The sequence below is a fragment of the Variovorax sp. P5_A3 genome (assembly GCF_056400665.1).
This window is the reverse complement of the sequence record NZ_JBFUKW010000015.1, coordinates 1-54,399: the sequence shown is the minus strand read 5'-3', so window position 1 is coordinate 54,399 and position 54,399 is coordinate 1. Positions and strand designations below refer to the sequence as shown.

Below are 54,399 nucleotides of genomic sequence, written 5' to 3'. Positions count from 1 at the left end.
GACGGGAGGGGGTATCAGACCGCCATGATCGACACCGCCTTGGTGACCAGGTAGGCCTCCATGGCTTCCGGACCGCCTTCCGAGCCGTAGCCCGAATCCTTCACGCCGCCGAAGGGCATTTCCGGCGACGGGGCGGCCGGCTGGTTGATCCACAGCATGCCGACTTCCATCTGCTGCGAGAGGATGTGGGCGTTCTTGATCGACTGGGTGAAGGCATAGCCCGCCAGGCCGTACGGCAGGCGGTTCGCTTCCTTGATGGCTTCCTCGAGCGTGTCGAAGCCGCGGATGGCCGCGATCGGGCCGAAGGGTTCGTTGTTGAACACGTCGGCGTCCAGCGAGACATCCGTGAGCACCGTGGGCGCGAAGAAGTTGCCGTCCGTTCCCACGCGCTCGCCGCCAGTGGCAACCGTGGCGCCGGTGGCGCGCGCATCGTCGAGCACTTTGGCCATGGCGGTCAGGCGCCGCGAGTTGGCCAGCGGGCCGAGCGTGGTGCCTTCGGCCAGGCCGTCGCCCAGCTTCAGGCGTTCGGCTTGCACGACCATCGCACGGGCGAATTCTTCGCGGATGCTGTTGTGCACCAGGAAGCGCGTCGGCGAGATGCAGACCTGCCCGGCGTTGCGGAACTTCGCGCTCCCCGCGGCTTTGGCTGCCAGGGCCACATCGGCGTCGGCAGCGACGATCACGGGGGCGTGCCCGCCGAGTTCCATGGTCGCGCGCTTCATGTGCGCTCCGGCCAGGGCGGCGAGTTGCTTGCCCACCGGCGTGGAACCGGTGAAGGTCACCTTGCGGATGATCGGATGCGGGATGAGGTAGTTGGAGATCTCGGCCGGATCGCCGAACACCAGGCCGACCGTGCCCTTCGGCACGCCGGCATCGACGAAGGTCTGCAGCAGCGCGGCAGGCGATGCCGGGGTTTCTTCCGGCGCCTTGACGAGGAACGAGCAGCCGCTGGCGAGCGCGGCGCCGAGCTTGCGCACGATCTGGTTGATCGGGAAGTTCCATGGCGTGAAGGCCGCCACCGGGCCCACCGGCTCCTTGATGACGAGCTGCTGCGCCGACAGGTTGCGCGAGGGCACGATGCGGCCGTAGACGCGGCGGCCTTCGTCGGCGAACCATTCGATGATGTCGGCGCCAGCCAGCACTTCGCCGCGGGCTTCGACAAAGGGCTTGCCCTGTTCCTGCGTGAGGACGCGGGCGATGTCGGCGGCGCGTTCGCGCAGCAGGCTGGCGGCCTTGCGCATGGTGGCCGCGCGCTCGTTGGCCGGGATCTTGCGCCACGCTTCGAAGCCGCGCTGCGCCGCATCGAGCGCACGGTCCAGGTCGGCGATGCCGGCATGGGCGACCTTGCCGATCGGCTTGCCGGTCGCGGGATTGATCACGTTCAATGTCTTGCCGCTCACGGCGTCGCACCACTCGCCGTCGATCAGCAGGCGGGTGTCGGGGTAACTGGGGGTGGTCATGCGAGATCCTTGTTGTACGGATGGGAGGTAGGTTCCCGCGAATCCTAGCGCCCTTTCCCGACCGACTCCGCCGTCGGGGCTATGTGGGGTTACGCCTGGTTTCAGCCGCGGATGCCTCGGCGCGCACCCAGTAGAACTGTCGGGGCACCGGCATGGACGGCGCCCGCATCCGCCGCGGCGGCGTGGGCTGGATCGAGCCGTCCGGCGCGCAAAAGAGCGGTTCGCCCTCGGGCAGGCTGCGATGGGCGTCGAGCATGGTGCGCAGCGCTATCTTGGCGCTGTCGCACCACGGGTCCACCGAGCGGACCATGAAGAACTCGCGTGTCGCGATCAACTGGCTCGGAAACACCGAATCACCGTCAGTGCCCAGCGAACCAACGCCCTTCCACGTGGCGTCGACGACGAAGGCCAGCATCACCGCGTCGGGTGTATCCATGCCATGAAGCGCGCCGCTGAGCGCGGCTGCCATCCATCCCAGCAATTGCGGGGTGAGGTCGAAACGCACGGATGCGCCGGAACCGGGCACGTCCACATACACGCTGCGCGCGGTGCGCAGCGCGGCCTCGATCTTGAGCGCCTCTTTCTGCCGCCGCGACGAGCGCACCTGGGCGACCGCCACGAAGCCGGCCACCGGTCCCGCCACGGCGAGCACCTTGAAGGCATCGATGCCATAGCCACCCAAGGTCATGCCGGGTTCCCCGTTCGATTGCCGCCGCGGCTGTTTCCGAATCTCACACTCACTCCTCACGGGGCAGGCCCGTCCGACACGACGAGTTGCATGCACGCGATGGATATATCGGCGGGAACCGCGGAAACTTGAGCGCTGCCCGAAGGGGCAGGCAACGCTGCACGTTCGGCCAATTGCCCGGCACGGTTCGGCTGCCATCATGAAACGCACAAAACCACACCTACGGAAGGAGAAACATCCATGGCGACCCGACTCTTCTCACGCCTCGCAGCCCTTGCGCTGACCCTCGTGCTGGCCGCCTGCGCGGCACCCCAGCAACCCGGATCGCAGATCATCCGCCAGGGGGTGATCGAGCAGATCTCGCCGACGACCATCCGCAGCCCTGCCCACACCGGCGTCGGCGCGGTGGTCGGTGGCCTCACGGGCGTCGGGCTCGGCAGCCTGATCGGCAACGGAACCGGCCGCGACGTCGCCATGGTGGCCGGCGCCATCGGCGGCTCGTTGGCCGGTGCCGAGGTCGCGAACCGCTCGGCCCAGCCGATGCCCGGGCAGGAAGTCTTCGTCCGCACCGACAGCGGCGTCCTGATCGAAGTGACCCAGCCGGTGCAGCCGGGCCTGCGCGTGGGTCAGCGCGTCTTCATCCAGGGCAACGGCGACGCCGCGCGCGTCACTCCGCAATAAGGGCGACCGGGCGCGGCGTGATCGAATCGGCGATGTCGACCCAGCCGCCGCCCATGGCCTGGTAGACATTCACGACCTGCGTGTAGCGGTCCGTCGTCAACGCGACCGACGCGAGTTCGGCGGAGAAGAGTTCGGTCTCGGCCACCAGCACTTCGAGATAGCCGATCAGGCCGCTCTCGAACTTCAGGCGTGACAGCCGGGCGAATTCGCGCAGGGCCCGCACGCGCTCGCGCTGGAAGGCCACCCCCTCGATCGTCTTCTGCGATCCGGTGAGCGCATCGTTGGTGTCGCGGAACGCATTCAGCACGGTCTGCTGGTAGACGAGCTGCGCCTGCTCCTTCTGCGCCTCGGCCGACTTCACCTGGCCTTCGATCGCGCCGAAGGTGAAGATCGGACCGGTCAGGCCCGCAACCACCTGCCACGCGGTGGCCGGCCCCGACAGGAAATTGCTGGCCGCCGTGCTGGTCGAGCCGAAGGCGCCGGTCAGCGAGATGGTCGGGTAGTAGAGCGCACGCGCCGCACCGATGTTGGCGTTCGCGGCCACGAGGTTCTGCTCGGCCGCCAGGATGTCCGGCCGCCGCTGCAGCAGCGCCGAAGGCAGGTCGGCGGGGATCAGCGGTGCCGCGAGCTGCTCGATGCTCTTGCCGCGCGGGATCGGACCCGGGTTGCGTCCGAGCAGGATGGAGATGCGGTTCTCGACCGCCGCGATCTGCTGCTCGATCGCCGGAATGGCCGTCTGCGCCTGCTGGTACTGCGAGCGGATCTGGCTGACCTCCGTCTTGGACACGATGCCCGACTTGAAGCGCAGGTCGAAGATCCGCGCCGTCTCGCCGAAGTTCGCCGCGGTGGCCACGGCGATCTCGCGCTGGCGATCGAGCCCGCGCAGTGCGAGGTAGCTGGTCGCTACGCCCGCCACCAGTGTGAGCACGACGCCGCGCTGCGCCTGCTCGCTCGCGTAGACCTGGGCCTGCGCGGCTTCGCTCTGGCGTCGGACACGACCGAAGAGATCGACCTGCCACGTGGCGCCGAGGGCCGCCTGGTACAGCGTGAAATAGGGATTGGCGGGCTCGGGAATCGGCGGCTGCCCCTCGCGGCTCGCACGGGTCCGGCTTGCGCCACCGCTGTAGCCGAGTTGCGGATAGGCCTGCGACCCGACGACCCCGAGCGTGCCGATGAACTGGTCGATCCTCGCCGCCGCCACGCGCACATCGAGGTTCTCGCGAAGTGCCGACTCGATCAGCTCGTTCATCACGGGATCGCCGAACTGCTCCCACCACTTCGTGTTCGCGACCTCCGCGGCCTTGGGGTAGTCGATGCGCCACGCGGTCGGCGCCTGCACCTCGGGCCGCACGTAGTTCGGCCCGACGGTGCAGCCGGTGAAGCAGAAGGCGGCGGCGACCAGCGCTGTGACCGTGAGGGTCCTCATATCGATTTCCTCGCTGAAGTTGCGATGGTGTCCATGTCAGGCCAGCAATGCCCAGCCGAAAAGCAATGACACTGCCAGCAACGCGATGCTGGCCACCGGCCACCGTCGCAGGAAGATGTCCGTTCGCTCGAAGGCCGAGCCGGTCCCGTCACACGCCCATTTCAGATGGCCCAGGGCGATGCCGAGGTCGCCCACGGGAATGCGAGGCAGATACCGCGCCGCGCGGTCCAGCAGGACGGCGAGCACGGCACCCACCAGCACCGGCCACAGGCCCGACCAGAGCGCAGCCGGCGCCAGGGCCTTGGGCAAGGCATCCGTCGAAATGGCAAGGTAGAGCGCCCACGGCACCACCACCGATGCCACCGCCATCGCGATCCACGAGACGATGAGCGAGGCGGGCGCGCGTGCGTCGGGGTCCGCTGCCGTCTGCGCCATCAGGCGACGGAGGAAGTGGATCATCAGCAGCGACGAGGCCACCGACGACACGACCGCAATGGTGCCGGCCAACCCGTCGCCCAGGATGTCCTTCGCCGCGTACTTGGTCAGCGCCCCGCCGGTCAGCGGCAGGCCCGCCAGCCCCAGACCGATGAATGCGGCAGGAATGAGCATCGGCCACAGGCGCCGTCGGCCCGTGAGCATGATCACGCCGACCGCCAGGAACAACGCACCCTTCACCAGCAGATGGTGCGCCGCGTAGAAGGCTGCGGCGATCGCGGCCGTGGCGTCGCCGGCGGCAAGGCCCATGCCGATCACGGCGACGACGAAACCCATCTGGCTCACGCTGGAGTACGCGAGCACGACCTGAGGTCGGGACTGCGTGATGCCGATCACGACGCCATAGAGCGCGCCGAACATGCCGACTGCCGCCAGCGGCAGTCCGAAATCAGGCAGCGCCGCATCGAACGGCAGGAAGCGGATCAACGCAATGATGCTGGCCTTGACCACGGCGCCACTCATCACCGCTGCCGCAGGAATGGGCGCAGTGCCGTACGCGAGCGGCATCCAGAAATGCAGCGGCACGAGACCCGCCTTCATGCCGAGCCCGACGAGCAGCAGCACGAGCGTGAGATTGCGCGTGGGAGATGTCGGCAACGCGGCTGCGGCATCGCGGATGAGCAGGCTGCCATCCGGTATAGCTTGCGCCAGGAGGATGAGGCCGGCAAGCAGGAAGGCTTCGGCCAGCAACGCGAGCCCCAGATAGAGGGCGCTTGCGCGCCACGCGTCGGGCCCTTCGCCCTGCAGGACAAGCCCGCTCGCTCCGACGCTCAGCACGGCCAGCAGGAAATAGAAACCGACCATGTCGGCCGCGAGAAAGACGCCGACACAGCCGGTCAGCGTCATGAGCCAGCACACGATGAAGCCATCGGCATCCGGCCGGTCGCGCACGTAGCGTGCGGCGTAGATGCCCGCCAGGCTCCACAGCAGCGACGCCACAGCGAGCAGCATCGCGCCCGGCGCATCGAGCGCTAGCGTCAGCGCATAGCGCGCGTTGCCGACGATCAGCGCCGAGTCGCCTCCTGCAAAGAGCGCCGCCGCCAGTGCCGGAAGCGGCGCGACGATGAAGAGGCTTGCCATCGGGCGGCGCAGCTTCCGCGACATGCAGGCCAGCAGCATCAGCAACGGAATGAGGATGGCCGCCGCCAGCAGGCCCGCAGCGCCGAGCAGGATGACGAGCAGGCTGGCCGATCCGATGATCATCGTGGCCCCGCCAACGGAAGGGTCGAGCGTCCGATCTGGGTCATGTCGATCGGACTCAGTGCGGCCAGGCCCAGCAGGAAGGAGCACAGGGCCAGTGCCAGCACGGCCAGCTGCTGGTAGCGCGGCACATTTGCCTTTGGCGTCCAGCCGGGTTCCGCCGGCGTCATCGCGCGGACCATGACCAGGAACACGTAGGCGCTGGTCAGCAGCCCGCCAGCGAGCATCACGAGCACCCACCACCATTGCGCGGTCGCGACCGCGGCCGACAGCAGCAGCCACTTCGCAAGAAAGCCGCCGGAAGGCGGCAGCCCGATCAGCGATGCGCCGCCGAGCGCGAACGCAACCATCGTCATCGGCAACGCTCGCCCCACGCCACGCAGGTCCGCCACGCGATCGTGCCCCAGGGTCGAGTAGATGAGTCCGGCGGCCATGAACATCGCGGCCTTCGCGGTCGCGTGCGAGATCGCCTGCAGCATGCCGCCGCTGATGGTCGACGCGCTGTCGAGTTGCGCCGCATCCATGCCGAAGACCAGCGGGAACATCAGGAAGAGATAGCCGATCTGCGCGACGGTCGAATAGGCGATCAGCAGCTTCAGCCGCACCTGCCGCAGCGCTACAACGTTGCCGACGAGGATCGCCGCCGCGCCGAGCGCCGCCAGCAGTTGCGCGGAGGGCCACGTGATGACATTGGCGAACACGTCGAGCCAGAGGCGCACCACCAGGAACCACGCGCCCTTGATCACCAGCGCGGAAAGCAACGCACTCGCCGCGGCCGGCGCGCCGGCATGCGCGGGCGGCAGCCACAGGTGCAGCGGGAACAGTGCGGTCTTGGCCAGGAGCCCGGCCGTCATCAACGCCGCGGCCGCCCACGTCACCGGCTCGGCGCGGACGTTCGCCGCCAGCAACGCGATGTCGAGCGTGCCGTAGGCGCCGTACAGCAGGAAGGCGCCCAGCAGATAGAACATCGACCCCAGCAGTGCGTACACCAGGTAGCGCAGCGCCGCCTGCAGCGTCTCGCCGCGGCCATCGAGGCTGACCAGCGGCACGCCCGCGAAGGTCAGCAGTTCGAGCGCGACGTACAGCGTGAACACATCGCCGCTCACGAACACGAGGTTGAGCGATCCCCAGACCGCGAGCAACAGCAGCCAGAACGTGAACGGCGCCCGCGCCTCGCGCGTGCCTTTGGGCGTGCCGAAGTCGCCGCTCGCGTACACGCCGATCATGCTGACCACCACGGCGACGGCGACCAGCATGACGACCGACAGTCCATCCGCGCGCAGCGCGACGCCGAGTGGCGGTGTCCAGCCGCCGAGCAGATAGACGAGCGCATCGCCGTGAAGCACCAGGGCCCGGGCGATCGCGAAAGCGATGCCGAGTCCGAGCAGCAAGGTGACCATCGCGACGCGGTGCGCATTCCGCCCGCCCAGCACGAGCCCGACGAGCACGCCCACGAACGGCACCAGCACCGCCAGCACGAGCAGGAGGCCGCCGGGTGTCGTCAGTTCCATCGACGCGGAGAGTGGCATCTAGACCTCTCCATCGGCAGCTTTCGCCTTGGGTGACAGATCGCCGGACAGGGTCACCGAGCCGGCTTCCTCGAACAGTCGCAGCAGCAGCGCGACAGCGAGCGCTGATGCCGCGAAGGCGACGACGATGGCGGTGATCAGCAGTGCCTGTGGCACCGGGTCGCCGTTCATCCCGGCGGCCGCGCCCCGGCGCGCGATCACAGCGCAGACGATGAAGATGCCGTTGCCGATCAGGTTGAACGCGAGGATCTTGCGCAGCGGCTGCGGATTGACGATCAGGCCGTACAAGCCGAGGCCCACCAGCACCGCGGCGCACAGTCCGAACAGCGTCGTCGGGGTCATGGTTCCATCGCGCGTTGCGGCGCGCCGGCCAGCAGCAGGGCCAGCGTCACCGCCAGCGAGGGCATCAGCGCGGCTTCGATGACAACGATCAGCGGCTTGGCGAAGCCTTCCGGATAGCCGAGGAATGCGCCGGCGATGGCGGCGCCCGTGAAGCCGACCGCAATGAACACCGCCGGCCCGCCCACGAGCACGGTGCGCAGCCAGGTGCGGCTCACGGGTGGCGCATCGGCCAGGCCGGCCATCATGACCAGCAACCACATCGCAGCAAGGATCGTCGCGCCCTGGAACTTCCCGCCCGGGTGGTCCGCACCCACCCACAGGATGTAGATCGCGACCACGATCCCGATCGGCGGCAGCACGCGCGCAAAGTACGCCAGGATGCCGTTGGGATCGACCGGCTGCCCGGCGCCAGGTCGACCGCCCCAGGCGCGGTCCGGCGCGAGCGACCACACGCCGACCAGCGCGAACAGCAGCACCACCGCTTCGAGCAACGTATCCATCGCGCGGAAAGACAGCAGCACCGCAGTGATCGGATTGCCGACGCCGGTCGATGCGATGTTGTCGGCCACCTGCGGAGCGAGCGTGGGCGCGAGATCGGGCAGCGCGAGCACGCAGAAGGCGATCACCCCCGCCACGGCAACCGCAGCAATGGCAGCCAGCACGCGCGTAAGAAGCCCCGGCCGGTCCGCATGGGCCGCGGCCTCGGTCCTGCGCAGCCGCGACGCGGCACCGACCAGCAGCGCACCGGTCAGGCCGGCACCGATGGCGGCTTCGGTCATCGCCACATCGATCGCCGACAACTGCAGCCACACCAGCGTGAGCATCAATCCATACGGAATGAACCCTGCGACCGACGCGAAGGTATCGCGCGCGAAGACCGTCCAGGCCGCGAGCCCCAGGAACAACAGCGCCAGCGCGATGTTCAGCGTGAGGCTCATGCCTTCGGCCCTTCGCGACGCACGGCGCGTGCAATGAGCTGGGACACGGTGGCCGACCCCAGTAGCACGAGCAGCCAGATCAGCACCAGCTTGCATGCGGTCGACAGACTGTCGACCTGCGGCAGCAGCCCGATCACCACCAGCCCGAGCCCGAGGTTGTCGGCCTTGGTCAACGCATGCAGGCGCGTGAAGGTGTCCGGAAAGCGCAGCAGCCCCACGCTGCCGGCGAGAAAGAAGAACGCCCCCGCGCAGATCGCGACGATCGTGAAGATGTCGGCGAGGAGGTTCGTCATCGCCCGTCGCTCCCCGCCTCGTCCCGTACCGAAGCGGCCCCGGCCTTCACGAAGGCGATGGCAGCGAAGGCCGCGAGGATCGACAGCGTCAGCACCACGTCGATGACCGCGTCCATGTCAATCGCGGCGCCCGCCAGCAGCAGGGCCGCGATGCCGCCGGTGCCGAAGAGCTGCACCGCCATCATGCGATCGACGTTCCCCGGTCCGCGCAACACGCCGATCAGGCCCAGCGCAACCATCGCCAGGACGAAGGCGGTGGCGCCGATCAGGAAGCTATTCATGGCCCTCCCCTGCGACCAGCGCGTTGGCCAGCAGCTTCTCCTCTTCGGCCATGTGCTCCGCCAGCGGTTCGGTGATGTCCAGGCTGTGGAACACGATGGTGTCTTCCGTCTCGCCGACTGGAACGGAGCCGGGCAGCAGGCTCATGATCGAGGTGAACTCGTTGCGCGCCAGCCCCGGCGGAAAGCCCACCGGGCTCGAGACGAATCCCGGATTCATCGGCATGCGCGGATGGAACGCACGGCGCGCCACGTCGACGCCGGCCAGCACCGATTGCCACAGGAAGTGCGGAATGAACCCGAGCAACGCGCGGAAGCGCACGTGCCCGGCCGCGCGCGGAAGCAGGTGCAGGCTGGTCCACGTCGCGCCGACGGTGGCGACCAGCCCGAAGGCGAGGTCGACCGGCTTCGCGCTCGGCATCAGCACGAGCCAGAGCACCATGAACATCACGCCGCGCGTCAGCGCGGTGCCGGCCAATGATGGGGTGTTCGTCATGAAGCCCCCGTGCCCCTCACGCCGGATCGCTGGCGGGATGGAGCGCCTCGTCGGACGACGGCTTCTCCTTGCCGAACACAGCCACGTACACGGTCGGGAGGAACACCAGCGTCAGCAGCGTCGCCACCAGCAGGCCGCCCATGATGGCGAAGGCCATCGAGCCCCAGAACACCGTCGGCGCGATCGGGATCAGGCCGAGCACGGTCGATATCGACGTCAGCATCATCGGCCGCATGCGCGAAGTCCCCGATGCCATGACCGCATCAAGCACGCTCTGGCCCTCGGCGCGATAGGTCTCGATCTGCACGATGAGAATCACCGCGTTCTTCGCGATCATGCCAATCAGCGCCAGGATGCCGAGGATCGCGACGAAGCCCAGCGGCCTGTTGAACAGCAGCAGCGTCAGCACGACGCCGATCAGCCCCAGCGGCATGATCAAGACCACCATCGCCAGCCGCCGGAAGCTCACCAGCAGCACCATCATGCTTACCAGCATCAGGACGATCATCAGCGGCACGACGGCGTAGACCGACGCGCTCGATGCGGCGCTCTCCTCGAACAGGCCCCCGGTCTCGACCTTGTAGCCCTTGGGCAGCTTGGCGTTGAACTCGGCCATCCTCGGCGCGAGCTTCTCGACCACTTCGTCCGGAAGCACACCATGGATGACGTCGGCACGTACCGTGAGCGTCGGCAGGCGATTGCGCCGCCAGATGAGCGGCAGTTCCTGCTCCTCGGTGAAGGTCGCGAACTGGCTCAGCGGCACCATGCGCCCGGTGGGCGTGGGCACCTGCAGCGAGCTCAACGTCTGGAAGGACACGCGCTGCTCATCGGTGGCGCGCGCCACGACGTTGATGAGGTAGATGTCGTCGCGGACCTGCGTCACCGGCGATCCCGTCACCGCCGCATTCAGGATGCCCGCCAGCGTGCGCGTGCTCACGCCCAGTTGCCGTGCCTCGTCCTGGTTGATGTGCACCCTGACCTGCCGCGCCGGCTCCATCCAGTCGTAGTTGACGTGCCGCACGCGGCCGTCGGAGCCGAGGATGTCGGCCAGTTCGAGCGCGTGCTTGCGCACCTCGTTCGCATCCGGTCCTGTCACGCGGTATTGCAGCGGCCAGCCCACCGGCGGCCCGAGTTCGAGCGGCGACACCCGCGCGACCACGTCGGGGAACTGCTCCGCGAGCGCCTTCTCCAGCTTCAGCTGAAGCCTGTCGCGTGCATCGAGGTCCTTGGCGACCACGACGAACTGTGCGAAGAAGGGATTGGCCAGTTGCACGTTGAGCGTGAGGATGAAGCGGACCGCGCCGCGTCCGACATAGGTGCTGAAGTGATCCACATCGGGGTCGTCCTTCAGCAGGGTCTCGAAGCGCTCGGCCTGCGCCTCCGTCGCGTGGATCGAGGCGTTCTGGCGCAAGGTCATGTCGATCGTCAGCTCGGGACGGTCCGACGCCGGGAAGAACTGCCTCGGCACGAACTGCAGCAGGAAGATCGTTGCCGCGAACGCGACGATGGTGAGACCGATGGTCAGCCATTTCGCGCGGATCGCGCCCCGCAGGAACTTGCCGTAGATCTCCACCACCTTGCTCGGCTTGGGCGGTGGCGCATCGGGCTTGGGCGCCTTGAGGATCGCCTTGCCGACCAGCGGCGAGAAGATGACGGCCCCGAGCCAGGACACGAGGAGCGCAATGGCGACGACCGCGAAGATCGAAAAGGTGTATTCGCCCGCGGAGCTCCGTGCGAAGCCGATCGGCACGAAGCTCGAGATCGACACCAGCGTGCCGATCAGCATCGGCGCGGCCAGCGTGCGGTAGGCGAAGGTCGCGGCCTGGTCCTTGGTGTCGCCGGCCGCGAGCCGGTTGATCATCGCGTCGACAGTGGTCATCGCGTCGTCGACGAGCAGTGTCAGCGCGATGATCAGCGCGCCGAGCGACACGCGGTGCAGGTCGATGTGCAGCACGTCCATGATCGCGAACACGATCGCCAGTGTGAGCGGGATCGACAGCGCCACCACCGTGCCGGGACGCACGCCCAGGCTCACGAAGCTGCACACCAGGATGATGATGATGGCCTGCCACAGCGAGGCCATGAAGTCGTTGATCGCCACGTCGACCGTGATGGCCTGGTCCGCGACCAGCGTCGGCTGGATGCCGTGCGGCAGGTTCGACGTGATGTCGGCCATCTCGGCGCGGATGTTGCGGCCGAGCGCGAGGATGTCGCCCGCATCGCGATCGCAAGCCCGATCGCGGGCTTGCCGTTGACACGGAACATCGGCTGCGGCGGGTCGACGAAGCCGCGCCGCACGGTGGCGATGTCGCCCAGTCGGATGATCCGGTTGCCAACCACGAGGTTGACCGCTTCGATGTCGCGCTCCGAATCGAAGGCGCCGGTGACGCGCATGAAGACGCGCTCCTGCCCGGTCTGGATGGTGCCGGCCGGCCGCACGATGTTCTGCGCCTGCAGCGCGCCGACGATGGTCGGATAGTCCAGCCGCAGTCCGGCAAGGCGCTCGGTCGAGAACTCGATGAAGATCTGCTCGTCCTGCGCGCCCATCACCTCGATCTTCGAGACGTCGGGCACCTGCAGCAGGAGCGAGCGTGCCGCCTCGACGTAGTCGCGCAGTTCGCGGAAGGTGAAGCCGTCGGCCGTGAAGGCGTAGATGATCCCGAAGGTGCTGCCGAAGTCGTCGTTGAAGAAGGGCCCGACCACGCCGGCCGGCAGCGTCTGCCGCATGTCGCCGATGTTCCGGCGCACCTGGTACCAGATGTCGGGAACGGCCGCCGCCGGCGTCGACTGCTCCAGGTCCACGAAGATCGTCGTCTGGCCCGCGACCGTGTAGCTGCGCACGCGGTCGAGATGGTTTGTCTCCTGCAGCGTGCGTTCGAGCCGCTCTGTGACCTGCTGCAGGGTCTCGTCGACCGTCGCACCGGGCCAGCCGGCCGCCACGACCATGGTGCGGAAGGTGAAGACCGGATCTTCCGCACGCCCCAGGCGAATGAAGGACAGCGTCCCCGCGATCACCGCGATGAGCATCAGGAAGATCACCAGCGAGCGCTTGGAGAGCGCCCACTCCGACAGGTTCGGGCCGATCACTGCGCCGCCTCGAGCATTCGGACCTTCTGGCCGGGCCGCAGCGCCTGGACGCCCGCGGTCACGACCACATCGCCGGGTGCGAGGCCTGACGTGACCTGGACGCGCGCCGCGTCATAGGCCCGCACCTCGATGGTGCGGGCCGAGACGGTCCCGGCCTTTGGATCGACCACCCACACGGAAGCGCTCTTGCCCGAACGGTTCAGGGCCGTGGCGGGAATATCGATGGCCGGGGCGGCCTCGAGCTTCATGCGTCCGTTGACCGTCGAGCCCAGACGCATCGCGGCGGGCGGGTTGATCAGGCGGACCCTGACGCTGAAAGTGCCGGTCACCGGATCGGCGCGAGGCGATACCTCGCGAACCTGCCCCTGGGCCGTAACGGCCGGATCGCTGACCAGCGAGACGGTGATGTCGGGATTCGACGGCGCGCTGTTCTTCACCTGCGCCGGCACATCGAAGACCGCATCGCGCGCACCTTCTCGCGCGACCTGCACGATCATGCGCCCCGCCTGCACCACCTCGCCGGGCTCCGGCCCGCGTGCCGTCACGATGCCGGAAACGTCGGAGACCAGGCGCGTGTAGCTCAACCGGTTCTGCGCGAGCGTCACCAGCGACTGGGCGGACTCGACCTGCGACTGCGCGACCTTCAGCAGGGCCTCCGCCTGCTCGAAGGAAGCGCGCGAGACCGCATCCTCCTTGAGCAGGTCACGCAGCCGCGCATGGCTGTTGCGGGCCTCCACCGCCTGCGCCTGGGCGGCCGCAAGTTGCGCGCGTGCGGACTGCAGGCTGCTCTCCTCGTTGAGCGGATCGAGCCTCGCCAGCAACTGCCCGGGCTTCACCCTGTCGCCGATCTCCACGTTGCGCTCGACCAGCCTGCCGTCGATGCGGAAGGACTGGTTGATCTCGGTCTGCGCCTGCACGGACCCGGTGAGGGTGACCGTGTCGCCGATCGCGCGCTTCTCGATCGTCACCACGCGGACGGGCCGGATCTCCGCCACCGGCGCCTCTTCGGCGCGCCTGCACCCGGACAGAAGAACCAGTGTCACGAGCGCGAAAAGCGCTGTCGTCCTGGGCAAGACACGCCCGAGCATGCACATGCACGAAGCCATTGAATCTCCTCGCTCCTTTGGAGCTGATTCGAATCCCGACCCCCTGATTTCCGCTTCGCCAGATGCATTCAAGAACGGCTGTTTCCCCTGGGAAACAACAGGGCGGCAAACACTACCCGTTCATGCCATTGGCCCTGTCCGAATGAGCATCAGTGGCTGATCTTTCTTTGTCAATAGCACTTTTGTCCACGCCATGCGAGCCGACTGAACAGGGGCTCGGGTGACGAGCCTTCAGGGCTTGCCGTCGCGCGAGAGCAGCACGGCGAAAGGCCGCGTGCCCGGAAACTCAGAGAAGATGATCGTGAGCATGGCGGTGATCGGCACCGCCAGGAAGGCACCGGGCACGCCCCACAGCGCCACCCACACGGCCAGGCTCACCAGGATGGCAAACGGGCTCAGGTTGAGCGAGTTGCCCATGACATAGGGATCGATGAAGTTGCCGATCACGAACTGGATGACGGTCAGCCACAGCAGGATCGGCAGCACATGCGACGCATCGCCGAACTGCGCCATCGCCATTGCACCGGGCAGCAGCACGCTCAGGAACGATCCGATGTACGGGACGAAATTGAGCAGCACGATCATCACCGCCCAGAACGTCGCGAACTCGAGACCCGTGAAGCGCATGACCGCATAGCTCAGCACGCCGAGCAGCACGCCGAGGAAAGTCTTGAGCGCGAGATAGGCACCCACGCGCGAATTGATGTCCGCGATCACCTGCCTGATGCGCTGCGCGTGCTGCGGGCTCTGGGCGATGTTGGAGATCTTCGCATCGAGATGGCTGCGTTCGACGAGAAGGAAGCAGGCATAGAGCGCCACGATCACCACGCTGGCGAAGATCGACGACGCGGACGAGAGTGCGGACCCGACCAATCGTTGCAGGCTCACCTGGGCGAGGAAGTCGCGCCGCAAGGTCGTCCACGTGGGCTCCGCCTCGATGTGCAGGAAGACGGCGATCTGCTGGACCGCGGCAAGCAGCGACTCCTGGTAGCGCGGGGCCTGCGCGATCACGCTGTCCTTGTTGGCAAGGAGCGTGTAGACCACCATGAACAGGCCGAACGCGATGATCAGTATCGACAGGATCGAGACGACGAAGGGCGGAAGCGCCGGCCCGAGCAGCGGGATCCTCGCGATCAGCCGCGCGAGGCCGAGGATCACGTACACCACGAACACGCTGAACATGATCGGGACGAACACATCGCGTCCGATGAAGAAGATCCAACCGATCATCAATGCGATGGCCGTGCCATACACGAAGGTTTGAAACCGGTGGTTCATCTTGAATTCAGCTCCTCGGAAAAGGGAAGGCCGGGTCGGCCAGGCCAGAAGCGCGCTTGATCTTATGTGATGCCCATGTGACCAGCGTGCGACCGGCCGATGATCGATGCGCTTGGTCGATGCGCCAAGCGACTCGCATTGGACGCGTTGCATGAAGGGGCTGCGGAAATTTAATGTATGGAATGCACCCGCGGATACACGGCGATACGGTGCGGCGGCGGTTCGTCGTTCCGGCCGTCAAGATCACGGCCGTACCCCTCCCCAACCTTCCGGAATCTCGAGGAGCCTTCCATGCCGGTCCCGTTCAACCTGCCCCGCCGGGCGTTCCTTGGAACCGCCGCCGTCGGCGTTGCCTCTCAACTCGTCACGAGCATGCCCGCCTTCGCGCAGTCTGCCGGCTCGTCCAACATTTCCGGTGCGTCCGGTACACGTCGCGCCCCGCCGCAGAAGCGCCTCGAACCGCTGAAGCGCATCGACGCCGGTGTGCTCAACGTGGGCTACTTCGAAGCCGGCCCTGACAATGGCGCCCCGGTCATTCTTCTGCACGGCTGGCCCTACGACATTCACACCTATGTCGACGTGGCCCCGATGCTGGCGGCGGCCGGCTACCGCGTGATCGTTCCGCACCTGCGAGGCTATGGCACCACCCGATTCCTTTCGAGCGACACGGCCCGCAACGGCCAACAGGCCGCGGTCGCCGTCGACATCATCGCCCTGATGGATGCGCTGAAGATCGAGAAGGCCACGGTCGCCGGCTGCGACTGGGGCGCACGCACGGCCTGCATCATGGCCGCGCTGTGGCCTGGGCGCGTGAACGCGCTGGTGTCGGTCAGCGGCTACCTGATCGGCAGCCAGGAAGCGGGCAAGATCCCGTTGCCGCCGCAAGCCGAACTGCAGTGGTGGTACCAGTACTACTTCGCGACGGAGCGCGGCCGGGCCGGCTATGAGAAGAACCGGCACGACTTCGCCAGGCTGATCTGGCAGATCGCCTCGCCGAAATGGGCCTTCGACGACGCCACCTTCGATCGCAGCGCGCTGGCGCTCGACAACCCCGATCACGTGAGCATCGTGATCCACAACTACCGCTGGCGGCTCGGCCTGGCGGAGGGCGAGGCGAAGTATTCCGATCTCGAAGCGCAGTTGGCAAAGGCGCCGGTCATCACGGTGCCGACCATCACGCTCGAAGGCGACGCCAACGGGGCGCCGCATCCGGACGCAAGCGCCTACGCGAAGAAGTTCTCGGGGCGTTACGAGCATCGGGTGGTCAGTGGCGGCATCGGCCACAACCTGCCCCAGGAGGCGCCCGAAGCCTTCGCGGCGGCCGTCGTGGACGTCAAGCGCTTCTGAGCGCAGGCGCGCTATGCGGAACGCTCCATCGCCGCTTCGTACTTGCCCTCGCTCGCGGCACCGTTGAGCCGCGCGCGCTTGTGGAGCGCGTCCTGGGCGGGCCGCACCTGGTCGGGTTTTCCTTGCCACGCCTGCAGCGCGGGGTCCTGCAACGCTCGCCCATAGGAAAAGCTCAGGCTCCAGGGCTGCGGCCCCAGCCGATTGAGAGCATCCAGATTGGCCGTCGCCTCGGCAGGCGATTGCCCGCCTGACAGGAAGTTGATGCCCGGCACGGCCGAAGGCACCGTGCGGCGCAGCACGCGAAGGGTCTCTTCGGCCACTTCGGCGGGCGCTGCCTGCCTTGAATGGGTCTTGCCGGGCACCACCATGCTCGGCTTGAGCAGCATGTGCTCCAGCACGACGTGGTGCCGATGCAGCGCGTGGAAGACCTCGTGCAGCACATCCCCGGTGACCTCGGCACAGCGCGCCATCGTGTGGTCACCGTCGATCAGCACTTCGGGCTCGACGATGGGCACCACACCCTCGGCCTGGCAGACCGCGGCGTAGCGCGCGAGCGCTTCCGCGTTGGCTTCGATGGCAGCGCGACCGGGCAGCACGTCGGAGATGTTGTAGACCGCGCGCCACTTGGCGAAGCGCGCGCCCTGCTGCTTGTAGCCCTGCAGTCGTTGCGCGAGCCCGTCCAGGCCCAGCGTGATCTCGTCGCCCGGCGACAGTGCCAGCGGGACCTTGCCCGCATCGACCTTGATGCCGGGCACGATCCCCTGCCGCGCCACCAGTTGCGCCAGCAGCTCGCCGTCGTCGGCGCGCTGGCCCAGTGTCTCCTCGTAGAGGATGACGCCGCTCACGTGCTCTCCGAGTCCCGGCGTCGAGAGAAGCAGGCTGCGGTAGGCGCGCCGGTTCTCCTCGGTCGACTCGACGCCGATCGTCTTGAAACGCTTCGCGATCGTCGGGCCGCTCTCGTCGGCGGCCAGGATGCCCTTGCCTCGCTGGATCAGCGCTTTCACCGTGGCTTCAAGTTCGCTCGTGATGGCCATGACAGTCTCCGTTCGGGCGGCCAGTCTCCTGCCGGGAGGCGCTCCAACGCAAGTGCCCCTGCCGGTCGTGATGCCAAAAGGCCGGGCCGGTCCTACGTGCGCGGCAGGTAGCGCGCCGACAGCACGCCGTCGATGGCGGCGATGTCGGCCAGCACGGCCTGGCTCACCGCACTGTCGATATCGACCAGCGTGTAGGCCATGTCGCCGCGCGACTTGTTGACCATGTTGTGGATGTTCAGGCCGGCGTTCGCCATCGCGGTGGAGATCTGGCCGAGCATGTTGGGCACGTTGGCGTTCGAGATCGCCACGCGGTAGGCCGACTCGCGCGCCATGCTCACGCCCGGGAAGTTCACGGCATTCGTGATGTTGCCGTCCTCCAGGAAGTCGCGCAGCTGCTCGGCGACCATCACCGCGCAGTTCTCCTCCGCCTCGCGCGTGCAGGCGCCCAGGTGCGGCAGGCACACGATGCGCTCGTGCCCCAGCAGCGCGGCGCTCGGGAAGTCGCAGACATAGCGCCCCAGGCGACCCTCGGCCAGCGATGCCAGCACCGCCTCGTTGCTGACCACGCCCTCGCGCGAAAAGTTCAGCAGCACTGCGCCGGGCTGCATCAGGCGGATGTTCTCGGCGTTGACCATGTTCCGGGTCGCATCCACCAGCGGCACGTGCAGGGTCACGAACTGCGCGTTGCGCAGAACGTCCGCCACGCTCGCGGCCTTGCGGACCTGCGACGGGAGGCTCCATGCGGCATCGACGGTGATGTCCGGGTCGTAGCCGAGCACGTTCATGCCGAGCTTGATCGCGGCATCGGCCACGAGGCATCCGATCTTGCCCAGGCCGGCGATGCCCAGCGTCTGGCCCGCCAGCTCGAAGCCGGCAAAGGCGGCCTTGCCGTTCTCGACGGTCTTTTCCATGTCCGCGCGGCCCGGGCCGAGCTCGTCGACGAAACGCAAGGCGCCCGAGAGATTGCGCGCGGCCATCAGCATGGCAGCCACCACGAGCTCCTTGACAGCATTGGCGTTGGCGCCCGGCGCGTTGAACACCGGCACGCCGCGTTCGCTCATGGCCTTGACCGGGATGTTGTTGGTGCCTGCCCCGGCGCGGGCGATGGCGCGCACGCTGCGGGGGATGTCCATCGCATGCATGTCGGCAGAGCGCACCAGCACCGCATCGGGTGCTGTCACGTCCTTGCCTGCCAGGTAACGATCGGCCGGCAGGCGCTGAAGGCCCCTGGCCGAGATCTCGTTCAGCACCAGGATCTTGAGCCGGTCAGCCATGGCTGGCCTCGAACTCCTTCATGTACTCGACCAGCGCCACGACGCCTTCGATCGGCATGGCGTTGTAGATCGACGCGCGCATGCCGCCCACCGAGCGGTGTCCCTTCAGCTGCACCATGCCACGCGCCTGCGCGCCCTTGAGGAAAGCTTCGTCGAGCGATTCGTCGCGCAGCTTGAAGGGCACATTCATCAGCGAGCGGTCCTCGCGCGCCACCGGGTTGTAGAAGAAGGAGGTGGTCTCCAGGTGGTCGTACAGCACCGCCGCCTTCTTGCGGTTGTGCGCTTCCATGGCCGTCAGTCCGCCCCGCGCCTTGATCCAGTTGAACACGAGCCCGGCGATGTAGATCGTGTAGGTCGGCGGCGTGTTGAACATCGAGTCGTTCTCGGCCTGGATCTTGTAGTCGAAGGCAGACGGCGTGACCGGCAGCGCCTGCCCGATCAGGTCGTCGCGCACGATCACGAGGGTGACGCCAGCCGGGCCCACGTTCTTCTGCGCGCCACCGTAGATGAGGCCATAGCGGCTCACGTCGACCGGCCGCGACATGAAGCTGCTCGACATGTCGGCCACCAGCGGGACGTCGCCGGTGTCGGGCGTCCAGTGGTATTCGACGCCGCCGATGGTCTCGTTCGAGCAGATGTGGACGTAGGCGGCATCTGGATCCAGCTTCCAGGTGTCCTGCCGCGGGACGCTGGTGTAGCCACCCGCCTCGCTGCTGGCCGCGACGTTGACCTTGCAGTACTTCTTCGCTTCCTTGATCGACTTCTTCGACCACTCGCCGGTGTCGATGTAGTCGGCGCCGGCGCGTCCGCGCAGCATGTTCATCGGCACGATCGCGTTCTCGGCGATGGCGCCGCCCTGCAGGAACAGCACCTTGTAGTTCGACGGCACCCCCATCAGTTCGCGCAGCAGGCTTTCAGCCTCGGCATGGATGGAAATGAATTCCTTGCCCCGGTGGCTCATCTCCATCACCGACATCCCGCTGCCTCGCCAGTCGAGCATCTCGTCGGCCGCCTGGCGAAGCACGGATTCGGGCAGCGTCGCCGGGCCCGCGCTGAAGTTGAAGACACGCGTCATTGAAGAGTCTCCTGGAAATGGCGAGAAAGGTCGCCATTCGACAGGAGGCCGACGCAAAATGCAACGGCGCCCGTCAGGTCTGCACGCGGGTGACGGTGCGTGACGTGTCGAACACGACCTGGTCGTACCACCAGAGGCCTTCGAACAGCACCCGCGCGACGCGGCGCAGCGCCGGGTCCGGTGCGATCTCGCCAAGAGTGCGCCGGCCATCGATGGCCTCGACGAGGCGCTTCTGCTGCGCGTTGATCGGCAGGTACAGGTCGGTGAACGCGTGGTGCCTGTTGATGAGCACCGCGGCTGCGCCCGGCTGGAGCCGCTCCAGGACCGTGATCGTGTCGGGCAGGCGCCAGGGCACGTAGTCCAGCCATGCATCGCCCTCGAAGCTGACGGGGGCAGCGTCCGGGCGGTCGTCGCGGTACGCCACCACGCTGTGCCGGACCATCGACCCGCGAAAGAGTTCGACGGCCGCGTACTGTTCTTCCTTCGGCAGCCGCGACAGCAGTGGCTGGTGCGGCGAGGATGCCAGGCTGCCGCACTCGGGCAGATAGGCCGCCTGCCCCAGCCAGCGGCCGAAGCGGAAGCCGCCCGTGCGCAGGAAGTCGAACAGTTGCGGAACGGCGTAGGCCCGGTCCTGGGGGTGGAGCAGCGCGTCGGCGATCCCCGCCTCGCTCTTGAAGTCGGGCGCGCTGCGCAGCAGCGGCATCAGCGGGTGGTCCGGCGGCAGAGCACGAAGGCTCGCCGCAAGTGCCTTGATCTCGTCGGCCGTGGTGCCGATGCCGAGCCGGCGGCAGTAGTCCTGCAGCAGATAGACGCCGGCGCGGCCATAAGGCGCATAGACCATGAGGTGCATCGCGCCGCCCGGCGCCAGCACATCGCGAAGCGCCCGCAGGCCAGCGTCGGGGTCCGGCAGATGGTGCAGGACGCCGGTGCATATGACGTGCTCGAAACTGCCTCCCAGCTCGGCCGCGCGTTCCACCGGGAGTTGGTGGAGTTCGAGGTTGTCGAGGCCGTACTTGCGCTTGAGCATTCCGGTCTTCTCGATGCTCGTCGCGCTGACATCGATGCCGACCACCTTCGCGCGCGGCCAGCGCACCGCATGCTTGGCCGCCTGGGAGGTGCCGCAGCCGGCGACGAGGATCGTCCGGTCATCGCGAAAGGGCTCGTCCGGCCAGAACAGCAAGGCCTCGCTGCGCCGCCGGTCATCGCTTTCCGATGGCCGGTAGCGCTCCAGGTCTTCGACCGGCGGCGGGTAGGGGTGGCGCTCGTAGAAAGCGCTCACCTCCTCCTGGGCCGCCTTTCGAACACCCATCGCGCTCAGGAATTGCCGTGGCCCGACACCTGCGCCAGCACCGCATCCAGGTTGAACGACGCGGGCTTCTGGCGCGGCGGGAACTTGGCGAAGTCCGCGATCTGGCCCGCGATCACCGCCTGCATCTGGTACATCTGCGGCACGTGGTCGACCATCCAGTCCAGGTAGGTGTTCGAGTTCACGGGGGCTCGTTCGAAGGGGTCGCGTCGCAGGTTCATGATGTACGGAAGCCGCAGCTTCACGAACGGTTCCGCCCACTGTCTCATGGTGTCTGCGCGCTGCTCCGCAAGATGGAACTTGTAGTCCCCCACGCGCACCGCGATCACCTCGCCGTCGTCGCTGAAGTACACGATGACGTTTCTTGGGCTCTCCTTCACCTTTCCGGTCATGTAGGGCAGCTGGTTGTAGCCGTCGAGGTGGACTTTGTAGGTCATGTTGCCCACCTTGCAGCCGTCCAGGAGCTGCTTCGTGACGTCTTCGTTGCCGGCCGCCGCCAGCAGTGTCGGGAACATGTCGATGTGGGAAACGATGCCATTGAGCACCGAGCCCGCCTTGATCTTGCCCGGCCACCGCATGAAGCAGGGCACGCGCCATCCGCCTTCCCAGTTCGAGTCCTTCTGGCCACGGAACGGGGTGTTGGCGCCGTCCGGCCAGGTGTCGTTCTCCGGTCCGTTGTCGGTGGAGTACATGACGATGGTGTTGTCGGCGATGCCCAGTTCGTCCAGCTTGTCGAGCATCATGCCGATCTGCTCGTCGTGGACGACCATGCGGTCGCTGTAGGGATCCTGCCCGCTCTTGCCGATGTTCTTTTCCGCCACGTGGGTGCGGAAGTGCATGGCGGTCGAGTTGTACCAGAGGAAGAAGGGCTGGTCGGCCTTGGCCTGCTTCTCCATCCAGGCGAGGGCCGAGTCGGTGATCTCCTCGTCGATGGTCTCCATGCGCTTCTTCGTCAGCGGGCCGGTGTCCTTGATCGTCTGCCCGCCCTTGCCGTCGGCGATGCAGTGCAGCACGCCGCGCGGGCCGAACTGCTTCTTGAATGCCGGGTCCTTCGGGTAGTCGGGGAGCTCGGGCTCCTCCTCGGCATTCAGGTGATAGAGGTTGCCGAAGAATTCGTCGAAACCATGCATGGTCGGCAGGAACTCATCGCGGTCGCCCAGGTGGTTCTTGCCGAACTGGCCGGTGGCATAGCCCAGGGGCTTGAGCAGCTCGGCGATGGTCGGGTCTTCCTTTTGCAGTCCGACGGTAGCGCCGGGCATGCCGACCTTCGTCAGGCCGGTGCGGATCGGATTCTGGCCGGTGATGAAGCAGGCGCGGCCGGCGGTGCAACTCTGCTGCGCGTAGTAGTCGGTGAAGGTCACACCCTCCGCCGCGACGCGATCGATGTTGGGCGTCTGATAGCCCATCATTCCGAGGCTGAATCGACTGATGTTCCAGAGGCCGATGTCATCGCCCCAAAGTATCAGGATGTTGGGCTTTTTCTTCGCCATGGCGATTCCTTTTGCGGTATGGGAAACCGGGAATCGTCACGGTGCACGGGCCGTCTGTACATCGGGTCGAAGGGCAAATCCGATGCCCTAAGGTGCAGCGCCGCCTGCCCCCAGGGCAGGGCGTCAGGGGGCGGTCAGCGCGTCGCCCAGAACACGCGCTGCATTTCGATGGTCTCCTGCGCGACTTCGGCCACCGGCCCGATGAGTTCGACCGGCTTTTGGCAATGATCGAAGACGTAGCGCGATGAAACGCTCATCGTCGGGTTCTCGGCATGGCTGCCGGTTTCGGCAAGCAACTGCGCCTCTGTCATGCCATACACCACCCGCCCGATGTTGGCCCAGTAGGCGGTGCCCGCGCACATGCAACAGGGCTCGACGGCGGTGTAGAGCGTGCAGCCCCAGAGGAACTCCGGCGTGAAGTTGGTCGCCGCCACGCGCGCCAGCGTCGACTCGGCATGGTTCACGGTATCGATGTTGCATTGCTCCAGCAGCACGGTCTCCTGGTCGGGGCCGACCAGCACGGCGCCGAAAGGATGGTGGCCGAGCGCGATGGCGCGACGGGCGACTTCGTTGGAGCGGCGCAGGTGGCGCACCATCTGTTCCTGCGTGGGACGCAAGCCCTGGGAAGGCAATGGATTGGATTCGGACATGGTGTTGGTTCCTCGAGAGGCGATGCGCTTCGGATGCTCTCATATCGCATTCCGCACTCGGCAAGAAGCCCGGTCGGACGTAAACTGCACCGGCTCTTTTCGCGCGTTCCAGTCCAACATCGCTGTCCATGAACATCCGCTTTGCAGAACCCGTTTCACCGGCTCGGTCCGAGGAGGCCGCTGCCATTGCCCGGCAGAAGAAGGAACTACTCACTCGCCCGCAAAAGCTGCCCGCGTTCTCGATGGAGCTTCGCGCCCGGGAAGGTTACACATTCAAGCTGGGGCAGCGGTTCACGGTGAAGCTTCCGGCCGTCGACCGCTATCTGGAAGCGCCGACGGCGGACGTGCCGCTCCTGGCACCCGACGGCGAGGAAGTGCGTGCCGTTCCGACGGCCACCCAGCTCAAGGTGATGCTGCGCGCCCACTACAGCGGTGCCACGGTCAATGTGATCACCATGTCCGTGGAGACCGCCCTCGTCCACGCAGGCACCCGGGAGGCAGTCTGGAAGGAAGCGGCGGCGACTGCGCGCGTCGTGTTCCAGTGAAATGATCACCTGTCATCTGCGCTACGTCATCGATCCTTCGAAAACCGCCGAGTTCGAGCACTACGGCAGGACGTGGATACGCCTTGTCGAGAAATTCGGGGGCCAGCATCACGGCTACCTGATGCCGTCCGAGGGCGCCAACAACATCGCACTGGCGTCCTTCAGCTTTCCGTCGCTCGCGGACTACGAGCAGTACCGCAAGGACTCTTTCGCCGATCCGGAGTGCCAGGCCGCCTTCCGGTACGCCGAAGAGACACGGTGCATCGTGAGCTACGAGCGCACTTTCTTTCGGCCGGTCTGGCGCTGAAGGATCGGGCGCGCCAGTTCAGTCCAGCTTGATGTTGGCTTCGCGGATCAACTTGCCGTAGCGCGCAGCGTCGGTCTTGACCAGCTTGTCGAACTGCTCCGGCGTCCCTGGCAGCGGGACGCCGCCCGCGGCAGCCAGCTGATCGCGCACTTCGTTCGATTCGAGCGCCTTCTGCACGGCCTCGTGCAGCTTCGCGAGGATGGGCTTCGGCAGGCCCGCCGGCGCGACGAAGCCATACCAGACGCTGGCCTCGAAACCCGGATAGCCCGACTCGGCCACGGTCGGCACGCCGGGCAGCACGGCCGAGCGCTCGGGACTCATGACCGCCAGCACGCGCAGCTTGCCGGACTTCGCCAGCGGCAGCGCCTCCAGCGCATTGATGGCGACGACATCCACGTGCCCACCGAGGACATCCGTCAGGGCCTGTGCACCGCCCTTGTAGGGCACGTGGCGCACCGAGAGTCCGGCCGTGTGCTGGAACAGCTCCATGGCCAGGTGCGGGGTCGAGCCATTGCCCGGCGTCGCGACGCTGATCGTACCCGGCTTGGCCTTGGCGGCGGCCGACAGTTGCGCGAGCGTCTTGATGTCCGAACCTTCGCGCACGGCAAACACCACGGGCACTCTGCCGACGGTCGCCACCGGCGCGAAGTCGCGATCCAGGTCGTAAGGCGCGGGCTGGAACAGGGCCGGGTTCACGGCCAGCGCATTGGCCGCCAGCAGCAGCGTGTAGCCGTCGGGCGGGCTGGTGACGAGCGTCTTGACGGCGATGTTCGTCCCGGCGCCCGGCTTGTTCTCGACGATGACGGGCTGGCCGAGGGTGACCGCCATGCGCTGGCCGACCGAACGTGCAATGGCATCCACCGCGCCCCCTGCGCTGTAGCCGACAAGAATCCTGATCGGCTTCGATGGATAGGCGTCGGCCGCGGCCGCGCTCAAGGTGCCGAGCGGCAGCAGTCCGGCCAGCGCGAGGGCGCAACGAAAAAAGAAAGACTTCATGAGTGACTCCGAAGATGAAAAGGAACGGCCCTGCACCACGCGGGCGACAGGCCGGCGAATGTCAGCGCTTGTCCGCCGCGGGAGCCGAATCCCAGGCTTGCGACCTGGCGTCCCTGCCCGCGACCGAATACAGCGCGCCCGGCGCGTTGCGCGTCTGCTGGAACGCCTCGAAGGCCGTGAAGATGGGCGCCCAGACCGGATCGTCCTGCTTGTTCTTGTCGAAGGCGAAGCCGATGGTCGGGGTGTGGGAGCAGGTGACGGCGCCGATGATGCGAGCCATGACGTCTCCGGTCAGTCGATGTAGCGCAGCCCGGCCTTGGCCAGCGGCTCGCGCATCGCGTACATGTCGAGCCCGAGTTCACCCGCCGCGAAACGCGCACGCTTGTTCGTCTCGTTGGCTTCGCGGGCTTCGGCCGCATCGGCCACCTCTTGCGCGCGCGCAGCCGGAACCACGACCACGCCGTCGATGTCGGCCACCACCACGTCGCCCGGTTGCACCAGCGCGCCGGCGCACACGACCGGCACGTTGACCGAACCGAGCGTCGCCTTGATCGTCCCCTTCGAATGAATGGCGCGACTGAACACGGGGAAGTTCATTGCGGTGAGGTCGCGTACGTCGCGCACGCCGCCGTCGATCACGAGGCCCTTGCAGCCGCGCGCTTTGAACGAGGTCGCCAGGAGATCGCCGAAGAAGCCGTCGGTGCTGTCGCTGGTGCAGCCCGCGACCACGACGTCGCCGGGCTGGATCTGCTCGGCGGCCACGTGCAGCATCCAGTTGTCGCCGGGCTGCAGCAGCACGGTCACGGCAGGGCCGCAGAAGCGCGCTTCGGGATAGATCGGACGGATGCGCGGCTGCATCAGCCCCAGGCGGCCGAGCGCCTCGTGCACGGTGGAAACGCCGAAGCGCGAGAGCTTCTCGACGGCGGCGGCGTCCGCGCGCGTGATCCTGCGGTGCACGACACCGAGTTGCTGGAGAGTGCTGGTTGTGGACATGTTCAGAGGCCTTTGGCAATGAGTGCGCGGTCGAGGCGCGGGTACACGCGGCGGGCGTTGCCTTCGTAGACCTTGTGGCGCGCTTCGTCGTCGAGCATCGGCGTCGCGTCGATGTAGCGCCGTGTGTCGTCGAAGGGAAAACCGGTCTCGGGATCGATGCCGCGAACGGCGCCGATCATTTCGCTCGCGAAGAGGATGTTGTCGACCGGGATCACACGTGTCAGCAGGTCGATGCCCGGCTGGTGGTACACGCAGGTGTCGAAGAAGATGTTGTTGAGCAGGTGGTCCTTGAGCAGCGGCTTCTTCAGCTCTTGCGCGAGCCCGCGGAAGCGCCCCCAGTGGTAAGGCACCGCGCCGCCGCCATGCGGGATCACGAAGCGCAGCGTCGGGAAGTCCTTGAACAGGTCGGAGGTCAAACACTGCATGAAGGCCGTGGTGTCGGCGTTCAGGTAGTGCGCGCCGGTGGTGTGGAAGCAGGCGTTGCAGCTCGTGCTCACGTGCACCATGGCCGGGATATCGTGCTCGACCATCTTCTCGTAGATCGGATACCAATGACGGTCCGACAGCGGCGGCGAGGTCCAGTGGCCGCCGGAAGGGTCGGGATTGAGGTTGATGCCGACGAAGCCGTAGTCCTTGACGCAGCGCTCCAGCTCGGGGATGCAGGTGCGCGGATCGACACCCGGCGACTGCGGCAGCATGGCCGCGCCGATGAAGTTGTCCCGGAAGAGCTGCGCGACGCGGTGGCACAGCTCGTTGCAGATCGCGGCCCAGGTGGCGCTCGTCTCGAAGTTGCCGATGTGGTGCGCCATGAAGCTCGCGCGCGGCGAGAAGATGGTCAGGTCGCTGCCGCGCTCGCGCATCTTCTGGAGCTGGTTGCTTTCGATGGATTCGCGCAGCTCATCGTCGCTGATCTTCAGCGTTGCGGGCGAAGGAGTTTCCGCCGGGTTGCCGAGGCTGGCGATCTGGCGGTTGCGCCATTCCTCCAGGGCTTTGGGCGCGGTGGTGTAGTGGCCGTGGCAGTCGATGATCATGCGGAGTCCAGTTCAAATCAGGCGTTGCGGGGCACCAGCACCTGGCCGCGGAACAGCGGCCGTGCGGTGCGCAGGAGTGCGGCGCCGGCGATGGAGAGGCCGGTCTCGTCCATCAGCAGGCGCACCGTGAATTCGCCGGTCGGGTGCTCCACCGACAGGTCGTGCCGCGGCGCGGCGTCGAGGCGGCACAGGGCCTCGGTCACCGTGCCCGGCAGCACGCAGGCCGAGGCCACCGAGACCGCGCCGAGCACGCCGATCGCGTCGTGGCACTTGCGCGGGATGAAGGTGCGCGTGTTGAGCGAGCCGCCGGCTTGCGCGGGCGACACGAGGGTCATCTTGGGCACCACCTTGGCGCTGACGTCGCCCAGGCCCATGCGCTGGCCCGCCTGGAGGCGGATCGATTCGATGCGCGCCTTGAGTTCGGTATTGGCGTCGAGTTCGGCCGGTGTTTCGTTGCCCGTGCAGTCCAGATCGGCCGCACGCATCACGACGACGGGCATGCCGTTGTCGATGCACGTGACGTCGACGCCGTCGAAGCGATCGGTCGCCTCGCCCGTGGGCAGCAACGCGCCGCAGCTCGATCCCACGATGTCGGAGAAGCGCAGTTCGATCGGCGAGCCCTGGCCCGGCACGGCGCTGATGTGCGTGGCGCCGCTGTAGCTCACGCGGCCGCCCGGTGTCTGCACCACCGCCTCGCAGCAGGAGTTGGTGTTGACCATTCGGATGCGCACGATGGACTGCTCCGCCTGCAGCTCGACGAGCCCCTCTTCCAGCGCGAACGGTCCGACCGCCGACAGGATGTTCCCGCAGGTCGGCGCGTAGTCGACGCGCGATTCGGTGGCCACGACCTGGGCGAAGAGGTAGTCGACATCGGCGCGCGGGTCCTGCGAGCGCGAAATGATCGCCACCTTGGTGGTGAGCGGATTGCCGCCGCCGATGCCGTCGATCTGCCGCCCGTCCGGATGGCCCATCGCCGCAAGGATGAGCGCATCGCGCGCGGCGGGTTCAGTGGGCAAGTCGCCCGCGTGGAAGAAGGCAGCCTTGGAGGTGCCACCGCGCATCCATACGCAAGGGACCGCATCGAGAGCGCTGAAAGAGGTCGAGGACATGGGACGCAGTCTCTGCCGAACCGACTCCGTTCGTCGTGAGTTCTGATTTCCCTGCGTTCTCATTTGTTTATCGATAAAGGGTTAACCCGTTGTATTCTTTGCCTCGTCCGCTACTTGCAGCTACAGAGACAGGTTCGATCGTTTTGACATCGACAAAGGTTATCGAGGCGTCTGGGGTCGCGCAGACGGACCCCCTCTCGGTCAACCTGCGGCAGCTCCAGGCATTCGCAAGCGTCGCGACGACCGGCAGCGTCACACGGGCCGCCGAAAGCCTGTTTCGCGTCGCCTCCGCCGTGACACGGGCCGTTGGCGAACTGGAGGCATCGCTGGGCGTGTCGCTCTTCGAGCGCAAGGCGCGCGGCATGCTGTTGACCGTCTATGGCAAGGCCGTGTTTGCGCGTGCAATGCGCGTCGAGCAGGAATTCGTCGCAGCGAGCCAGGAGCTGGTCCGGAGCGACGGAACGCGCACACTCGATGCGCGAGGACTGCTCGCCGCAACGTTCAGCGGGCGAAGGCTGGCGCTCTTCGCGGGCCTGGCTGAGATGCACAACATGCCCGCCGTCGCGCGCGCCTTCGGCGTGACCCAACCCGCGTTGAGCGCACTGGTCCGCGATCTCGAAGAGCGATCCGGGTGCGTGTTGTTCACCCGCTCGGCGCGCGGCGTGAGGCCGACCCGGTCCGGCGAGCTGCTCGCGTTCCGGTGCAAGCGGGCGCTGTCCGAACTGCGCAGCCTCGGCTCCGATCTCGCGGCGATACAGGGCGTGGTTCAGGGCAGTGTCGTGGTCGGGGCACTGCCGTTGTCGCGGACCCTGGTGCTTCCGGCGGCCATTTCCGCGCTGCTTGCCGAGCATCCGCGCGTGCATGTCAGCACGGTGGAGAGCCCCTACGAGGTGCTGGCTGCGGCGTTGCGCAGCGGCGAGGTGGACTTCATCCTCGGCGCGCTGAGGCCCGAGGGCGAGGCCAGGGACCTGGTGCAGGAGCCGCTGTTCGATGACCGCATTTCGCTGATCGCGCGCGCCGACCACCCACTCGCCGCCGCGCCGCGCATCGGTTTTGCGCAACTGCAGCGCGCCGGCTGGGTACTGTCCCGGCGAGGCTCGCCCTCGCGGGAACTGCTGGAGCGCTTCTTTCACCACGCGGGACAGGCTGCGCCCGAACCTGCGGTCGAGACCGGCGACCTGGCCTTGTTGCGAGGCCTGCTGCTGCAAAGCGACATGGTGACGGCCATCTCCGCCCACCAGCTTCACTACGAGATCGAGGACGGCACGCTGCTGGTGCTGAACTTCCCGTTGGCCAGCACCCGGCGGCAGATCGGCATCACGCAACGCGGCGGCGCGCTGGCCGCGCCTTGCGCATTGGCTCTGATGGAAGAAATCCGGTGTTGCGTGAAGCGCCTACCTTCGTACTGAAGGGGCCGGCGGTCAGTTCTCGAACGACTGCACTTCGACGGGCAGCTCGGGCGGGCGCCACCACCCGTGGCGCTTCAGAATCCCCGGCCTGCCCGGGTCATTGGCAAGCGGGCCGCGTCAGACCTGCTGCGTCCTGCGGATGGCATCCGACGACCTACGGACCTGCCTGCGCATCATTCGCTCCATGCGCGTCGGCGGCTCACGGTGGATGAGCACATCGATGATCCAGCCGCCGGCCACCAGCAGTGCGAGGACGACAAGTGTGCAGATCTCTGAGTCCATGGTCCACTCCGGAAGGCGACGAAGTAGAGGACTTTGCCCGCGCGCGCGCGCGCTGGGAATCGGCCAAACAGACTGCGTGGTATTTGGGCGAAAAGTGACGTAGTTACTTTTCCGCCAAGACGGCGGTGCTAGGCCGGTCCCGAAGGCTTGCGATCCAGCGTGTTCGGTCCACGCCCGTGCCACTCGCCGACACGGATGGCACGCTCGATGGCGGCGGCCAATTCGTTCTGGTCGAAGGGCTTGGCCAGCCGGGAGGTGAACATGGACATGCCCTGGGGCAGTTCGGCATAGCCGGTGGCGAGGATCAGCGGGAGGTCGGGACGCTCCTTGCGAAGCACGTCGAAAAGCTGCGCGCCCGTCATGCCCGGCATCAGGTGGTCGGAGACAACCAGCCCGACCGACGGCTCGCCGCGAACCATGCTCAACGCTTCCTGGCCGGAGGCGGCAGTCATGACGGAGTGCCCGAGATCCTCGAGCATCGAGGCCGTGTTGGAGAGCACCAGGCTGTCGTCGTCGACAGCCACGACCACCAGCGATCTCGAGGGATGCGCATCGTCTTTTGGCGCTGCAGGCTCGCGCTCAACGGCCGCCGCCTCGCCGAGTGCGACCGGCAGCCAGAGCGCGGCCGTGGTGCCGACGTCCCGCGTGCTCGTCAGGACGAACTGGCCGCCGGACTGCGCCGCCAGCCCCTGCACCATCGGCAGGCCCAGGCCGGTGCCCTTGCCGACACCCTTCGTCGTGAAAAAAGGCTCGACGGCCCGTTCGAGCGTCGCCGGGTCCATCCCCGACCCGTTGTCGGAGATGAGCAGTCCGACGTAGTTGCCGGGCCTCAGGCCTTTGCCATCCTTGTCCGTGACGGCCTTCTCCTCGACCTTGAGTTCGAGCCAGCCGCCGTCCGGCATCGCGTCGCGCGCGTTGACCGCAAGATTGAGAATGGCGAGTTCGAGCTGGTTCGGATCGACCAGCACCCGGGCGGGCGCCGAAGGGAACACGGTCGCAACCTGGATCGTCGACCCGAGCGTCCGCTTGAGCATCTCCCTCATGCCGGCGATGAGTTTCGGCACATCGACAGCCACCGGTGCCAGCGCCTGCCGTCGCGCGAAGGACAGCATGCGTTGCGTCAGCGCCGCACCTCGCCGCGCACCCTGGATCGCATTGTTCACGAGGCCCTGCAATTTCTCGTCGGCGGGCAAACGGCGCCGGAGCAGCTCCAGGCTGCTCAGGATCACCATCAGCAGATTGTTGAAGTCGTGCGCGATGCCGCCGGTGAGTTGGCCGATCGCGTCGAGCTTCTGCGCCTGGAACAGCGCATCCCGCGCCTTCTCGAGCTCGAGCTGGGCGCGCCGCTTCTCGGTGATGTCGCGGGTGATCTTGGCGAATCCGATGAGCTTGCCCTCGCCATCGAAAATGGGGTCGATCACCGCGTTGGCCCAGAACTCGGACCCGTCCTTGCGGACCCGCCAGCCTTCGCTTTCGAAGCGGCCTTCCGCCGCAGCCGTTGCCAGCGCCCTGGCCGGTTCGCCGCGCTCCCGGTCCGCCGGCTGATAGAAGCGAGAGAAATGGGTCCCGATGGCCTCCTCGGGCGAGTACCCCTTGGCGCGCTGGGCCCCCGTGTTCCAGCTCGTGATGAAGCCGTCGGGATCGAGCATGTAGATCGCGTAGTCGGTCACCGCCTGTACGAGCCGCCGGAATTGCTCCTCGCTGCGTCGCAGCGCCTCTTCCGCATTGCGGCGCTCGCTGAGGTCGCGGGTCACTTTCGCATACCCGATGATTTCGCCCTCCGTCCGGATCGGGTGGACCAGCACCTGCGCCCAGAAGCGCCGTCCGTCCTTGCAGACGCGCCAGCCCTCGGTCTCGTAGCGGCCCTTGCGCGCGGCCGTCGTCAGGGTCTGGGTCGGTGCCCCGGCGAGGACGTCTTCCGGTGTGTAGAAGGTGGAAAAGTGGCGGCCCAGGATTTCCGCCTCGGTGTAGCCCTTGAGCCGCTGCGCGCCCGAGTTCCAGCTCACCACGAAGCCATCCGGGTCCAGCATGTAGATGGCGTACTCCTCCACGGCATCGACGAGCAGGCGATACCGCTCCTCGGGCCCCAGGGTCGTGGTGAACTTCGAATGCGGGTCCAACGGGATGGCTCCTTGTCTGACCGCCGGCGCCAGGCCGCGCCCGACCGGACCGGCCATGCTCAGCGCGCGCGAATCACGTCCGAGACGACGCCGTTCTCGTTGACGGTGCAGTTGATCTGCGGCTGTCCGGCGCCGATGCTGAGGGTGACGACGTAGAAGCCGTCCGTCATGGTGGTCATGTCGCTGACCGGCTTCACGTTTTCCTTCGGCACCTTGTATTCGCGGGCGACGGAATCGACGCAGCTGTTGCGGGATACCTGCGGCGACGCGAAGCCGGCGAAGATCGCCGGAGGCTTGTAGCCGTCGATCGTCGCGGGGGGTGGATAGCTGTTGCACCCACTGACGATGGCGCTGACGGCGATGGCGGCCGATGCAAAACGACTGCGAACGGGCATGGGTTCTCCTTGATCTGTGTGCGCATTACACGATAAACCGGCGCGGCCGCACAGGGCATACTTGAACGGATCACAACTGGCCCGAATCCCCGATGGACAAAGAAGTCGACCCCGCGGTACTGGCGGTCATCAACGAAAAGCGCCTGACAGGCGAGAAGCGCACGCCCGTCGACATCATTGCCAGGATGGGTGTCTTCGACGCGCGCCAGAAGGCGGCCGACCACGCCTGGCTGGCAACGGGCGACAACGTCATCGCCACCATCTGGGCTGAGTTCCTGAGCGTCGGCGCCGGCGGGCGGTGGTTCTATCTCGAATCGCTCGACCCGCATCACAAGATCGGCGGCGGCGTCCGGAGCGACCTGCAGATCCAGCGCGCCAAGGACCGGCTCGCCCTTCTCAAGCGGACGCTGGACGCGGGCCTGGGGCTGAGGGCCGTGCTGCAGACGAACCGTGTCGCCATCCTGGACATCGAGACCGACCGGGCCGCCAAGGTCTCGACGCGCGTGCCTGACGACCAGGAATGGCACATCGCCACCTGGGACCCTCCGCAGAAGATCGCGGTGCTGGTCCGCGGCCCGCGCGGGTGGGTACCGTCCGATGAGGAGGTCGCGTCCGCACGGGCGCGCGGCAGCGTTCCGGCTGCCGTGGCGGACGGCCCGTCCGGCCAAGCATCCGCCGAGGACGCCCAGGCCGCGGCGATGGACTACCTGACGCGCCACTTCGCGGGCTACGGGTACAAGGCCGAGAACGTGTCCGGCCAGAAGCTGGGCTATGACATCGAGATCTCGGACAAGAAAGGCGCCACGCTGCTCAAGTTGGCGGTAAAGGGCACCACGACCGGCGTGACCACCTTCCGGCTCACGGGCGAGGAGCGCGCCTGCGCCAAGCGGGGCGACCCCTGGCGGCTGGCGGTGGTCACCGATGCCATCGGTCCCGCCGCGCAGCACAAGCTCTACAAGCCGTCTGAAATCGACAAGGCACCCGGCCTCGAACCGCTCCTGGACTGAGCTGGCGCGGGCCCTCGCAGGGCCGTCACTTGAAGGGAGAGAAGCCCGGCCCGTTCGCGACCTGGCCCGGAGGAAGATGAACCAGGGTGAGCGCGGTCCAGCGGATCTCCTGGTCCTGGCCGATCTGAAGCAACTGGAGACTCTGCAGCGCCTGGATGAGTTCGCGAAACTTGTCGCTCATCCCGTCGCCCCACGCGGTGCTCGGCGGCGCCAGTTTCATGCCGGCTCGCAGCACAGGCTCCGCGGTCGACTCCTTGCGGCCCGCGTCCGTCTCCAGATAAAGGCGGATCAACAGCCGGGCGTGCTCGCTCGTGAGCTTCTCCTTCTCCGGCCCGAGCACCGTCGCCAGTGCGGCGGTGAACGCGACCAGGCTGGCGTTCCACTGACGGGGGGCAGGACCCAACGCTTCGAGCAGCGTTCCGACGAGTGCCCAGCTCGGCAAGTGCAAGCGTCGCGGCTGGCGATCATCCGCGACATCCAGCGTGGCGACACGAACGGCGTCCGCCAGATTCCCCGTCAGGTAATCGGCCGCGCCAAGCACCGACGGCCAGGTATGGATGTCGTTGCAGAACTCGATGATCTCCCCCTGCCTCTCTCGCCCGGTCGCCAGGGCCTCGAGCACCGCACGGAAGACCAGTTGCTCGTTCTGCGTCGGCTTGGGGTGCCAGGCCCGCGGCAGAATCTCATCGACTTTCGGCGCCAGGTCGTCGAGCACCCCTCGTCGCAGCACCCAGAGCTTTCGCTTCCCGCTCGAAGGCAGGAAAGTCTCCGGATGAAAAGCGTTCCACAGGTCCACCTGGCGAGACGGCGGAAGCGCGCTCATCGCGGCATCGAAGGCGGCTTGGCACGATGCCACCAACCCGACGTATTCGGCGACGGTCAGGCGGCGCTCTCCTCGTGAGAAGGCGTGCTCGGAAGCATGCGCTTCGCTGTCCATTCTTCAAATCCCGGTTGTGCGACGCGCTAGAGTTTCGCACCACAACCGGGAATATTGGAACTTTTGTTTTCATTTGCATCAGAAGTCTGGCGGCCCCGGCCCCGGTGAACAAGCGAGTTGCGGCTCACTCAGCCGGGCGCCACCGGCCCGACTCGGGACACACACCGGCCCGCTCGCCGTTCCGTCGGACCTGCTGTTCATCCAGTTGCAACGAAGTCGATGGGTCGACGTCGAAGTCGATCCGAAGTGTGCGCCCGACGTCGGCGTTCTCGATGGGGAGCTCCCAGGTCAGGAATACCTGCGTGCAATCCTGGTCCGCAGCGAAGTCGGCGACATCGAAACCGCTGCTGCTGCGCCTGATCACGGCGTGCGGCTGGCCGGTATCGAAGATCAGGGCCGTGCCCCTGGCCAGAGGGATTCGATGACCCGTTGACGGGAAATGCACGTCCAGGCCCTTGTCTTCGCTCACGAAGAGATTGCAGAAGGCCGCGCCACCGTAGTGCGCGCCGTCATGGTGGTACCTGGCGCCGCGGCAGGTCATCAGCGCGACGTCGAAAGTGGCAAGCAGTTCATCCAGACCGAGCGCGCGCGTCCAGTCGGATACCGCCTGCACGCAGCGCCTGTAGTCCGGCCAGCGCGCTCGCGCTCGCGCCAAAGGCAATGCCTCGACGTCCCCGGGTTCCAGGCCCAGGCGCGACGCCGTCTCTCTTTCCCAGTCGGCGACCAGCCTTGTGGGAGGCGCGGGTATGTCGAGGACGGTGGACAGCACGACATCGCTCACGCTTCGACTGCGGATGACATCGCCACTCCAGAAATAGGAAGCAAGCAGATCCCGCTCGCCCTGCGATCGAGGGTCATGACTCATCCGGGGCAGTGTGCCTCATCGACAGATCCGGGCATCTCCACCATGATGGGCACGGCAATGATCATCTGCACAGTGACGGAGGGCGACATCCTCCACTTCCTGCAGCCACAGGATCGCCCGCGCAGCCCTGGCCTCCGGAGCCTGCCATGCTGAGCATTCGCGACCTGCGCTCGGCCCACGGTGGCCCTTTCGATCTCGACCTCGGACGTGGCGAGTGCGCGAGCATCGTCGGCCCATCCGGTGTCGGCAAGAGCCTGTTCCTGCGACGGGTCGCCGACCTCGATCCTGGCAGCGGCAGCGTCACGCTCGATGGCCAGCCGCGCGAAGCCTGGCGCCCGACGGCATGGCGCCGCCAGGTCATCTACCAGGCCGCCGAGCCCGCATGGTGGCAAGCGACCGTAGGACCGCACTTCCCCACCGGATCGATCGAAACCGTTCGCGCCGCCCTGCCCTTGCTGCACCTGCCGGCCGGCATCCTCGATGCCGAAGTCGCCCGCCTGTCCACCGGCGAGCGCCAGCGGTTGGCGCTGTTGCGCTCGCTGTCTCGCGAACCCGTCGTCCTGCTACTGGACGAACCCACCGCGTCGCTCGACGGCGCTTCGGCGCTCGCCATGGAGTCGCTGCTGCAGGCCCGCGCGCGCGACGGGCTGTCGATCCTCTGGGTCACGCATTCGACGGAGCAGGCCGCGCGCGTGAGCCAACGCTGCTACGCCATGACACGCGAAGGGCTGCAAGCGCTGTGAACAACGTCGTGCACCTCGGCGCGCTGGACGTGGCGCTGGCAGCGGCACTGGTGCTCGCCAGCGCGGTGGGCTCGCTGCTGCTGCACCTCGACCTGCACCGGCAGGTCCTGTGGGCCGCGACGCGCATGGTCGTGCAACTGCTGCTCGTCGGCTTGCTGCTGCGCGTCGTCTTCAAGGCGGCATCGCCGGGGGTCACGCTCCTCATCGTGGCGCTGATGATCGCGGCCGCCGCGCGCGAGGTGGCCGTGCGTCCGACGCGCAGGCTGCGGTCTGCCGGCAATCACCGCATCAGCGTGGCCGTGGTGGGCATCTCCAGCGTCGCCACAGTCGCGCTTGCGCTCATGACGGCCATCCGCCCCGATCCGTGGTACGACCCGCGCTACGCCATCCCGCTGATGGGCATCGTGCTCGGCAGCGTGCTCAACTCGGCGAGCCTCGGGCTCGACGGCTTCCTGGAAGGCGTGGTGATCCGGCGCCCCGCGATCGAGGCCCAGCTCGCACTGGGCGCGTCCATCCACGAGGCGCTCGGCGAGCTGCTGCGATCGTCGATCCGGCGGGCGATGATCCCCATCGTCAACCAGATGTCGGCGGCCGGCATCATCACGCTGCCCGGCATCATGACCGGCCAGTTGCTGGCGGGCATGGACCCGCTCGAAGCGGTGAAGTACCAGATCCTGCTGCTCTTCCTGCTCACGGGTGCGGGCGGCCTGGCCGCGGCGGGCGCGGTGTACCTCGCTGCCCGCGCGATCACCGACGAGCGGCAGCGCCTTCGGCTCGATCGGTTGTCGGCGCGAGCGCCGGCAAGCAAGCGTTGAAAAGCGGGCCGTCGTCCGCAGCCAACACCACCCGCCTGCAGCACCCGATCGACGATCGACCCCACCCTCAGATCCGGGGCAAGCTGGTACGCTCAGGCGAAAAGTAGTTCGAATGACTGACGTCGCTGCAAACCGCCGCAAGAACCTTCAGACCCTATGCACCCTGTACGGGTACGCCTTCGTCGCCCACTCCCTCCGAGTCGAACGTGCGGCGCTCTTGCGAATGCCTGAGGATGCGGAGCTTCCGGAAGCCCTGGCACGTCATCTCGAGGTCGAACTGGACGTTCCGCCGTTCTGCCTGGACTGGGAGCCCGACAGATTGCCGGCACCGCCTTCGGTGACGGACGGCCACCAGGTGCTTGGCGTTCTGCTGGACATGGTCGCGCGGTACAACCCCAGCCTGCCTGCGGAGAAACTCGGCATCCTCTGCCACATGGCCTTCGATCGATTCTTCCGCAAGGGAAAACTCGAAGCCCACTACCTCGGGCAACTCGTCGGTCTCACCTTGCCCTAGATTCCTGGCGCATGGCCCATGGCCCGCGGACTCACTCCGCCTCGATACCCGCCTGCTTGACGACCTTGCCCCACTTGGCGAGGTCGGACTTGATCAGCGCGGCGTACTCCTGCGGCGTTCCCCCCTGGACCTCGATGCCCGCAGCCTCCAGCTTGGCGCGTACGTCAGGCATTTTCAGCGCTGCATTGATCTCGGCATTGAGCTTGTCCACGATCGCCTTGGGCGTGCCGGCCGGCGCCAGGAAGCCGCCGTTCGTGTTGGCGTCGTAGCCCTTGAGCCCCTGTTCCTCCGCCGTCGGCACGTCCGGCAGGGACGATGTCCTCTTCCGTGTCGACACCGCGATGGCGCGCGCGTTGCCAGCCTTCACCTGCGACTGGATGGCGCTGACCGTGTCGATGTAGAGCGCGGTACGCCCGGCCAGCAGGTCCGGCTGGGCAGCGGAGGAGCCCTTGTACGGGACCAGCAACATCTGCACCCCGGTGGACATGCGGAACATCTCGGCCGCCATTTCCTGTGCGCTGCCGCGGCCGGAGGTCGCGACCTTGGCCTGGTCCGGATTCGCCTTCATCCAGGCCACGAACTCGGGCAGCGTCTTGGCGGGAATCTTCGGATAGATGGCAAATACCAGCGGAACCTCGTGCGTGTAGACAATGGGCTCGAAGCTCTTCTCCGGATCCCAGCCGAGGTTCCTGAAGAGGAACTTGTTGATGTTGTGGCTACCGCCCACGATGCCGATCGTGTAGCCGTCGGGCGGAGATTTGGCGAGCACGTCCGTGCCGAGGTTGTTGGACGCGCCGGGCCTGTTGTCGATGACGACCGGCTGGCCCATCGACTTCGTGAGCTTCTCCCCGACGACGCGGGCGATCGTGTCGATCGCGCCGCCCGGCGGGGCGGGCACGATGACCTTGATGGCGTGGGTCGGGTAGGCGGCCTGGGCCGAGGCAAGCGCCGGCACCATGGCCAGCGATGCCGAGACGGCAAGGATATTGAACAGGGATCTGGGTTGCATGGAAGTCTCCTCTAGTGGGTGGATCAAGTCGTCATGGGCTCTAGCCGCGCCCGACAAGGGGCATGGCGCTGGCCATGATGGTCATGTTGAGCACGTTGGCGCTCAACGGCAGCGCGGCGATATGACGCACCGCCTCAGCCACGTGATTCGCGTCCATCATGGGTTCGGGCGCGACCGTGCCGTTGGCCTGCAAGACGCCGCGCGTCATGCGCTCGGACAGTTCGGTCAATGCGTTGCCGATGTCGATCTGGCTGGCCACGATGTTGAAGGCGCGGCCGTCCAGCGCCAGGGATTTCGTCAGGCCCGACACCGCGTGCTTGCTGGCCGTATAGGGCGCGGTGAAGGGGCGCGGCGTGTGCGCCGAGACGGATCCGTTGTTGATGATGCGCCCGCCCTGCGGCGACTGGCGGCGCATCAGGCCGAAGGCCGCGCGTGCGCACAGGAACACGCCGGTCACGTTGGTGTTCAGCACGCTGAACCATTTGTCCAGGGGCAGTTCGTCCATCGGCACCGCCGGGGCGTTCACGCCGGCGTTGTTGAACAGCAGGTCCAGTCGGCCGAAGCTGCCCTCGATGGCGACGAACAGCGACTGCACGCTGTCGGGATCGGTCACGTCGGTGGGCACGGCCATGGCGGTCTGGCCACGCGCTTCGGCCTCGGCGGCCAGTGCCTGCAGGGGCTCGGCGCGACGGCCGGCGAGCACGACGGCCCAACCGTCGTTCAAAAGGCCGATGGCCACGCTGCGGCCGATGCCGCTGCCTGCGCCGGTGACCAGGGCGATCTTCCTGGAGGTGGATGCGTTCAAAGGGTGTCTCCTGATGGCTGATAGCTTTGATGTCGAACGGCTGAAACGGAAGAACTGATCGGGTCAGGACCGTCAGTTGGGACAGACCTGTGAATGCGCGTTGTCCACGGTCATGGAGAACTGGCCGATGTCTGCCACGCCACCGCTCACGACATCGCCGGGTCGCAGCGGGCCGACGCCTGCGGGTGTGCCGGTGTAGATGAGGTCGCCGCGCGCGAGCGTCACCGACCTCGACAGCATGGCCACCAGTTCGGGCACCGGCCACATGAGATCGGACAGGTCGGCGCGCTGGCGTTCGATGCCGTTGACCGTCAGCCACACGGCCCCTTTTTTCGGGTGGCCGCAAACCGCGGCCGGTACAAGGTGACTGCAGGGCGCCGAGTGGTCGAAGGCTTTCGCGGCCTCCCAGGGGCCGCCTGTGCGCTTGGCATGCTGCTGCAGGTCGCGCCGCGTGAGATCCAGTCCCGCGGCGTAGCCCCAGATGTGATGCGCTTCCACCTGTGCGGGGTCGATGTCCCGACCGCCGCGGCCGATGGCCACGACCAGTTCGATCTCATGGCAGAAGTCGTCGGTGTCCGGGGGATAAGGAAGAAAGCCCTGCGCCTGCACCACTGCGCTGGCAGGCTTCATGAACCACGCTGGCATTTCCCACGGCCTTGCCTGCGGGTCATTTCCCCACCTGTAGTTGCGGCCGATGCAGAACACGCGGCCTACGGGGAATGCGGCCGTGATGCCTGCCACCGGAAGCGTGGTCGGCACAGGCGCAGGGAATACCAGGTCTGTCATGGGCCCGCTCAAGTGGTCAGGCTCATCGCCGCGCGTTCGCCCGCCAATGCCTGGGCGAGGCTGTCGAGCACCATCTCGCCCATGGCCGTGCGCGTTTCCCAGGTGGCACTGGCGCGGTGCGCCTGGAGGGTCACGCTGTCGGACTCGCGCAGCGCCGGCGGCACGCGGGGCTCGTCGACGAAGACGTCCAAGCCCGCACCGGCAATGCGCCCGGCCGTCAGCGCCTCGGTCAGGTCGGCTTCGTTGACCAAACGGCCACGCGCCACGTTGACCAGGAAGCCGCGCGGGCCGAGGGCATCGAGCACGGCCGCGTCGACGATGCCTTCGGCCTTGTCCGCCGCCGCACACAGAACCAGCGCGTCCGAGTCTCGCGCAAGGTCCAGCAGCTTCGGCACGAACCGGTGGGCCACGTCGTCCATGGCACGCAGGTCGGTGTAGCTGATCGGGCAGCCGAAAGCGGCCGCCCGGGTCGCAACGGCGCGTCCCACCCGTCCCATTCCGACGATGCCGACGCGCATGCCGCTGAACCGTCGAGCCAGCGGAATGGCGCTCGGCTGGGGAAAGCGTTCCCACTGGCCGTCGCGCACGAAGCGGTCGCCGGCGCACAGGTTGCGGCAAGCGGCAATCAGCAAGCCGATGGCGAGATCGGCGACGTCTTCGGTCAAGGCGCCCAGTGTTGCGGTGACGGGGAGGCCACGGTCGCGGCAGTACGCCAGGTCCACGGCATCGGTACCGACGCCGTTGACGGCCACGACCTTGAGGCGAGGCAACTGTTCGAGCATCGCTCGCGAAATGCCGGTGTGCCCGCCGGTGATCACGGCTTCGATGGACCCGCCGTGCTCACGCAGCCACTCCGCCCCGTCGGCGATCTCGAAGTATTTGTGGATGGTGTAGAGCGATGCGAGCTTGTCGTTGATCGCGGGGATCAGGATCGGATTGAGTTGCAGGACCTGGGGTTTCATGGAGCGCATCGTAGTAATTGATTGATGTATTGGTCAATATTGATGTATAAAATCAATATATAAGTTATTTCTCCACCGACCATGGCTTCCTGGATTTCGATGAGCGAGGCCTGTCACCTCCTCGGGGTGCAACCTCAGACGGTTTACGCCTACGTGAGCCGCGGCAAACTGGAAGTCATGCCCGACCCCGCCGACACGCGCCGCAGCCTGTACCGCGCCGAGGATGTCGCCGGGCTCGCCAAGCGCAAGCAGGCCGGCCGCAAGCACGAGACGCTGGCTGCCAACACGCTGTTCGGGTCGGAACCCAGCATTCCGACGGCCCTTTGCGCCTTCTTTCGCGGACGCCCGTACTATCGGGGCCAGGATGCCGTGAGCCTGGCCCGCGAGGCGAGTCTGGAAGAGGTCGCCCGGCTCCTGTGGGGCGCCGAGCAGGCCGTCGACTTTTCATCCCCGACACCGTTGCGCCCGGGCGMGCCCGGGCGAGCTGCCGCATTCACGGCCCTGGCCGGCCTCGCGGCCGCCGCGCATTCGACCCGTGGACGCCTGACGCGCGTGCTCCATGCCGAGGGCCAGGGCCTGGTGGGTCAGTTGGCCGATGGGTTCGGCGCCCGGCCGGGACACCGACCGTTGCACCTGCGCTTTGCGCAAGGATGGAAGCAATCGACCCGCGTGGCCGACCTGCTGCGAACAGCCATGGTGCTGCTGGTCGACCACGAGCTCACCAGCTCGGCCTTTGTCGCGCGCATTGCAGCTTCGACGGGCGCCTCGTTGCCGGCATGCCTCCTGGCTGGCCTGACCACGCTCTCGGGCCCGCTGCACGGGGATGCCTCAGGGCGCGTCCAGGCGTTGTTCAGCGAAGTGGAACGGCTGGGCGAAGACAAGGTGGTTGCCCACTACCTATCGACCGGCTTGCCCTTGGCGGGATTCGGCCATCACCTCTATCCCGACGGCGATCCGCGCGCGGCTGCCTTGCTGGCGTTGTTCGAGCCCCCGGAGGTGATCGCGCGCTTCATCGAGAAGGTGACGAGGCTGACCGGTTTGCAGCCCAACATCGACGTGGCCCTGGCCGCCCTGGTCGCGCACCATCGACTGCCTGCCGACGCGGCCTTTGGCCTGTTCGCGACGGCGCGCAGCGTCGGGCTGCTGGCGCACAGCCTGGAACAACTGGGCGAGTCGCAAGTGATCCGCCCGCGCGGGCGCTATGTGGGGCCGGTGCCTGAAGCCGATGGGACGACGCGGCCGCTCTAGCCGCGCGTCGATGCCGTTCGATGATCCGGAAGCCGACATCGACGACCGGCTTGTCGATCGCATCGCGCGGCTGCGCTCCACGGAGGCCCCGGCGCTCCTCGCCAATGGACCTGTCACGCGGTCGCAGGTGCGGCCTTCCGCTGCATGCGCTGCGCGACCTCCCCCACCGCGGCCCTCAGTGACCGCACGGTCGGATGCTCGTCCAGTTCCTTGAGCGTGAAGAAACTCACCGGCGGCAGGTTCCAGCTCAGGCGATAAGGCAGCGCCGCACAGTACCCGCCCCGCTCCATCTCGGCCACGACGTCGCGGGACAGGATGGAAATCGCGTTCGGCTCCGTCCTGAGTACCGTCTCCATGCTGCGGATCGATGTTGTCTCCAGCATCGGGACCGGCGGTTGCACGCCGGCACCCACGAAGATCGCGTTGTAGGTCCTGCGCATGGGCGTGTTGGGCGGCGGCAGGATCCAGTCGAGCTGCGCCAGGCGCGCCCAGTCCAGCGGTCCGCGAGACAGGCGCTTCAGGCTTTTCGCGGCCACGACCAGGCAAGGCGCCTGCTCGTAGATCGCCTCCTGCACGAGCCCCGTCGCATCGCCGTCGTAGGAGCGGCCGATGGCGCAATCGAGTTCGCGCGCGATGAGTCCGGCGACGAGTTCGTCCGTCGTGCCTTCGCGCGTCATCACTGCCAGACGCGGGCTTCGATCGAGCAGGTGCGTGAGCGCCGCCGACAGCAGCTGTTGCGGCACCTGCTGCGTCAGTCCCAGGCGCAGCCGCCCGCTGTGGCCCGCCTCCAGTGACGTGAGGACGCGCGAGGTGGCCTCCAACTCCGCGAGCCAGCGCCGCGCGTAGCGCAGCACGGCATCTCCGGAAGGGGTGGGCACCAAGCCGCGGCTCGTGCGCTCGAAGAGCCGGCTGCCGAAGATGTCTTCCGCTTCGCGCAAGGCCTTGGTGATGGCCGGCTGGCTCAGTCGCATCTCGGCGGCCACGCGGCCGAGCGTGCGATGCCGATCGATGGCCTGCAGAAGCGACAACTGCCGCAGCTTCAGGCGGGAAAGCAGCGCGTGCTGCAGATCGGCGGCGGGGTCGCGAGCGTTCGGCATGGCCATGACGCGCAGGTTATCAGGCCATCGGATCGCCATCGCGTTTCGGCTGCGGGCCGCGGCGACTAGACCCAAAGCATTCATCCCGACGACAGCGTCTCCGAAACTTGCGCTGTTACTCGAAAACGTGATGCGCGGCAGCGACGATTCAGTTGGCGGTAGAGGGACCGCGCCACACAATTCAATCTGGAATTCAACCTGGTCCAAGGAGACCGACAACATGGACGACCAGTTACCCGTTCACATCCATGACCTCTTGCTGCTTGCGGCCTCGGCATGGGAAGGTAACCATCGCGCGCCCGGCGAACTGCGCGAAGCCGGCCGGCAAATACTCGTCGAGGGTGGCCCCAAGGCGCTGGCGGAGACCGCGTTGCTCGCCTTGCACTGCCAATCGAAGATGGATGGGTCGTTGAAGCGCTCGATGGGCGTGCTGCGTGGCCGCAACCTCGTCGCGTACATGGCGAGCTGTTGGAACGACCTGCCGTCGTGGAAGATGAACCACGATCCCGCACTGATGCCGCTGAAGGCCGCCGCGCCCGAGGCGGCACAACTGGTGCGGCTCATGCGCCAACTGCAGGCTTTCGCAACGCCCGATCAGTTCGGCGGCAATCCGGTGCGAGGCTACTCGGCAGCGCGTCTGTAGCGGTTTCCGTTGTTCAGCCAGCGGGCGGCGGCGCAGGCTCGCTCCAGAGCTTCCCGCCGGTCGCCCAGTCATGCTTCGCGATGTCGTAGAACAGGATGTCGACGGCTTCGGGTGATCCGCCCAGCGTGCTTACCGTGGCCTCGGTCAGGGCCTGCGCGAGAGCGCGCTTCTGCTCGATCGTGCGACCTTCGAACAGTTCGACGCGGATGGTGGGCATGTGATTCTCCGGATGAAAAATTGATCGGTCAGTCCCGATAGCCGGGTGCGACACGGTCGAGCCGCCGCAGCAGGGCCGGCCATTCCACGTCGCCATCCCATTCGCTGCCGTCGCCGACCCATTCGCCATGGGTGCGTTGAGCGAGTTCGTCGCCGACCACGCGCACCGCGCCGCCGGTGGCCGCCATGGCGCGCAGTTGTGCCTGCGCCGCGCGTTCGAGCAGATGCATCAGCATCCAGGCTTCGGCCACGGTGCGGCCCACGACCAGCGCGCCGTGGTTGTCGAGGATCAGGCCGTCGAGCGCACCGAGGTCGGCAACAAGCCGCTGCTGCTCATCGCCTCCGAGCGCCAGCCCTTCGTAGGCATGGCGGCCGAGCCGACGGTGCAGGCGCATCGCGTATTGCGAGGTCGGCTGCAGACCGTTCGGCAGCATCGACAAGGCCACGCCCCAGGGGGTGTGCAGGTGGATCACGCATTCGACCTCGGGTCGCGCGCCGTGCACCGCGCCATGGATCGCGAAGCCGCTCGGGTTCACGCGGGCGCCGGAACCATCGACCACCTCGCCGCGCACGTTGACTTTCACCAGACGCGATGCGGTGATCTCGTCGAAGGTCGCGCCGAACGGGTTCAGCAGGTAGTGGCCCGGCTCACCGGGAACGCTGGCCGACAGATGGGTGTAGACGGTGTCATCCCAGCCGTTCTGTGCGGCCATGCGGTAGGCCGCCGCGAGGTCGACACGGACCTCGTGTTCGGTGCGGGCCGGGCGCTGGTCGTTCCTGCGGGGCTGGTTCATGCCCGCAACTCTAGCGCGTCAACCTCCGGCGTTCAGCACACCTTCGAAGAACACCCGCACCGACTGCATGCAATACGCCGGTACCAGTTGGGCGTGGTAGGCGGAGGCCACGGCCTGGTCCTTGGCGGCATCGGTTCCGGCGGCGTCGGCCAATGCGGGGACAATTTGCGCCAGCCTCAACCAATGACCGACTCATGAACAGCATCTGGATCGACACCGACATGGGCTTCGACGACCTCGCGGCGGTGTTGACAGTCACGCACACGCCGCCCTGGCGCGTCGACGGCATGTCGTTGGTCGCGGGCAACGCCCCGCTCGACGTGGTCATCGACAACGCATTGCGCTCGGCCGCCTTCTTCGACTGGGACTTCCCGATCCACGCGGGCAGCGACAAGCCGATCGCCAGCGAGTTGGTCACGTCGCAGAACATCCTGGGTGCGGATGCCATGGCCTCGGCGGGTCGCGGCCTTCCCAGGGTGCGCGCGGCGCTGGCCCCGGGCCATGCGTCGGCTGCGCTCATCGACTATCTCGCGGCCCGCGAGCGAGCCACGGTGCTCGCACTGGGGCCGCTCACCAATATCGCCATCGTGCTGCAGACCCGCCCCGACCTTGCAGGTCGCATCGGCCAGCTCGTTTGGATGGGCGGCAGCGCAGGACCGGGCAATCACACAGCGGCGGCCGAATTCAATGCCGCGGTCGACCCCGAAGCGATCAACGTCGTGCTCGACGCGGGTGTGGCGATCCGCATGGTCGGACTCGACGCCTGCCGGCAGGTGCGCGTCCATGCAAGCGATGCCGAAGCGCTTCGTGCGCTCGGCTCCGACAAGGCGCAAGTGCTGGCCGACCTTCTGCTCGGCTACGTGCGCATCGCGAGTCCGTCGGGTGCGTTGCCGATGTCGCTCTATGACCCGACGGCTGCTGCCGCACTGGTGGCGCCCGAAGGAATGAGCTTCAGGCCGGCGCACGTGGTGGCCGAATGCAAGGGAGAACACACGCGCGGCATGACAGTGGTCGAGTGGCGGGTGCCGAAGCGCGCCGAGGCCAACGCGCACGTGGCCTCCGTGGCCGACGAGGCCCTGTTGCGGCGCGTGGTTCTCGACGCGCTGGCGCGCGCCGCAGGCTGATCAGTCGCGCAGCACCCAGCCGTCCGGCACGGCCTTCAGCAAGGGACTGTCGAACACGCCGACGACCCGTGCCGCGCGTTCGGCGCCAAGCAGTTCGACCCAGCGCCGGCCCTGCAGCATCGCGACGCCGCAGGCGACCACGTCGCCGCCGAGTGATTCGACCAAGTCCCATGCCGCGCGCAGCGTGGTACCCGTGCTGATCGCATCGTCGACCAGCGCGAGGCGCTTGCCGTCGAGCAGCGGGCGGAGATGGGGGTCCAGGTAGATGCGCTTGCCCGGCGTCGGCGAGGTGATCGAATGCACCGGCGCGGAGAGCGCCTCGTCGTACCAGAACTTGCGCGAATAGCCCATCGGCACATAGCGGGCGTGGCCCAGTTCACGCGCGACCACTGGAGCCAATGCGAGCCCCAGCGTGGGCAATCCGATCACCAGCCCGGGCGCCCTGGCCGACAGGCGCTGCGCGAGCATGGCTCCCAGGGTGTCGACCACGTCGAGCGACGCGTGATTGACCAGCAGCGAAGCCACGGCATGCGATGGCTCGCTCGCCATCTGCCGTATCGGCAACATGAGCACGCGGCCGTCTGGCAAGCGCGCCGGGTAGCCGAACTGCCACGGCGCTTCCGGCCGGGCGATCGCTTCGGCCGCGACGATGCGTTGCCAGTGGTCCGTGGTGGCTTCGGTGAAATGACGGGTCATCGTTGGCTCATTGCGGTTCGAGCTGGCGCGAAGGATCGGGCACGGGCGTGGCGGCCAGCAGCCGCTGGGTGTAGGGATCGCGCGGGGCGTTCAGCACGGCATCCGCATCGCCGCTTTCGACCACGCGGCCCCGGTGCATCACCATCACTCGATCGGCCATGGCCCGCACCACGCCCAGGTCATGCGTGATGAAGAGATAGGAGAGCTTTCGTTGCCGCTGCAGGTCGAACATCAGCTTGAGAATCTGAGCGCGCACCGAGACGTCGAGTGCAGACACCGGCTCGTCGGCAATGATCAGCGAAGGGTTCGACGCCAGCGCGCGTGCGATGCCCACGCGCTGGCGCTGGCCGCCGGAGAGTTCGTGCGGAAGCCGATCGCGAAAGTGCGCGGCCGGCAGCCCGACCTGGTCGAGCAACGCGTCGACTTCGGCCGCCGCCGCGCGTCGGTCGAGCCCGCGGTGATACGTCAACGGAAGTGCAACGCTCTGGCCGATGGTGCGGCGCGGGTTCAGCGAGCCACCGGTGTCCTGGAAGACCACTTGCACTTCGCGCCGGAAACTGCGCGCCGCCTCGCCAGACCGCGTCGCGATGTCCATGCCCTTGTAGAGGATGGTGCCGTCGCTCGGCGCCGTCAGCCCCAGCAGCATGCGGCCGAGCGTAGTCTTGCCGCTGCCGCTTTCGCCGACGAGCGCCAGCACTTCGCCGGCATGGATCGACAGGGACACGCGATCCACCGCGCGCAGCATCTCCCGGGCGCGGAACAGCCCGCCGCTCGCGCGCACGGGAAAGAGATGACTCAGGTCGCGGGCTTCGAGCAGTGGCGAGGTCAGGGCCGCGTTCATGGTGACGTGGCCTCATGACGCTGCCAAGCGTCGGCGGAGATCGATTCGTCGCTCAGATGGCAGCGGTCTGCGCCCGCTCCAAGGGCCCGCAGCGCGGGTGCGCTGATGTCGCAGAGGCCGCCGCGCGCGATCGGGCAGCGCGGATGAAAGCGGCAGCCTTCCGGCCAATGGCCCGCGATAGGCACGCTGCCCGGAATCGAGAACAGCGAATGCGCCCGCGACCGGGGGCTCAGGATGCTCCCCAGCAGTCCCTGCGTGTAGGGGTGACGCGGCGCCGCGAAGAGCGCTGCGACCTCGTTCGACTCGACCACCTGGCCCGCATACATCACGTTGACCCGCTGGCAGGTCTCGGCCACCACCGCGAGGTCGTGGGTGATCAGCAGGATGCCGAGATCGAGTTCCTTGCGAAGCCGCATCAGCAGTCGCAGGATGCCCGCTTGGACGGTCACATCGAGGGCCGTCGTCGGCTCGTCGGCGATCAGCAGCGCGGGCCGCATCGCGAGCGCCGTCGCGATGAGTATGCGCTGGCGCATGCCGCCGGAGAGCTCGTGCGGATACTGGCGCGCGACCCGTGCCGCGTTGGGCAATTCCATCATGTCGAGCAGCTCGAGCACGCGCGCCTGAAGCCCTTCGGTACGCCCGTGCGCGCGCAGCGGCTCGGCGATCTGTCGGCCGACCGGCATCAGCGGGTCGAGGTAGCTCGTCGGATCCTGAAAGACCATGCCCATGCGCGCGCCTCGCACCGCACGCAATTCTGCTGGCCCCGACTGCGCCAGGTCGCGGCCTTCGAGGAGGATCTGCCCCGCGGCCACCTCCGCCAAGGGCGAGGGAAAGAGGTTCATGATCGCGAAGGCCGTCATCGACTTGCCCGACCCCGATTCGCCGACAAGGCCCACCGCTTCGCCGCGGCGCACCGTGAGCGAAAGATCGTTCACCACCCGAAGCGCCGCCGCGCCCTTGCGGATGTCGACCGACAGGCCGCGCAGTTCGAGCAGAGGACTGGCATCGCTCATTTCGACCCCCTGGGGTTCAGTGCGTCATTCAAGGCATCGCCGACGACATTGAACGACAGCACCGTGAGTGCGATCGCAAGCCCGGGAAACGCCGACATCCACCAGGCACTGCGCAGATACTGCTGCGCGTCGTTGAGCATCGCGCCCCACGACACATGATTGGGGTCGCCCAGTCCGAAGAAGCTCAGGCTGGCCTCGATCAGGATCGCCATTGCGATGTCGAGCGACCCGAGGACGATGATGGGCGCCGCGACATTGGGCAATATCTCCCGCACGATGATCGCGCCGTGGCCCATGCCCGCCACGCGCGCAGCGTCGACGAACTGCGATTGCGCGAGCGTGGCGACCGAGGCGCGCACCACGCGCGCGAGCTGCGGCCACGAGAGCGCGGCGATCACCACGATCATCTTGAACACGCTGGTGCCGAACAGCGCGATCACGATCAGCGCCACCACGAAGCGCGGCAGCGTCTGGAAGAACTCGGCGATGCGCATCAGCAGCGCGTCGAGCCAGCCGCCGAAGTAGCCCGACAGCGCGCCGACGATCACGCCGACGACGACCGCGCACAGCGCGCTCATGACGCCGACCGTGAGCGAAATGCGCGTACCGAAGATGACGCGCGCCCAGATGTCGCGGCCCAGGTCGTCGGTGCCGAGCCAGTGGCCGGTCGAGAGCGGTTCGAGCAGCGCGCTGTCGCCGCCGCCGAGCGGGTCGTAGGCAGTGACCCACGGCGCGAAGACTGCCAGCGCGAAGAGCAACGCGAGGAAGGTCAGCGCGAGCAGCGTCGTCGGCCGTCGCAGCAGGCGTCGCCAGCTCATGCACGTTCGATCCGAGGATCGATCAATCGGTGAATGATGTCGGTGACCAGGTTCGCGATCACCACCGTGACGGACACCATCAGCAGGATGGCCAGCATCACCGGATAGTCGCGCTTCGAGATCGATTCATAGAGCAGCCGCCCGATGCCAGGCCATGCGAACACCGCCTCGATCAGCGCCGACCCCGCGAGCACGAAGCCGACGTTGTAGCCGATGACGGTCAGCACCGGCGCTGCTGCGTTGCGCAGCGCGTGCACCACGACGACGGTCCACTCGGAAGCGCCGCGCGATCGCGAAGCCAGGATGAAGTCCGCGTTCATCACCTCCAGCATCGCAGCGCGCGTGATGCGCGTGATCAGCGTGAGGTAGCGCAGCGACAGCGCGAAAGCCGGCAGCACCAGGTAGGACAGGTGCTGCACGAAGCCGTCGAAGCCGGGCAGCGTGCCGCGCACGGGATTGTTGCCTTGCGAAGGAAGCCATCCCAGCCAGATCGCGAACACGAGAATCAGCAGTTGGCCGAGCCAGAAGTCCGGAATCGAATAGCCGGCGGACGAGACGCCCTGGATCGCCGAGTCGACCAGCCCACGACCCCCGTGTGCGGCCGAACGGGCGGCGATGACGCCAAACACGATCCCCAGCGCGCTGGCGAAGGCGAGCGCACTCATGGTGAGTTCCAGCGTGGCGCCCAGCCTGTCGAGGATCAGCGTCGCCACCGGCTGCTGGTTGGCGAACGAATAGCCGAAGTCGCCCTGCACCACTTTGCCCAGATAGCGCAGGAGCTGGATCCACACCGGCTGGTCGAGCCCGAACTCGCGGCGCATCTGGTCCAGGTATTCGGGAGGTGCGGGAAAGTCGCCCACGAGCAGCGTGATCGGGTCGCCCGGCGTGAACGCGATCAGCAGGAAGTTGAGCACCACCACCGCGAGCAGCAGCGGGATCGCATGCAGCAGGCGCCGCAAGATGAAGGAGGACATCAGGCCGGGCCGGCTAGTCTTGACGTCTCACGCCGGCCCATTGGTCGCGCGCATCGAGCGCCGGGAAAACGCCGGTGAGCTTCCTGCTCGCCGTGTCGACCGTCTCCTCGTCGAACAGCACCAGCGTCGGCAGGTCCTCGTTGAGGATCACCTGCAGTTCCTTGTAGAGCTTGGCGCGAAGGTCGCGATCGGTGGCCGTGGCGGCGCGACTCAGCAGATCGTCGACCTTTGGGTTCGAATAGCCGCTGGCATTGGTGTTGGGCGCGGTGCCGGTATAGGTGTTGTAGAGGCGCGTGTAGCCGATGGCCGGATCGCCTGCCGAGAAGTACGAGCCCAGCATCATGTCGTAGTCGCGCTTGGCGAACACGCGCTCGTAGTACACCGAGCGCTCCAGCGGCTCGAGCTTCACTTCGAGGCCGATTTGCCGGAGGTTGTCCTGGATGATCTGCGACTGCGCGCGCATCTGGGCGCGGCTTGCGTCGAAGGGCATGCGCACCGTCGTGCTGCCGGGCTTGGCGCCGGCCTTTTCGAAGAGGGCCTTGGCGCGCGCCGGATCGAGCGGGTACTTCTTCGCGTAGCTCACGTCTTCGTCGAGTAGCCACTTGAAGCCGTCGCCGAAGGCACCCGCGCCCGGCCGTGCGATGCCGTTCATGGCCTGCTTGACAAGTCGTTGCCGATCGATCGCCAGGGCTGCCGCATGGCGCGCTTCCAGCTTCGAGAACAGGGGCGACTGCGTGTTGAACATCAGGAAGTAGACCGCCGGGATGTTCACGCCGCGGCGCGGCGCCAGGTTCTTGTCGGCGAGGATGCGCGGGACTTCGGGCTTCGGGGTGTAGAAGTCGAGCAGTTCGTCGATCTCGCCGGTCTGCAATGCGGGCACACGGTTGGCCGCTTGCGGAATCACCTGGAAGATGATCGATTCGAGATAGGGCTTGTCGCCGTCCCAGTACTGGTCGTTGCGCACGAGCTTGATGCTGGCCCCTCGCTTCCATTCGCCGAACTTGAAAGGGCCGGTGCCCACCGGCTTCTGGTTGGCGGGGTTGGTGCCGATGTTGCTGCCTTCGTAAAGGTGGCGTGGCAGCATCGGTGCGTCGAACACCGTCATCTGCGAAAGAAAAGGCGCGTAGGGCTTCTGCAACCGGATCACCACGGTCTGGGGGTCAGGCGTGTCGACCTCGATGCCGAGGTTCTTGAACACGGGAGCCGCGCGCGGATGCAGCTTGCCCACGACTTCGGTCAATGTGAACTTGACGTCGGCGCTCGTGAAGTCCTTGCCGTCATGCCACTTCACGCCCTTGCGCAGCGTGAAGCGGTAGGTCTTGCCGTCGGGCGAGATCGTCCACGCGGTGGCGAGCGAGGGCTTGGGGTTGTACTGCGGGTCGAGCCACACCAGGCCTTCGAGGATCTTGGCCGAGACGTCGCCGGCCGCGAAGTCGGTGGTCGTGCCGAGGTTCAGCGTCGGCGGATCGGCGTCGATCGCGAGCACGGCCGTGCCCTTCCCGGTGGCCGCACGGCCATGGCGCGTGGTGGCGACGCCGCCGGCCACGGCAAGTGCGCCGAGGGTCAACTGGCGTCGCGTCAGGAAGGGGGGCGTAGGGTTCTGGTAGTAGTGGGTCATCGTCGCAAGGGAGGCCTGCAGGAGCAGCCGCTTCGAGAAGCAATATCGAGGCCACGGCGGCGGTCCACATTATTGGCGTGGAAAATGCGACCGCAGCGATGGAAGGCAGTGCTCCGATGATTTCAGTTCCCATTCACCCCGGCATCCGGGATTCGACCGAGGAGATGGTCGGCCTGCGGCGGCAGATTCACGCAAACCCGGAGCTCGGCTACGAGGAGTTCCAGACCGGCGACCTGGTGGCCGAGCGCCTGGCACGATGGGGTTACGCGGTCCATCGCGGACTCGGCGGCACCGGTGTGGTCGGCACGCTCAAGGTCGGTGACGGCGCCAGAAGATTGGGACTGCGTGCCGACATGGATGCGCTGCCGATGACCGAAACCACCGGCCTGTCCTGGGCCAGCCGCAAGCCCGGCGCCATGCATGCCTGCGGCCACGACGGCCACACGGCCACGCTGCTCGCCGCGGCGCAGTTGCTGGCGGCCACGAAGTCCTTCGACGGCACGCTCAATGTCATTTTCCAGCCGGCCGAGGAAGGCTTGATGGGCGCGAAGAGGATGGTCGACGACGGCCTTTTCGACCGTTTTCCGTGCGATTCGGTCTATGCCTTTCACAACGAGCCCGGCTTTCCGGCGGGGCGGTTCGGCTTCCTGCCGGGCGTGATCTACAGCTCGTCGGACACAGCGGTCGTCACCATCGAAGGCAGGGGTGGCCACGGCGCGATGCCACACACGACGGTCGATCCGATCATGGTCGCGGCGCATTTGATCCTTGCGCTGCAGACCCTGGTGTCGCGCGAGGTCGACCCCAACGACATGGCGGTCGTCACGGTGGGCGCGATGAGCGCCGGCAAGGCGCCCAACGTGATTCCCACCAGTGCCGAACTCAAGCTGTCGATCCGCGCGCGAAAGCCGGAAGTCCGCGCATTCCTGCGCGACCGCATCATCGCCATGGCCCAGGGCCAGGCCGCCGTGCACGGCGCCAGCGCGACGGTGGACTACCAGTGGAAGATGCCGCCCTGCGTGAACGACGAGACCGCCACCGCGTTCGCGCGCCAGGTCGCCGTCGAAGCGATGGGTGAAAACGCCTTGATCCCCGACATGGCCCCGCTGCAGGCCAGCGACGACTTCGCGTTCATGCTGAACGCCGTGCCGGGCAGCTACTTCATCGTCGGCAATGGCGACGGCAAGCCGGGAAGCGGTCCGGGCTGCATGGTGCACAACACCGGCTACGACTTCAACGACGAGATCCTTCCCAGCACCGCGAGCTACTGGATTGCGCTCGTGCAGGCCTATTTGCGCTGAGAAGAGGAACCCATGACCGAACCAACACCGCAGAACGACGAATACGCATCGCTTCACGACGAAGCGACGCGATGCATGGCGGAACTGGCCCTGCTCGAGCGCGCGTGCTTCGTCGGCGCTACCGCCGTGCTCGCCTGGCTGGCGACCCACGCGGAGATCCTGGCGGGCTATGCCGGCCTGGCGTGGCTGCTCCCCGTCGCCATCGCCGCGTACGGCAGCCTGAAGGGGCTGGCCATCCGCAGGCACATCTCGGTGCTCGGGGTCTACCTCAAGGAACTGGAGGGCCAGCCCGCAGACGGACGGTGGGAGAAGCACTTCGCACGCCGGTGGGCCGCGCGCCGCTGGCCTTCGGTGATCGCGTGGCTGTTGTTTGTAGGCATGACGGCGGTCGGGAGCGCCCTGGGATTCGTGCAGTTCCGCTCGGAGTGCCCCGGCCCGCTCGTGAACGCCTGCGTACAGGACGACAGCGATGATGGTCAGGATCGCGAGGAGGGCCTGAAGCAGGGCACGGTCCTGAGAGCCGGGATCGCGTCACCCGGAACGGCCGGCGGCCATCATCTGACGACCGAGTCCGCACGTTCCACGAGATCCCTGGGCACCGTGACGCCCAATGCCCTCGCCGTTCCGGCGGCGCAAGGCGCCAAACGCAAGGCCGGCCAGGCAGCAAGGAGGGCAACGCCGGCGGCATGACCGGCGCGCGCTGCTCAGCCGCTTCGGCCTCCGGCCTACGCGTCCGAGCAGCGCATCAAAGGAGGCCCCCGGGGTGGGGGTGCGGCAGAAATCTTGGACTACCTCTGGAGGTAGTTCATGTATTCATACGACGACCGCATTCGGGCGGTCAAGCTCTACATCAAACTGGGGAAGCGAATCGGGGCGACCATTCGCCAGTTGGGCTACCCGACGAAGAACTCTC

The 54,399-nt window shown here is 67.1% G+C and carries 57 protein-coding genes and 1 pseudogene; 14 read left to right on the top strand and 44 right to left on the bottom strand.

The features are described from left to right. Positions 1-14: 14 nt before the first annotated feature. The gene (locus AC1D3B_RS22285) at positions 15-1,460 is read right to left on the bottom strand and encodes an NAD-dependent succinate-semialdehyde dehydrogenase (RefSeq protein ID WP_478192853.1); all 1,446 of its coding nucleotides are present in this window, start codon (positions 1,458-1,460) and stop codon (positions 15-17) included. 79 nt (positions 1,461-1,539) lie between these two features. Next, complete coding sequence (locus AC1D3B_RS22280) at positions 1,540-2,148, bottom strand: hypothetical protein (RefSeq protein ID WP_478192852.1); 609 nt, start codon at positions 2,146-2,148, stop codon at positions 1,540-1,542. Positions 2,149-2,388: 240 nt separating this feature from the next. Between AC1D3B_RS22280 and AC1D3B_RS22275 the strand changes: the two genes are divergently transcribed. Next, positions 2,389-2,829, top strand: coding sequence for an outer membrane lipoprotein (locus tag AC1D3B_RS22275; RefSeq protein ID WP_478192851.1), 441 nt, complete (start codon positions 2,389-2,391; stop codon positions 2,827-2,829). Here the strand turns inward: AC1D3B_RS22275 and AC1D3B_RS22270 are convergent. From AC1D3B_RS22270 to AC1D3B_RS22215, 12 genes and pseudogenes are all read right to left on the bottom strand, one after another. Then, positions 2,816-4,255: an efflux transporter outer membrane subunit gene (locus AC1D3B_RS22270; protein ID WP_478192850.1), complete on the bottom strand. Its 1,440-nt coding sequence runs from the start codon at positions 4,253-4,255 to the stop codon at positions 2,816-2,818. The two genes, AC1D3B_RS22275 and AC1D3B_RS22270, sit on opposite strands and share 14 nt — an antisense overlap. 36 nt (positions 4,256-4,291) lie before the next feature. Beyond that, a complete protein-coding gene (locus AC1D3B_RS22265) occupies positions 4,292-5,953 on the bottom strand; it encodes a proton-conducting transporter transmembrane domain-containing protein (RefSeq protein ID WP_478192849.1) in 1,662 nt (553 codons plus the stop codon). After that, positions 5,950-7,479: a complex I subunit 5 family protein gene (locus AC1D3B_RS22260; RefSeq protein ID WP_478192848.1), complete on the bottom strand. Its 1,530-nt coding sequence runs from the start codon at positions 7,477-7,479 to the stop codon at positions 5,950-5,952. Before AC1D3B_RS22260 ends, AC1D3B_RS22265 begins: the two co-directional genes overlap by 4 nt. Next, the gene (locus tag AC1D3B_RS22255; RefSeq protein WP_478192847.1) at positions 7,480-7,821 is read right to left on the bottom strand and encodes an NADH-quinone oxidoreductase subunit K; all 342 of its coding nucleotides are present in this window, start codon (positions 7,819-7,821) and stop codon (positions 7,480-7,482) included. Next, the gene (locus tag AC1D3B_RS22250) at positions 7,818-8,759 is read right to left on the bottom strand and encodes a hydrogenase subunit MbhD domain-containing protein (protein ID WP_478192846.1); all 942 of its coding nucleotides are present in this window, start codon (positions 8,757-8,759) and stop codon (positions 7,818-7,820) included. The genes AC1D3B_RS22255 and AC1D3B_RS22250 overlap by 4 nt, the downstream gene beginning before the upstream one ends. After that, positions 8,756-9,052: a cation:proton antiporter gene (locus tag AC1D3B_RS22245; protein ID WP_478192845.1), complete on the bottom strand. Its 297-nt coding sequence runs from the start codon at positions 9,050-9,052 to the stop codon at positions 8,756-8,758. Before AC1D3B_RS22245 ends, AC1D3B_RS22250 begins: the two co-directional genes overlap by 4 nt. Next, positions 9,049-9,333, bottom strand: a complete 285-nt coding sequence (locus AC1D3B_RS22240) for an MrpF/PhaF family protein (protein WP_478192844.1) — start codon at positions 9,331-9,333, stop codon at positions 9,049-9,051. The genes AC1D3B_RS22245 and AC1D3B_RS22240 overlap by 4 nt, the downstream gene beginning before the upstream one ends. Next, positions 9,326-9,826, bottom strand: a complete 501-nt coding sequence (locus AC1D3B_RS22235; protein WP_478192843.1) for a Na+/H+ antiporter subunit E — start codon at positions 9,824-9,826, stop codon at positions 9,326-9,328. Before AC1D3B_RS22235 ends, AC1D3B_RS22240 begins: the two co-directional genes overlap by 8 nt. Before the next feature lie 16 nt (positions 9,827-9,842). Beyond that, positions 9,843-12,002 carry an efflux RND transporter permease subunit gene (locus AC1D3B_RS22230; protein ID WP_478192842.1) on the bottom strand — a complete coding sequence of 720 codons (2,160 nt, stop codon included), beginning with the start codon at positions 12,000-12,002 and terminating at the stop codon, positions 9,843-9,845. A 44-nt stretch (positions 12,003-12,046) separates the two neighbouring features. Further along, positions 12,047-12,913, bottom strand: a pseudogene (locus tag AC1D3B_RS22225) (efflux RND transporter permease subunit); the annotation flags it as partial. Then, on the bottom strand, positions 12,910-14,019 hold the full coding sequence (locus tag AC1D3B_RS22220; protein WP_478192841.1) for an efflux RND transporter periplasmic adaptor subunit: 1,110 nt from the start codon (positions 14,017-14,019) through the stop codon (positions 12,910-12,912). The pseudogene AC1D3B_RS22225 and the gene AC1D3B_RS22220, both read right to left, overlap by 4 nt. A 231-nt stretch (positions 14,020-14,250) precedes the next feature. Next, positions 14,251-15,297, bottom strand: a complete 1,047-nt coding sequence (locus AC1D3B_RS22215; RefSeq protein WP_478192840.1) for an AI-2E family transporter — start codon at positions 15,295-15,297, stop codon at positions 14,251-14,253. Between the two features lie 291 nt (positions 15,298-15,588). On the opposite strand from AC1D3B_RS22215, the gene AC1D3B_RS22210 reads away from it, so the two are divergent. Further along, positions 15,589-16,644 carry an alpha/beta fold hydrolase gene (locus tag AC1D3B_RS22210; protein WP_478192839.1) on the top strand — a complete coding sequence of 352 codons (1,056 nt, stop codon included), beginning with the start codon at positions 15,589-15,591 and terminating at the stop codon, positions 16,642-16,644. 11 nt (positions 16,645-16,655) lie between these two features. Here AC1D3B_RS22210 and AC1D3B_RS22205 read toward each other — a convergent pair whose 3' ends face one another. From AC1D3B_RS22205 to AC1D3B_RS22180, 6 genes are all read right to left on the bottom strand, one after another. Next, positions 16,656-17,678, bottom strand: coding sequence for a class I fructose-bisphosphate aldolase (locus tag AC1D3B_RS22205; RefSeq protein WP_478192838.1), 1,023 nt, complete (start codon positions 17,676-17,678; stop codon positions 16,656-16,658). A gap of 92 nt (positions 17,679-17,770) precedes the next feature. Next, positions 17,771-18,952: a phosphoglycerate dehydrogenase gene (locus tag AC1D3B_RS22200; protein ID WP_478192837.1), complete on the bottom strand. Its 1,182-nt coding sequence runs from the start codon at positions 18,950-18,952 to the stop codon at positions 17,771-17,773. Beyond that, positions 18,945-20,027, bottom strand: coding sequence for a 3-phosphoserine/phosphohydroxythreonine transaminase (serC, locus tag AC1D3B_RS22195; RefSeq protein WP_478192836.1), 1,083 nt, complete (start codon positions 20,025-20,027; stop codon positions 18,945-18,947). Before serC ends, AC1D3B_RS22200 begins: the two co-directional genes overlap by 8 nt. Before the next feature lie 73 nt (positions 20,028-20,100). Next, complete coding sequence (locus tag AC1D3B_RS22190; protein ID WP_478192835.1) at positions 20,101-21,306, bottom strand: class I SAM-dependent methyltransferase; 1,206 nt, start codon at positions 21,304-21,306, stop codon at positions 20,101-20,103. Between the two features lie 35 nt (positions 21,307-21,341). Then, positions 21,342-22,823 carry an arylsulfatase gene (locus AC1D3B_RS22185; protein ID WP_478192834.1) on the bottom strand — a complete coding sequence of 494 codons (1,482 nt, stop codon included), beginning with the start codon at positions 22,821-22,823 and terminating at the stop codon, positions 21,342-21,344. A gap of 134 nt (positions 22,824-22,957) precedes the next feature. Continuing rightward, positions 22,958-23,473 carry a nucleoside deaminase gene (locus AC1D3B_RS22180; RefSeq protein ID WP_478192833.1) on the bottom strand — a complete coding sequence of 172 codons (516 nt, stop codon included), beginning with the start codon at positions 23,471-23,473 and terminating at the stop codon, positions 22,958-22,960. Positions 23,474-23,601: 128 nt separating this feature from the next. Between AC1D3B_RS22180 and AC1D3B_RS22175 the strand changes: the two genes are divergently transcribed. After that, positions 23,602-24,018, top strand: coding sequence for a hypothetical protein (locus AC1D3B_RS22175; RefSeq protein ID WP_478192832.1), 417 nt, complete (start codon positions 23,602-23,604; stop codon positions 24,016-24,018). A 1-nt stretch (position 24,019) separates the two neighbouring features. Continuing rightward, positions 24,020-24,325, top strand: coding sequence for an NIPSNAP family protein (locus tag AC1D3B_RS22170; RefSeq protein ID WP_478192831.1), 306 nt, complete (start codon positions 24,020-24,022; stop codon positions 24,323-24,325). 18 nt (positions 24,326-24,343) lie between these two features. On the opposite strand, the gene AC1D3B_RS22165 is transcribed toward AC1D3B_RS22170, so the two are convergent. From AC1D3B_RS22165 to AC1D3B_RS22145, 5 genes are all read right to left on the bottom strand, one after another. Beyond that, positions 24,344-25,321 (bottom strand): Bug family tripartite tricarboxylate transporter substrate binding protein, encoded by a 978-nt coding sequence (locus tag AC1D3B_RS22165; protein ID WP_478192830.1) that lies wholly within the window; start codon positions 25,319-25,321, stop codon positions 24,344-24,346. 61 nt (positions 25,322-25,382) lie between these two features. Next, entirely contained in the window at positions 25,383-25,601 is a 219-nt protein-coding gene (locus tag AC1D3B_RS22160; protein WP_478192941.1) for a hypothetical protein, read from the bottom strand. Between the two features lie 11 nt (positions 25,602-25,612). Further along, positions 25,613-26,314, bottom strand: coding sequence for a 4-carboxy-4-hydroxy-2-oxoadipate aldolase/oxaloacetate decarboxylase (gene ligK, locus AC1D3B_RS22155; protein ID WP_478192829.1), 702 nt, complete (start codon positions 26,312-26,314; stop codon positions 25,613-25,615). Positions 26,315-26,316: 2 nt separating this feature from the next. Continuing rightward, positions 26,317-27,345, bottom strand: coding sequence for an amidohydrolase family protein (locus tag AC1D3B_RS22150; RefSeq protein ID WP_478192828.1), 1,029 nt, complete (start codon positions 27,343-27,345; stop codon positions 26,317-26,319). A 17-nt stretch (positions 27,346-27,362) separates the two neighbouring features. Then, on the bottom strand, positions 27,363-28,454 hold the full coding sequence (locus AC1D3B_RS22145) for a 4-oxalomesaconate tautomerase (protein ID WP_478192827.1): 1,092 nt from the start codon (positions 28,452-28,454) through the stop codon (positions 27,363-27,365). A gap of 143 nt (positions 28,455-28,597) precedes the next feature. Here AC1D3B_RS22145 and AC1D3B_RS22140 point away from each other — a divergent pair, with 143 nt between their 5' ends. Next, positions 28,598-29,863 carry a LysR substrate-binding domain-containing protein gene (locus AC1D3B_RS22140; protein WP_478192826.1) on the top strand — a complete coding sequence of 422 codons (1,266 nt, stop codon included), beginning with the start codon at positions 28,598-28,600 and terminating at the stop codon, positions 29,861-29,863. A gap of 117 nt (positions 29,864-29,980) precedes the next feature. On the opposite strand, the gene AC1D3B_RS22135 is transcribed toward AC1D3B_RS22140, so the two are convergent. From AC1D3B_RS22135 to AC1D3B_RS22125, 3 genes are all read right to left on the bottom strand, one after another. Beyond that, the gene (locus tag AC1D3B_RS22135; RefSeq protein ID WP_478192825.1) at positions 29,981-30,145 is read right to left on the bottom strand and encodes a hypothetical protein; all 165 of its coding nucleotides are present in this window, start codon (positions 30,143-30,145) and stop codon (positions 29,981-29,983) included. A 128-nt stretch (positions 30,146-30,273) separates the two neighbouring features. Further along, positions 30,274-32,265 (bottom strand): hybrid sensor histidine kinase/response regulator, encoded by a 1,992-nt coding sequence (locus AC1D3B_RS22130; protein WP_478192824.1) that lies wholly within the window; start codon positions 32,263-32,265, stop codon positions 30,274-30,276. A 59-nt stretch (positions 32,266-32,324) separates the two neighbouring features. Beyond that, positions 32,325-32,660: a hypothetical protein gene (locus AC1D3B_RS22125; protein ID WP_478192823.1), complete on the bottom strand. Its 336-nt coding sequence runs from the start codon at positions 32,658-32,660 to the stop codon at positions 32,325-32,327. Between the two features lie 92 nt (positions 32,661-32,752). Between AC1D3B_RS22125 and AC1D3B_RS22120 the strand changes: the two genes are divergently transcribed. Then, complete coding sequence (locus AC1D3B_RS22120) at positions 32,753-33,667, top strand: protein NO VEIN domain-containing protein (protein WP_478192822.1); 915 nt, start codon at positions 32,753-32,755, stop codon at positions 33,665-33,667. 25 nt (positions 33,668-33,692) lie between these two features. On the opposite strand, the gene AC1D3B_RS22115 is transcribed toward AC1D3B_RS22120, so the two are convergent. Continuing rightward, entirely contained in the window at positions 33,693-34,604 is a 912-nt protein-coding gene (locus tag AC1D3B_RS22115; RefSeq protein ID WP_478192821.1) for a hypothetical protein, read from the bottom strand. A 124-nt stretch (positions 34,605-34,728) separates the two neighbouring features. Then, the gene (locus AC1D3B_RS22110; protein ID WP_478192820.1) at positions 34,729-35,469 is read right to left on the bottom strand and encodes a hypothetical protein; all 741 of its coding nucleotides are present in this window, start codon (positions 35,467-35,469) and stop codon (positions 34,729-34,731) included. A gap of 146 nt (positions 35,470-35,615) precedes the next feature. Between AC1D3B_RS22110 and AC1D3B_RS22105 the strand changes: the two genes are divergently transcribed. From AC1D3B_RS22105 to AC1D3B_RS22095, 3 genes are all read left to right on the top strand, one after another. Then, positions 35,616-36,212, top strand: coding sequence for an ABC transporter ATP-binding protein (locus AC1D3B_RS22105; RefSeq protein ID WP_478192819.1), 597 nt, complete (start codon positions 35,616-35,618; stop codon positions 36,210-36,212). Next, positions 36,209-37,027, top strand: a complete 819-nt coding sequence (locus tag AC1D3B_RS22100) for an ABC transporter permease (RefSeq protein WP_478192818.1) — start codon at positions 36,209-36,211, stop codon at positions 37,025-37,027. The genes AC1D3B_RS22105 and AC1D3B_RS22100 overlap by 4 nt, the downstream gene beginning before the upstream one ends. Before the next feature lie 112 nt (positions 37,028-37,139). Then, positions 37,140-37,541: a hypothetical protein gene (locus AC1D3B_RS22095; protein ID WP_478192817.1), complete on the top strand. Its 402-nt coding sequence runs from the start codon at positions 37,140-37,142 to the stop codon at positions 37,539-37,541. 31 nt (positions 37,542-37,572) lie between these two features. Here AC1D3B_RS22095 and AC1D3B_RS22090 read toward each other — a convergent pair whose 3' ends face one another. The 4 genes from AC1D3B_RS22090 to AC1D3B_RS22075 all read right to left on the bottom strand — a co-directional run bounded on the left by AC1D3B_RS22090 (position 37,573) and on the right by AC1D3B_RS22075 (position 41,103). Then, entirely contained in the window at positions 37,573-38,550 is a 978-nt protein-coding gene (locus AC1D3B_RS22090; protein ID WP_478192816.1) for a Bug family tripartite tricarboxylate transporter substrate binding protein, read from the bottom strand. A gap of 40 nt (positions 38,551-38,590) precedes the next feature. Beyond that, on the bottom strand, positions 38,591-39,355 hold the full coding sequence (locus tag AC1D3B_RS22085; RefSeq protein WP_478192815.1) for an SDR family oxidoreductase: 765 nt from the start codon (positions 39,353-39,355) through the stop codon (positions 38,591-38,593). Positions 39,356-39,427: 72 nt separating this feature from the next. Then, a complete protein-coding gene (locus AC1D3B_RS22080; RefSeq protein WP_478192814.1) occupies positions 39,428-40,141 on the bottom strand; it encodes a fumarylacetoacetate hydrolase family protein in 714 nt (237 codons plus the stop codon). An 8-nt stretch (positions 40,142-40,149) separates the two neighbouring features. Beyond that, positions 40,150-41,103 carry a 2-hydroxyacid dehydrogenase gene (locus tag AC1D3B_RS22075; RefSeq protein WP_478192813.1) on the bottom strand — a complete coding sequence of 318 codons (954 nt, stop codon included), beginning with the start codon at positions 41,101-41,103 and terminating at the stop codon, positions 40,150-40,152. Positions 41,104-41,184: 81 nt separating this feature from the next. Between AC1D3B_RS22075 and AC1D3B_RS22070 the strand changes: the two genes are divergently transcribed. Continuing rightward, complete coding sequence (locus AC1D3B_RS22070; RefSeq protein WP_478192812.1) at positions 41,185-42,351, top strand: citrate synthase; 1,167 nt, start codon at positions 41,185-41,187, stop codon at positions 42,349-42,351. Positions 42,352-42,464: 113 nt separating this feature from the next. On the opposite strand, the gene AC1D3B_RS22065 is transcribed toward AC1D3B_RS22070, so the two are convergent. Then, positions 42,465-43,487, bottom strand: coding sequence for a LysR family transcriptional regulator (locus AC1D3B_RS22065; RefSeq protein WP_478192811.1), 1,023 nt, complete (start codon positions 43,485-43,487; stop codon positions 42,465-42,467). Positions 43,488-43,668: 181 nt separating this feature from the next. On the opposite strand from AC1D3B_RS22065, the gene AC1D3B_RS22060 reads away from it, so the two are divergent. After that, entirely contained in the window at positions 43,669-44,091 is a 423-nt protein-coding gene (locus AC1D3B_RS22060; protein WP_478192810.1) for a hypothetical protein, read from the top strand. A 13-nt stretch (positions 44,092-44,104) separates the two neighbouring features. Here AC1D3B_RS22060 and AC1D3B_RS22055 read toward each other — a convergent pair whose 3' ends face one another. Genes AC1D3B_RS22055 through AC1D3B_RS22045 form a run of 3 tightly spaced genes read right to left on the bottom strand, consistent with a single transcriptional unit; the run spans position 44,105 to position 45,281 of the window. Beyond that, a complete protein-coding gene (locus tag AC1D3B_RS22055; protein WP_478192809.1) occupies positions 44,105-44,308 on the bottom strand; it encodes a 4-oxalocrotonate tautomerase in 204 nt (67 codons plus the stop codon). Between the two features lie 28 nt (positions 44,309-44,336). After that, entirely contained in the window at positions 44,337-45,101 is a 765-nt protein-coding gene (locus AC1D3B_RS22050; RefSeq protein ID WP_478192808.1) for a class II aldolase/adducin family protein, read from the bottom strand. A gap of 18 nt (positions 45,102-45,119) precedes the next feature. Beyond that, entirely contained in the window at positions 45,120-45,281 is a 162-nt protein-coding gene (locus tag AC1D3B_RS22045) for a hypothetical protein (RefSeq protein ID WP_478192807.1), read from the bottom strand. A gap of 14 nt (positions 45,282-45,295) precedes the next feature. On the opposite strand from AC1D3B_RS22045, the gene AC1D3B_RS22040 reads away from it, so the two are divergent. Further along, positions 45,296-46,225, top strand: coding sequence for a nucleoside hydrolase (locus tag AC1D3B_RS22040; protein WP_478192806.1), 930 nt, complete (start codon positions 45,296-45,298; stop codon positions 46,223-46,225). Here AC1D3B_RS22040 and AC1D3B_RS22035 read toward each other — a convergent pair whose 3' ends face one another. The 6 genes from AC1D3B_RS22035 to AC1D3B_RS22010 are packed head-to-tail and all read right to left on the bottom strand — an operon-like array spanning position 46,226 to position 52,185. Beyond that, the gene (locus tag AC1D3B_RS22035; protein ID WP_478192805.1) at positions 46,226-46,921 is read right to left on the bottom strand and encodes a phosphoribosyltransferase; all 696 of its coding nucleotides are present in this window, start codon (positions 46,919-46,921) and stop codon (positions 46,226-46,228) included. Positions 46,922-46,928: 7 nt separating this feature from the next. After that, positions 46,929-47,762, bottom strand: a complete 834-nt coding sequence (locus tag AC1D3B_RS22030; protein WP_478192804.1) for an ATP-binding cassette domain-containing protein — start codon at positions 47,760-47,762, stop codon at positions 46,929-46,931. Then, positions 47,759-48,775: an ABC transporter ATP-binding protein gene (locus AC1D3B_RS22025; RefSeq protein ID WP_478192803.1), complete on the bottom strand. Its 1,017-nt coding sequence runs from the start codon at positions 48,773-48,775 to the stop codon at positions 47,759-47,761. The genes AC1D3B_RS22030 and AC1D3B_RS22025 overlap by 4 nt, the downstream gene beginning before the upstream one ends. After that, the gene (locus AC1D3B_RS22020; protein ID WP_478192802.1) at positions 48,772-49,593 is read right to left on the bottom strand and encodes an ABC transporter permease; all 822 of its coding nucleotides are present in this window, start codon (positions 49,591-49,593) and stop codon (positions 48,772-48,774) included. Before AC1D3B_RS22020 ends, AC1D3B_RS22025 begins: the two co-directional genes overlap by 4 nt. Further along, positions 49,590-50,567: an ABC transporter permease gene (locus AC1D3B_RS22015; protein ID WP_478192801.1), complete on the bottom strand. Its 978-nt coding sequence runs from the start codon at positions 50,565-50,567 to the stop codon at positions 49,590-49,592. Before AC1D3B_RS22015 ends, AC1D3B_RS22020 begins: the two co-directional genes overlap by 4 nt. 13 nt (positions 50,568-50,580) lie before the next feature. Beyond that, positions 50,581-52,185 carry an ABC transporter substrate-binding protein gene (locus AC1D3B_RS22010; protein WP_478192800.1) on the bottom strand — a complete coding sequence of 535 codons (1,605 nt, stop codon included), beginning with the start codon at positions 52,183-52,185 and terminating at the stop codon, positions 50,581-50,583. A 116-nt stretch (positions 52,186-52,301) separates the two neighbouring features. On the opposite strand from AC1D3B_RS22010, the gene AC1D3B_RS22005 reads away from it, so the two are divergent. Both AC1D3B_RS22005 and AC1D3B_RS22000 read left to right on the top strand, forming a co-directional pair. After that, positions 52,302-53,486 (top strand): M20 aminoacylase family protein, encoded by a 1,185-nt coding sequence (locus tag AC1D3B_RS22005; protein WP_478192799.1) that lies wholly within the window; start codon positions 52,302-52,304, stop codon positions 53,484-53,486. A 12-nt stretch (positions 53,487-53,498) separates the two neighbouring features. Continuing rightward, positions 53,499-54,176: a hypothetical protein gene (locus tag AC1D3B_RS22000; RefSeq protein WP_478192798.1), complete on the top strand. Its 678-nt coding sequence runs from the start codon at positions 53,499-53,501 to the stop codon at positions 54,174-54,176. Positions 54,177-54,399 lie beyond the last annotated feature (223 nt).

What these genes read in the sequence shown, in the direction of transcription:
- AC1D3B_RS22285 (WP_478192853.1), bottom strand. Translation starts at nt 1,460, where the DNA reads ATGACCACCCCCAGTTACCCCGACACCCGCCTGCTGATCGACGGCGAG.
- AC1D3B_RS22280 (WP_478192852.1), bottom strand. Translation starts at nt 2,148, where the DNA reads ATGACCTTGGGTGGCTATGGCATCGATGCCTTCAAGGTGCTCGCCGTG.
- AC1D3B_RS22275 (WP_478192851.1), top strand. Translation starts at nt 2,389, where the DNA reads ATGGCGACCCGACTCTTCTCACGCCTCGCAGCCCTTGCGCTGACCCTC.
- AC1D3B_RS22270 (WP_478192850.1), bottom strand. Translation starts at nt 4,255, where the DNA reads ATGAGGACCCTCACGGTCACAGCGCTGGTCGCCGCCGCCTTCTGCTTC.
- AC1D3B_RS22265 (WP_478192849.1), bottom strand. Translation starts at nt 5,953, where the DNA reads ATGATCATCGGATCGGCCAGCCTGCTCGTCATCCTGCTCGGCGCTGCG.
- AC1D3B_RS22260 (WP_478192848.1), bottom strand. Translation starts at nt 7,479, where the DNA reads ATGCCACTCTCCGCGTCGATGGAACTGACGACACCCGGCGGCCTCCTG.
- AC1D3B_RS22255 (WP_478192847.1), bottom strand. Translation starts at nt 7,821, where the DNA reads ATGACCCCGACGACGCTGTTCGGACTGTGCGCCGCGGTGCTGGTGGGC.
- AC1D3B_RS22250 (WP_478192846.1), bottom strand. Translation starts at nt 8,759, where the DNA reads ATGAGCCTCACGCTGAACATCGCGCTGGCGCTGTTGTTCCTGGGGCTC.
- AC1D3B_RS22245 (WP_478192845.1), bottom strand. Translation starts at nt 9,052, where the DNA reads ATGACGAACCTCCTCGCCGACATCTTCACGATCGTCGCGATCTGCGCG.
- AC1D3B_RS22240 (WP_478192844.1), bottom strand. Translation starts at nt 9,333, where the DNA reads ATGAATAGCTTCCTGATCGGCGCCACCGCCTTCGTCCTGGCGATGGTT.
- AC1D3B_RS22235 (WP_478192843.1), bottom strand. Translation starts at nt 9,826, where the DNA reads ATGACGAACACCCCATCATTGGCCGGCACCGCGCTGACGCGCGGCGTG.
- AC1D3B_RS22230 (WP_478192842.1), bottom strand. Translation starts at nt 12,002, where the DNA reads ATGGCCGACATCACGTCGAACCTGCCGCACGGCATCCAGCCGACGCTG.
- AC1D3B_RS22220 (WP_478192841.1), bottom strand. Translation starts at nt 14,019, where the DNA reads ATGGCTTCGTGCATGTGCATGCTCGGGCGTGTCTTGCCCAGGACGACA.
- AC1D3B_RS22215 (WP_478192840.1), bottom strand. Translation starts at nt 15,297, where the DNA reads ATGAACCACCGGTTTCAAACCTTCGTGTATGGCACGGCCATCGCATTG.
- AC1D3B_RS22210 (WP_478192839.1), top strand. Translation starts at nt 15,589, where the DNA reads ATGCCGGTCCCGTTCAACCTGCCCCGCCGGGCGTTCCTTGGAACCGCC.
- AC1D3B_RS22205 (WP_478192838.1), bottom strand. Translation starts at nt 17,678, where the DNA reads ATGGCCATCACGAGCGAACTTGAAGCCACGGTGAAAGCGCTGATCCAG.
- AC1D3B_RS22200 (WP_478192837.1), bottom strand. Translation starts at nt 18,952, where the DNA reads ATGGCTGACCGGCTCAAGATCCTGGTGCTGAACGAGATCTCGGCCAGG.
- serC (WP_478192836.1), bottom strand. Translation starts at nt 20,027, where the DNA reads ATGACGCGTGTCTTCAACTTCAGCGCGGGCCCGGCGACGCTGCCCGAA.
- AC1D3B_RS22185 (WP_478192834.1), bottom strand. Translation starts at nt 22,823, where the DNA reads ATGGCGAAGAAAAAGCCCAACATCCTGATACTTTGGGGCGATGACATC.
- AC1D3B_RS22180 (WP_478192833.1), bottom strand. Translation starts at nt 23,473, where the DNA reads ATGTCCGAATCCAATCCATTGCCTTCCCAGGGCTTGCGTCCCACGCAG.
- AC1D3B_RS22175 (WP_478192832.1), top strand. Translation starts at nt 23,602, where the DNA reads ATGAACATCCGCTTTGCAGAACCCGTTTCACCGGCTCGGTCCGAGGAG.
- AC1D3B_RS22170 (WP_478192831.1), top strand. Translation starts at nt 24,020, where the DNA reads ATGATCACCTGTCATCTGCGCTACGTCATCGATCCTTCGAAAACCGCC.
- AC1D3B_RS22165 (WP_478192830.1), bottom strand. Translation starts at nt 25,321, where the DNA reads ATGAAGTCTTTCTTTTTTCGTTGCGCCCTCGCGCTGGCCGGACTGCTG.
- AC1D3B_RS22160 (WP_478192941.1), bottom strand. Translation starts at nt 25,601, where the DNA reads ATGGCTCGCATCATCGGCGCCGTCACCTGCTCCCACACCCCGACCATC.
- ligK (WP_478192829.1), bottom strand. Translation starts at nt 26,314, where the DNA reads ATGTCCACAACCAGCACTCTCCAGCAACTCGGTGTCGTGCACCGCAGG.
- AC1D3B_RS22150 (WP_478192828.1), bottom strand. Translation starts at nt 27,345, where the DNA reads ATGATCATCGACTGCCACGGCCACTACACCACCGCGCCCAAAGCCCTG.
- AC1D3B_RS22145 (WP_478192827.1), bottom strand. Translation starts at nt 28,454, where the DNA reads ATGTCCTCGACCTCTTTCAGCGCTCTCGATGCGGTCCCTTGCGTATGG.
- AC1D3B_RS22135 (WP_478192825.1), bottom strand. Translation starts at nt 30,145, where the DNA reads ATGGACTCAGAGATCTGCACACTTGTCGTCCTCGCACTGCTGGTGGCC.
- AC1D3B_RS22125 (WP_478192823.1), bottom strand. Translation starts at nt 32,660, where the DNA reads ATGCCCGTTCGCAGTCGTTTTGCATCGGCCGCCATCGCCGTCAGCGCC.
- AC1D3B_RS22120 (WP_478192822.1), top strand. Translation starts at nt 32,753, where the DNA reads ATGGACAAAGAAGTCGACCCCGCGGTACTGGCGGTCATCAACGAAAAG.
- AC1D3B_RS22115 (WP_478192821.1), bottom strand. Translation starts at nt 34,604, where the DNA reads ATGGACAGCGAAGCGCATGCTTCCGAGCACGCCTTCTCACGAGGAGAG.
- AC1D3B_RS22110 (WP_478192820.1), bottom strand. Translation starts at nt 35,469, where the DNA reads ATGAGTCATGACCCTCGATCGCAGGGCGAGCGGGATCTGCTTGCTTCC.
- AC1D3B_RS22105 (WP_478192819.1), top strand. Translation starts at nt 35,616, where the DNA reads ATGCTGAGCATTCGCGACCTGCGCTCGGCCCACGGTGGCCCTTTCGAT.
- AC1D3B_RS22095 (WP_478192817.1), top strand. Translation starts at nt 37,140, where the DNA reads ATGACTGACGTCGCTGCAAACCGCCGCAAGAACCTTCAGACCCTATGC.
- AC1D3B_RS22090 (WP_478192816.1), bottom strand. Translation starts at nt 38,550, where the DNA reads ATGCAACCCAGATCCCTGTTCAATATCCTTGCCGTCTCGGCATCGCTG.
- AC1D3B_RS22080 (WP_478192814.1), bottom strand. Translation starts at nt 40,141, where the DNA reads ATGACAGACCTGGTATTCCCTGCGCCTGTGCCGACCACGCTTCCGGTG.
- AC1D3B_RS22075 (WP_478192813.1), bottom strand. Translation starts at nt 41,103, where the DNA reads ATGAAACCCCAGGTCCTGCAACTCAATCCGATCCTGATCCCCGCGATC.
- AC1D3B_RS22065 (WP_478192811.1), bottom strand. Translation starts at nt 43,487, where the DNA reads ATGGCGATCCGATGGCCTGATAACCTGCGCGTCATGGCCATGCCGAAC.
- AC1D3B_RS22060 (WP_478192810.1), top strand. Translation starts at nt 43,669, where the DNA reads ATGGACGACCAGTTACCCGTTCACATCCATGACCTCTTGCTGCTTGCG.
- AC1D3B_RS22055 (WP_478192809.1), bottom strand. Translation starts at nt 44,308, where the DNA reads ATGCCCACCATCCGCGTCGAACTGTTCGAAGGTCGCACGATCGAGCAG.
- AC1D3B_RS22050 (WP_478192808.1), bottom strand. Translation starts at nt 45,101, where the DNA reads ATGAACCAGCCCCGCAGGAACGACCAGCGCCCGGCCCGCACCGAACAC.
- AC1D3B_RS22040 (WP_478192806.1), top strand. Translation starts at nt 45,296, where the DNA reads ATGAACAGCATCTGGATCGACACCGACATGGGCTTCGACGACCTCGCG.
- AC1D3B_RS22035 (WP_478192805.1), bottom strand. Translation starts at nt 46,921, where the DNA reads ATGACCCGTCATTTCACCGAAGCCACCACGGACCACTGGCAACGCATC.
- AC1D3B_RS22030 (WP_478192804.1), bottom strand. Translation starts at nt 47,762, where the DNA reads ATGAACGCGGCCCTGACCTCGCCACTGCTCGAAGCCCGCGACCTGAGT.
- AC1D3B_RS22025 (WP_478192803.1), bottom strand. Translation starts at nt 48,775, where the DNA reads ATGAGCGATGCCAGTCCTCTGCTCGAACTGCGCGGCCTGTCGGTCGAC.
- AC1D3B_RS22020 (WP_478192802.1), bottom strand. Translation starts at nt 49,593, where the DNA reads ATGAGCTGGCGACGCCTGCTGCGACGGCCGACGACGCTGCTCGCGCTG.
- AC1D3B_RS22015 (WP_478192801.1), bottom strand. Translation starts at nt 50,567, where the DNA reads ATGTCCTCCTTCATCTTGCGGCGCCTGCTGCATGCGATCCCGCTGCTG.
- AC1D3B_RS22010 (WP_478192800.1), bottom strand. Translation starts at nt 52,185, where the DNA reads ATGACCCACTACTACCAGAACCCTACGCCCCCCTTCCTGACGCGACGC.
- AC1D3B_RS22005 (WP_478192799.1), top strand. Translation starts at nt 52,302, where the DNA reads ATGATTTCAGTTCCCATTCACCCCGGCATCCGGGATTCGACCGAGGAG.
- AC1D3B_RS22000 (WP_478192798.1), top strand. Translation starts at nt 53,499, where the DNA reads ATGACCGAACCAACACCGCAGAACGACGAATACGCATCGCTTCACGAC.